Source organism: Priestia taiwanensis (assembly GCF_014638355.1).
GTDB classification, from domain to species: Bacteria; Bacillota; Bacilli; order Bacillales; family Bacillaceae_G; genus Priestia_D; species Priestia_D taiwanensis.
The window spans coordinates 1-56895 of record NZ_BMFK01000004.1 but is presented as its reverse complement, the minus strand read 5'-3'; the positions used below and the strand labels follow the sequence as shown (position 1 = coordinate 56895).

The window sequence follows — 56895 nt, the reverse complement described above, 5'->3', positions numbered from 1 at the left end:
CATCCGTTTGACTAATTAATTTGGGTGATTGTCGAACTAGTCTATTCAAAAGCTGTAAACTTAACGCACCTAAGACACCGCCTCCATCAAAGGACATAATTCGATAGTTGGTCAAGGTTAATTTCTCCTTCCTAATCTAATTGTACGTATTATTCAATATATGTTTGTGGTGTATTTGTTGTATAGATAGTGAATGTAAATCGAGGGCTTAGGTTGCTTGCGGAGAAACAAGAACTTCACGTTCGAAATTCACACAAATCCATTCACCTTCTTTTTGAACGATTTTTAGTAGTGTTTTTCGGTCGGGTGGTGGAGTCTCTATCCATTTCTGTAAGGTACGAATAATAGATTTCTTCTGAGGAAAGAAGGGGAATAGTTGAAATTCACCTTCTGCTATTGTGGAAAAGAACTGAGATTATCCCCAGTTCTTTTCCACGAACGCTACTGTCGTTCGTAAATCAGTTTTGTTTGCAATTTTAATAAGGGTAGGAACAACAGAAGGATCTGTTTTAGATAGGTTGGGGATTTTTGGATCTAATCGAAAAAAACGATCTTTTAGAAGAAGAGAACTTACCATCGATTCATAATAATCATTACCACTGCTAACAAGTTGAAGAAATAGCGGTAATAGTTCATTAGGTCTTCGATTGAAAATGCTTTCCTCATGTGTAGGAAGACTTTCTCGTATGTTATCTGTACCAATCATTCCCCATCTATCTACATCTTTTCTTAATTGAAGTGGGGCTTCACCGCTGCCAATAGATAATGCCACAATTTCATCCAATGACGTTCCTTCTTGATTCACTGCAAACGCGATGCTAGCACTACTAGGATTCGTCGTAACGACAAAACCATCTACATAATGTTGATAGGTTACCGGAGCAGCGCTACTGCGTAAGATAACATCACTTACTTTCTCATTTAGATAAGGGGAGTCAGGGAAGTTGTGGAACAGTACAGGATTCGAATGGTTTAGCTCTGGTGAATATAATTGGAAGGAAGGGACAACAATTCGTTTTTTTACGTTTTTGAGGCGAAGGGTTGGTGGGAAAAATGTTTCTATCGCTTCGATAAAATGAGAGTAAGGAGACTGTTGATTGAACATAAGTCCACCTGATTTTGCAGCGCTGAATGCTGGTAAGATTTTATTCTTAAAAAATTTAAGTGTTTCCTTTGGCGATCTTCCACTTGCTAACGAAAGGGCAGTGAATGAACCGATGGAGTTTCCAGCAAAAACATTGGTTCGACTAATTAATTTGGGTGATTGTCGAGCTAGCCTGTTCAAAAGTTGTAAACTTAAAGCACCTAAAGTACCGCCTCCGTCAAAGGACATGATTCGATATGTTACCAAAATCACTTTCTCCTTTCTACGTACATATATCCTTCATTATATGTTTATTGTGAATTTGTTGTATGGGTGATGGGGCTTTTATGAATAATTACTGTCTACTTAATTGGCGAACCTAACGTATTTTGTGTAATAGGGAGAGATATTTCGCTAATCCTCATCAATCTTTTTCCTTCTTCTATTCTTTTCGTCAGCATAGTGGAGATACTGTACAACTATTGTCTATAAGCATGACGATTCATCTTCTGTCGTTCCTTTTTTTAAATGCGCTATAATAGAAAATAGAGAGTTTCTCTTTCTATTTCGTATTGGGGGTGTTTAATCTGAATACAACGGTTTTACATATATATCATACGAATGATATTCATAGTCACTTTGAGCAGTGGCCGAAGATTGTTCGATACATAGAAGATAAGAAGAATTACCATCAAGCTAAAGGGGAAGAAGTGTTACTTGTTGATATTGGAGATCATGTGGATCGTTCGCATCTCATTACAGAAGGAACGAACGGGAAAGGGAATGTAGCGTTATTAAATCAAGCGAATTATGACTATGTGACAATAGGGAATAATGAAGGGATTACTCTTTCCAAAAGCATGTTAGATGAATTGTATGAAGATGCAAATTTTGAAGTGCTTGTTGCTAATTTGTTTGAACAAGAAAGGCTTCCTTCATGGACAAAGCCATATACAATTTATTCCTTACAGGATGATACAAAGATTGGAGTTATTGGTATTACGGTTCAGTATCCATTGTTTTATGAGAAGCTCGGATGGGAGATTCAAGATCCATACGTTGCATTAGAAAAGGCTGTGGAGGAATTGAAGGGGCGAGTAAATGTAGTAATCCTCTTATCTCATCTTGGCAAACGAGATGATGAAGAAATTGCGAAACGTTTTCCGGTGATTGATGTTATTCTTGGTGCACATACACATCACTTATTTGAAAATGGGAAGCTTGTTGGTCATACGTTACTATGTTGTGCGGAAAAGTATGGGCATTATATCGGACATGTAACATTAACGATAGATACTATAACGAAACGATTGTTAAGTAAGACTGCAGTAACGATTCCAACAGATAGTTTACAAGAAGAGAGCAGCGAAGTGCAGGAAACGTTACGAGCATTAGAACAACAAAGTAAACAGTACCTTCACCAAGCAAACCTTCTTCTAAAAGAAGATTTACCCTTAGAGTGGTTTAATGTTTCTCCCTTTACTTCTCTCCTTGCAGAAGCGATTAAAGAGTGGTGTGATGCGGATGTATCCATGATTAATGCTGGTGTTCTTTTAGAGCCTCTTAAAGCTGGTATAGTGACGAAAGAAGATATTCATCGTATTTGTCCTCATCCTATTAATCCTTGCCGTCTGGTCTTGTTAGGGCGCACGTTACGTACGGTTGTGGAGCGAGCTAAGGAAGAGGAGATGGAGCGTCTAGAAGTGAAAGGCCTTGGCTTTAGAGGGAAAGTAATGGGAAGAATGGTATATGACGGCTTGATTGTCCAAGATGACGACATATATGTGAATGGGGCCCGCTTACAAGATGAGGAGCAATATACAATAGGTACGCTTGATATGTTCACATTTGGCTTTCTCTTCCCAGAGTTACAAGAAGCGCTAGAGAAGGAATATTACATGCCAGAGTTATTACGTGATGTTGTAGAATGGAAATTGAAATTACTAAATAAGTGACACCAAATTCTGCTCCTTTCATACAGTAAGAAAGGAAGGAGCGTGAAAAAATTGGTATCTTTGTATCCAATTACGATCGATAATCATTCATTTACAGCTGTATCAGTACAGTTGCCAAAGACAAATCTACTCGCGGTGATGAGTGATAAAGGTTACATTATGTGCGGGGCGTTGGACGTGGCACTCTTAAATGATAAGCTAAAAGACCGTGGTATTTTAGCTGGAAGAGCAGTTGGTGTCAAAACAATTGACCAATTATTACATGCACCGCTAGAATCGATAACGATTGAAGCAGAAAAACAAGGAATTACAGTCGGTATGATTGGGAAAGAAGCATTATTAAAAATGATATGATTATTGTCCCCCTTTTTGCATAAGCATGTGAAGAGGGGGTTTTTGTATGAGTAAATTTCGTGCCTATAAATTTAAACCGAAACGAAACTTCTCTAGTAGAAGAGCGATGCCAAAGTCACGCAAAGTTATGATATGGATAGGATCTATTTTCACAGTTCTTGTTTTGTTACTATTTTTGATTAATAAAAGCATTTCAAAGCCACTAATGGCTTATGCAGAAATAGAATCAAAGGAAATGGCTACAGCAGTGATACGAAAGGCTGTTGAAGAGCAAGTACAAGAAAATTTGGATATGACAAAAGTGATGGAAGTGACAGAGAGAGCAAATGGAAAAGCAGCAATTATTCAATATAATACGGCGCTTACAAATAAACTTTTAAGTGCTGTAACAGAGAATATTCAGCATTCCCTCCATGAGGCGAAGAAAGGGAATTTTGAAGAGTTAGGGTTAGCAGACAGTATGAAAGTACAGGATAAAGAGAAGCTTGCAGATGGTATTGTTTATGAAATGCCACTTGGGATGGTGACAAATAACTCTTTACTTGCAACATTAGGTCCGAAGATTCCGGTGAGATTCACGACAATTGGTGATGTGCAAACGGATGTTGTACAGAGAGCGACCCCTTCAGGAATTAATAATACATTTGTAGAAATAGGGATTTCTGTACAAGTAGACATTCAGGTCATTCTTCCATTCGTTAGTGAGAAATTCAAAGTAGATACAACCATTCCTATTACAACACAAATGATACAAGGAGAGGTGCCTCAATATTTTGGAGGAAGTAACGGGAACTTCATCCCTATTCCGGTTGATAAACAAACAAAAGGAAGCAATTAATGCTTCCTTTTTTGTTTGAGACGATCTTGTTTCTCCCATAATCGTAAATGCGGATATGGATCAAAGGACCACTCGGTATATCCATTGTCTTTGTACATCCCAAAGTGGAGGTGTGGCGGGAATTTCCCAGCTGTACCAGGTGGACCGTAACCTGTGCTACCGACAAATCCGATGACAGTACCAGGTTCAACAATTTGTCCAAGTCGTATTTCTTTAGAGAAGCCACCGAGGTGTGCGTAATAGTAATAATTGTTGTATAAATCTCGAATGCCAATACGCCAGCCACCAAGTCGATTCCATCCTTTAATTTCGACAATTCCGTAGCACGTAGCACGTACAGGTGTCCCGTAATTAGCAAAAATATCGGTTCCTTCATGAATACGTAATCCACCAAAACTACGGCGGTCGCCCCATGTACTGCGGTAGCTATAATTGTAGTGAAGAGGAAGGGGGAATGCATTTCCTCGAATATCAAGTGTATTATATTTTTCATACAGTTGGGCATATTGAGTGATGAGTTCAACTGTTTTGGCACGTTTGTAATAGCGCCATAACTTTATTTTTAAATGCTCTCTATCTGTATGCTGAAGGTGTAAGTAATCAACAAACGTTCGTAGAATATCTTCATCATTTGTTGAATCTGCTTGACCGTCACCATTTCCATCTTTTCCGACACCACCAAATAGCGAAATTGTAACTGGATTTGTATCATTTGTAGTTGGATTTAAGCCACCACTCCATATCTCTGGTCGTATGTATATAGCAATTGAACCAGAGGATTGCTTAGGAATGTCACGACGTACACTACGTATGTTTCGTTCGTATTGATCAATGGCAGCATAGTAAAACCAAGGGACAAACGTTATGGATTCCATCTTTTTATATAGAGCCATTCGTTCTTGTAGCACATTTTTTTCGGATTCAGCCTTTACTTGTAAGGTAAGAAAGATACATAATAGACAAGAGAGTAGAATAACCTTTTTCATTGATAGAGACCTCCCTTCTTTCATCAGTGAATGATTATATTTCTATAACATAGTGTGTGATTTCTAGGTACAATCATAAGGATAAAAATTTGGAAATTAGAAAAAAAAACATTTTCTTTGTTTCTGGTATGTAAAATATGTTACATTTGAGGGAGATAACTTTTTCAAGTAAATTTCGGAGTGATGATAGTGAAAAAAAATACAAACACAATGCGTAAACCAGAATGGTTAAAAATTAAACTGCGTACAAATGACAATTACAAAGATTTAAAAAAAATGATGCGTGGTAAAGAGCTTCACACCGTTTGTGAAGAAGCGAAATGTCCAAATATCCATGAGTGCTGGGCTGTTCGTAGAACAGCAACATTTATGATTTTAGGTGATATTTGTACACGTGCTTGTCGCTTCTGTGCTGTTAAGACTGGTTTGCCGACAGAGCTTGATTTAGCAGAACCAGAACGCGTAGCAGATTCTGTAGCGATGATGAATTTAAAGCACGTTGTTATCACAGCTGTAGCACGTGATGATTTAAAAGACGGCGGTGCATATGTATTCGCTGAAACAGTTCGTGCAATTCGCCGTAAGAGTCCATTCACATCAGTAGAAGTTCTTCCTTCTGATATGGGTGGTGTAGAAGAGAATCTACAAATTTTATTAGATGCGAAGCCAGATATCTTAAACCACAATATTGAGACAGTACGTCGCTTGTCAGACCGTGTACGTGCAAAAGCAACATATGAGCGTTCATTAGAATTCTTACGTCGCGGAAAAGAAATGAATTCAAAAATTCCAACGAAATCAAGCTTAATGATTGGTCTTGGTGAAACACGTGAAGAAATTATTGAAACAATGGATGATTTACGTGCAAACAACGTAGATATTATGACAATTGGTCAATATTTACAGCCAACGAAGAAACATTTAGCTGTTGAGAAATATTACACGCCAGAAGAATTTGCAGAGTTTAAAGAAATTGCGCTAAGCAAAGGATTTAGCCACTGTGAATCTGGCCCACTTGTACGTTCTTCTTACCACGCAGATGAGCAAGTTGTATCAGCGAAAGAGCGATTAGATCAAGTAAAGCAAGACCAAGCAAATTAATGATAACATCCCTCTTTTTCCTGTCTGGCAAATGGGGGATGTTTTTTCGTATTTTCAATTTGTTAGATTGCATTGTTTATGATAATCTTAAGAAAATGGTCGTTAATGGAAGTAAGCAGAGGTGAGAAGATGATTACGATTAATAATGTATCGTACGAATTGGTAAGGGATTATAGAGAAGGTTTTAATGAAGAGGCGTTTAAAGCGCGTTATGCAGAGATTTTAAATAAATATGATTATATTGTCGGGGATTGGGGATACAGCCAGTTACGTTTACGTGGATTTTTTGAGGACGGTAACCAACGTGCCTCTCATGATACAAAGATTAGTACGTTATCGGAGTATTTATATGAATTCTGTAACTTTGGATGTCCCTATTTCGTTGTAAAGAAAGTAAAGAATGTCGAGAATAAAAACCAAAAGGATAGCTAAATAGCTATCCTTTTGTCGTTTTATTAATTAAATTACTTCACGTAAAAAGTCTGTCATTTCTTCTGCAACTGCTTCATCTACTTGGAATGCATATTCGATGTAACCAGGTTCATTTAAGTCATCGTGCCCAATAATAGCAAAGCGATTACGCTGAATATCTAGTACAACTGTTTTGCCATAATATTGATCTGAATAAAGAAGTGCAAAATCATGACGTTGTTCTTCGCCCATGAAACTTATAAAACGTGTTTTTGTATCAGATGTTTGATCATATAAGTAAAAGCGTTCTGACATGGATAATCCTCCCTTATTTCTGTGGAATTTCTATAAGTCCATTTGTAAATTAGGCTTATGATCTAAATGATGATGAGCCTTTATGTAACGTACTGTTCTTGTTTTCGAGCGCATGATAATAGAGTGTGTTTCTGCAACACCACCGCCAAGGAATGTTACCCCTTCTAATAACTCGCCAGATGATACACCTGTTGCAGCAAAGATAGCATCATCACCTTTAACAAGGTCTTCTAGGCGAAGGAGTTGACGGGGATTTTCTAATCCCATTTGTCGGCAACGAGTTTCTTCTTCTTCATTCATTGGAACAAGGCGTGCTTGCATATCTCCGCCTAAGCTCTTTAGTGCAGCGGCAGAAATGACCCCTTCTGGTGCACCACCAGTACCAATGAATAAATCAACACCTGTTTGTGGTAATGCTGTAGCAATTGCGGCAGCAACATCACCATCACCGAAGAATTTCACGCGAGCGCCTTTTGCGCGGATGCGTTCTACTAGCTCGTCATGACGAGGACGCTCTTGGATAATAACAGTAAGATCATGAACTCGCTTGTTGTTCGCTTCTGCGACAATATCAATTGTTTTCTCAATTGGATCATCTAATGAAATTTTGCCAGCGGCATTTTTCCCAACTGCAATTTTCTCCATATACATATCAGGAGCATGAAGTAATGTTCCTTTATCTGCAACAGCGATAATTGCCATTGCATTTGGATGACCTTTTGCGACGATGTTTGTCCCTTCTAATGGATCAACAGCAACATCTACTTTAGGACCGTATCCAGTTCCTAGTTTTTCCCCAATGTATAACATAGGTGCTTCGTCTAATTCGCCTTCGCCAATTACAACAATGCCGTCCATGTTAATAGAATCAAACATTGTGCGCATTGCTTTTGTTGCAGCGCCATCTGCTTCATTTTTTTTACCTCTGCCCATCCATTGTGCTGAAGCTAATGCAGCAGCTTCGGTAACACGTACAATCTCTAATGCCAATTCGCGATCCACTATACTTCTCCTCCAATACGTAATTAAGTACCTTTTATACTATAACAAAGAAATAGTGCCGAGCAAAACAATATTGGTCGATTTTTTACAAGGGAAACCGTACAATAAAGAGGAGAAGCAAGAATGAAACGTTTACAAGTTGGGGGATGGAAGAAGATGTACTTTGTTGATCGAGAAAAGATAGAAGCAACGTTGCAAACCCTAGAGAAGATGGTCGTTACGTTTACGACGTATGAGTGGAATCGTGAGCCGTTATATAACTTAGCGTTAGAAAGAATTGTTCATATTAGTATTGAGAGTATTTTGGATGTTGGGAATATGATGATTGACGGGTTCATTATGCGTGATCCCGGAAGTTATGAAGATATTATCGATATTTTAGAAGATGAGAAAGTAATTACATGCAAAGGGGCGGAAGCGCTTAAACATGTTATTGGGCTCCGTAAAATGTTAGTGCAAGAATACGTTGCTATTTCGCATGAATTAGTAGAAGAAGTCTATAAGAGAGAGTATGAGACATTAGACGCATTTCCAGCAGATATTCGCCGTTATTTAGAGAAAGAATTGGGACCTGTCTCTGCTTTTAAGCCATAAAGAAAAAGTCCACGTGGATAAATGCCAGGTGGGCTTTTCTATTTGCAAAAAAAGGGTTAAGCTAAAAAGGGTAGTTATGTTTTTAGAAGAAAGGACGTTAGACAGATGAAACAATACAAAGGATACTTAATTGACTTAGACGGTACGATGTATCGTGGAGAAGAAAGAATCGAAGCAGCAAGCCACTTCGTCCGAGCACTACATGAGCGTAACATCCCTTACCTATTCGTGACAAATAATTCCTCGAGAAGACCAGAGCAAGTAGCAGAAAAGTTAATGCAGTTTGATATTCAAGCTACACCAGAGCAAGTATTTACAACAAGTATAGCAACAGCTAATTATATATATGAGCAGCAACAAGATGCACGTGTATATGTTATTGGTGAAGAAGGTCTACATCATGCTTTAACAGAGAAAGGCTTTGATCTCACAGAAGCGAATCCAACTCATGTTGTAATGGGTATTGATCGTGATATTACGTATGAGAAGCTAGCGAGGGCGTGCTTAGCTGTACGTAACGGTGCGACATTCTTATCAACAAATGCAGATATTGCAATTCCGACAGAGCGTGGGTTATTGCCAGGAAATGGATCGTTAACGTCAGTTATTACTGTTTCAACGCTTGTTCAGCCAACATTTATCGGAAAACCAGAATCAATTATTATGGAACAAGCATTAAAAGTACTTGGTACGACGAAAGAAGATACATTAATGGTCGGTGATAACTATGATACAGATATTTTAGCAGGTATGAATGCAGGTATGGATACGTTACTCGTGCATACAGGTGTCACGACGGTAGAGACGTTAACAGGATATAATGTACAACCGACGCATGTCGTTCATTCATTGGAAGAATGGATCCCTTCGATGTAGGTTGTAACTAATTGGAGGATGAATATGGATAATTGTTCACGCATGTATTATGAAACACCAATTGGCTGGCTTGAAGTAGTTGGCGATGAAAAGGGCGTTGAAGTTGTACGTTTTATGGATGAGGAGGAAGAGCATCAGCCAGTAGGAGAAAGTGAAGCTGTGGCCCAGTGTATTACGCAGCTTGATGAGTACTTTAAGGGAAGCAGACAAACATTTACCATTCCACTTATCCAGTCATCAGGTACCGTATTTCAACAGCAAGTTTGGAAAGCATTGGAGACAATTCCATATGGAGAAATCGTTAGTTATTTGGATATCGCTCAGAAAATAGGGAATGAAAAAGCAGTCCGTGCAATTGGAGGAGCAAATAGCCGAAATCCAATTGCCATTATCGTTCCGTGTCATCGTGTTATTGGCAAAAGTGGTAAACTTGTTGGCTATGAAGGTGGTTTATGGCGCAAAGAATATTTATTAAAACTAGAAGGATATTTAAGCTAGGAAAGAAGATTGAAGCTGCCGAAATATCTTAGCAGAACAAATAAAAAAGGAGTTGTATGTCATCAATTGACATACAACTCCTTTTTGCTTCTATAGATTTACGCTTCGTTTGCTGCACGGTGTGCCAGACGGCTAGAGGCAGCTGCTGCGATAGCTCCAACAATGTCGTCTAAGAATGTGTGACACGCACCAGATGATTTGTCGTTTAATTTGGCTAAAATACCTGGCTTTAACTTGTCGATGTATCCGAAGTTTGTGAAACCAATTGAGCCATACACGTTAACAATAGAAAGCGCAATGATTTCATCGATTCCGTATAACCCTTCGTCTGTTTTGATAATATCTTGTAAAGGTGCATCTAGGAGTCCTTTTTCTGCAAGAATATCCAATTGAATTCCTGTTACAACCGCGTTCTGTACTTCGCGCTTTGATAAGACACGTAGAACGTTATGGCGACATTCATCCATTTGTAAGTTAGGATGATACTTCTCTTGAAGGAAGAATACTAATTCTGCAATATCGTTAATTGATACGCCTCTTTCAGTTAAAAGCTGTAATGCTGTTTCTCCTAATTTGCTTTGTTTATTTTGTGCGTCCATTATTATCACCTGTTTTTCTTTTTTAATATTTTATACGTTACAAATGAGAATATGTGAGTGAAAAACTCCTCCTTTCTAGTAAAACATATATAAATTCATCCTGCACAGTTTTTCATCATGTTACAAAAAATTTTTCATATAATGAGTACAAAAAGAGTAGGCGAGGCTGATGATTAACGAGATCTATTCTAATTATGGGCTACATGCGGCAGAGCTTATCCGTATGGGTATATATGAAGGGTTCTGGATCCGAAATAAAGTATATATTCTTGTTCCTCTCCTAGGAAGAAAGGAAGAGGAATTAACCGAAATCAAGAAATTAGGCGACTATATGATTGCGCAAGGCGATATGATGGTAACAACGTTTGTACCAAATGTACACGGTTATTATGTTAGTAAGATACAAGGAAAAGATTACATTTTAGTAAAGTGTAATCGTCATGGTACGCGACAATGGGAAGGCGAAGGAAGAGAGCTCGCATACTTTCATTATCGTGGTAAACATTTTTCTGAGAAGGTAGAACAATTAAATCGAATTGGACAATGGAAGACGCTATGGGAGACACGATTAGAACAATTAGAGCGCTTCTGGCAATCGAAAGTAATTAACCATCCGAATGATTCGTTTGATATGTTGTTTGTATCTAGTTTTCCTTATTTTCTTGGTTTAACAGAAAACGCTATCCAGTATATTGTAGACACAGAATTAGATGACCAACCAAAGGCATTTGACGGTGCGACTGTCTGTTACCAAAAATATGCGTGTCATACAATGAATGAGTATCAGCGGGTGAAAGTACCATTTCAATGGGTATACGATCATCCAGGACGTGATATTGCTGAATGGGTTCGTTCTGCTTTGTTTACGAACAAGGAATCAACGGAAATTATTCGCTTTCTAAATGAGTATGAACAAGTGATGCCACTCTCTTCATTCGCATGGCGCTTAATGTATGCAAGGTTGTTGTTTCCCCTTCATTATTTTGAAGAAGTAGAAGGATATTATTCAGTAGAGGATGAAGGAAAAAAAGCACTGCGAGAGCGGAAGTTACAGAAGATTGTCGATAGTGCAGCAGATCATCAACGTTTTTTAGGGGGATTTTATGACATGATTCAGCTGCCAATTGGCAAGTTGAATATTCGAAAAGTAGAGTGGTTATAAGGAAGATAACCTTATATAGTATAAGGTTATTTTTCTTTTTTCATGGACTAAATGGTATACAGAATATACAGATTGTGTGAAAATAATAAAGAGTAGCAACTGAAAGAGAAGAAAGGTGGTTTGTGATTTGGCTGTTACAATTAAAGATGTGGCAAAAATAGCTAATGTCGCGCCATCTACTGTATCACGCGTCATTGCGAATAGTCCAAGCATTAGTGAAAAGACGAAGAAACGTATCCGCAAAGTGATGGATGAACTAGGATATCATCCGAACTTCAATGCAAGGAGCTTAGCGAATCAATCGACACAGGCCATTGGTCTTGTGATGCCGAGTTCTGCCAATAAGACGTTCTTAAATCCGTTCTTCCCAGAAGTAATTCGTGGGATTAGTACGTTTGCACATGTGAAAGATTATTCGTTATATATGACAACAGGAGAAACGGAAGAAGAGATTTTTCGTGATGTTGTAAAGATGGTGCAAGGAAAGCGAGTAGATGGAATTGTCGTGTTATACTCGCGACAAGATGATTCAATTATTCAATATTTACTACAAAATAATTTTCCGTTCGTCTTAATTGGAAAACCATCGAATGAGATGGAGAATATTACGTACATAGATAATGATAATTACAAAGCGACAAGGGAAGTAACAGATTACTTGTTGTCACTTGGTCATACGCGTATTGCATTCGTAGGTGGTAGCAAAGATTTACTCGTAACGAAAGATCGTTTAGCTGGATTTACGGATGCATTAAAGTTGAATGATTTAACAATAGAGGAAGCGTATATTAAGCACATGGAGTTTGTCCAAGAAGGTGGGAAACAGGCAGTTGAAGAACTGCTTGCATGTGAAACATTGCCATCTGCTATTGTTGTAACAGATGATGTGATGGCTTTAGGTGTGTTAAGTGCACTACGTGAAGAAAATCTAAAAGTGCCAGAGGATATTTCTGTCGTAAGTTTTAATAACTCTATTTTATCCGAAATCGCAAGTCCACCTCTAACAACAATTGACGTGCATATTTATCAACTTGGCTACGAAGCAGCGAAGTGTGTGATTGATCGTATTGAGGTACCAGATACCGCACCAAAAAGTGTGATTGTACCGACAAAGTTAATTGTGAGACAGACGTGTTAACAGAAGGCCCCTTTTCATCTCAAAGGGGTTTTTGTGTACAAAAAAACTCCTATCATCCGATAGGAGTTTAACATACGTGTCGAATTAGAATACTTGCTCTACTTCTACAACGCCAGGAACTTCTTCAAGTAAAGCGCGTTCGATACCAGCTTTTAATGTAATTGTAGAACTTGGGCAGCTACCGCAAGCACCTAAAAGACGTAATTTAACGATACCATCTTCGATATCCACTAATTCTACGTCACCGCCGTCACGTAATAAGAATGGACGTAATTTATCTAATACTTCTGCTACTTGTTCATGCATAGTCATAATAATCGACTCCTTTCTCTTCATTTATTATAATCGGTTTAAAGAGAAAAATCCATTATGCAATTTATTCATAGAAGGAATATATTCAACACTCATAAAGTATAGGGATAGATGAATTTCCTTAGTGTGGAAGTGTTCCTTCGTATACAAGGGGGAAAAAATGTGAACAAAATTGAACTTGTCGTATACGGTGCAGAAACAACATGTCCAAGCTGTGTTGGGATGCCCTCTTCAACAGAAACATTTGAATGGTTACAAGCGGCTATAGACCGTAAGTATGAGGGGCATGCGATTTCATTCGTGTATGTTGATATTTTCAATGTAGGGAATGAATCAGTAGAACGCCAGGATTTCGCAGCGCGTGTGATGGACGAAGATTTATTTTATCCAGTCATTGTTGTGAACGGAACAATTGTTGGAGAAGGTAATCCTCGCCTGAAAGATGTATACGAAGAAATAGAAAAACTACAAAATTAAAAAACGGAAGCATTTGCTTCCGTTTTTTTTTAACCCCTATGATACTTATACATCCACAATATTCCTGATTTCAGTAACCGTGGAACACGTCCAAGTAAAGGACGATCTGCTAATAAGCCGAAGCCATGTTTCTTTCCTAATGAGCCTAATACACCTTTTAATTTAATAGCAGGCATTGTTTCAGGAAGTAGTTCGTTATTCCATTTCTTAAATAAGATAGATACGATTTGCTCAGCTTGGCCTTCTGCTAATTGGGCAGAAGGGGCATGTGGTAAACTTGCACAATCACCTAATGCATACACATCTTCGTCACCTGGAAGGTGGTGATGTTTTGTAATGATAAGACGCCCACTCTTATCATGTTCTGCATCTAAATTTCGTACAAGTTCATTGGCCTGAATACCTGCAGTCCAAATAATTGCATCACTTGCAATTGGTTCATCATGATTATAAAGAAGATTTGGTTCTACTTTCGTAATGTTAGAATGACGAATAATTTTGATATCGTGTGTATGGAACCATTCTTCTACGTAATAGCTTAATTTCTCTGGATACATCGGTAAGATTCGATCCCCACGATCAAATAGTAAGATGTTTAAATCAGGTCGACTTTCCTTCAGTTCACTTGCTACCTCGACACCACTTAGCCCGGCTCCAACAATACTAACGGTTGAGTGTGCTGGTAGATTGTTTACTTGCTCGTATGCACGGCGTACTTTATCAATTGATTGAACGCTGTACGTATATTCACGCGCGCCCTCTACATTATGATACTTGTCTTCACATCCTAGTCCAATAACCAAATCATCATATGCAATCGTTTCACCGTTTTCTAAATGAATACTTTTCGTTGCTAGTTCAATTTTTTCTATTACTGCGTATTTCTTCACAAGACGTGGGTCTTCTGGGAAGGCAACACGAATATGTTGCTCGGAAATAGTTCCTGCAACAAGCGCATAGTATTCTGTTTTCAAACAATGATATGGATTCTTATCAATAAGCGTGATTTGGACATGTTCAGGTAGGTTCTGTGAAAGTAGGCGTTGGACCATTCGTAGTCCGCCGTATCCTCCTCCAAGAATAACAAGGTTTCTCATTCTGACATCCCCTTTGTATGGAAAAAAATAAATGAAAACTATATATTGTAACTCATTTAAATTATAACGAATTAATATATTTTTAACAATTATTTGAACGTTTGTAATTCGCTTGGGAGTTGACGATTAAGATAGATAAATGTACAGTAAAAAGTAGTAGTAAAGAAGGTGGATAACGATGATCAAACCATTAATTGAATTTTGTGTGAGTAATTTAGCAAACGGTTCTCAAAAGGCGAGAGAAGCACTAGAGAGAGACGTGAACTTAGATGTCATGGAATATGGTTGTCTAGGATACTGTGGTATCTGCTATGAGGGAATGTTTGCACTTGTAAATGGCGATGTTGTAACGGGCGATACACCGGAAGAGTTAATCGATAATGTATATACACATCTAGAAGAAAATCCGATGTTTTGAAGACAAAAAGATGCACGTTATGTGCATCTTTTTCTTATCTATTGCTTTTTTTGTTGCTGGCGTACAAATTGCCATTGATCGCGAGCTTTTTCTACAATCATAGGTTCCATCTTCTTAGATGGATGAGAAACAACCTTTGAAAACGTCCGAATGGCATCTGGGATATTCTCTAAACGGAGGTGTAGTTCACCAATCATATATAAAATAAGTGGTTCTGACATCGTCGAATGTTCAAAATCACAGTTCGTATAAGATGATTGATATGCTTGTAAGGCTAGAGATAGGAAGCGATGTTCATTCTGTTCATCTTGTCCTTTTCTATAAAGCCATGCTAAGCGCATATATAATCCTGCTAACGCATATTGTTTTTCTTTTTTGATAATGCCACAATAAATAGCTAGTTTGTATGTTTCGATAGCTTCTGTTGTTGTTCGAACCCCACTATAATTTTTTCCTTTCCACTGTGTAGAAATAGATTGGTAAATTATTTGTACAGCTTTTTCATGGAACGTTGTGGAGAAATGTCGTGAAGATGCATAGCCACAATAATGGCAAACGCTTACATAATATAGGTGTGGGTTAATCGTTTCATCGACAAAGTGTGTGCAAAAATCGGCATCTCTTGTTGTCACACGAATGTGACTACTGCGTACTTTCGTAGATGAAAAGGATAGTTCACACAACGGACAATGGATGTTTACTTGATATGTTGGTTCAATCGTTAGTGTCAAATGAATCATTCCTTATTGGATAATGATAGAACTTTAGGAATATTATACTTGATTTTATGGATAGGTGAAAGGGATTATTTGCGCGTCTGTTTGTTAGGTAGAATGTTCTGGTTAAGATTCAGTGAATAACAAAAAAAGAAGGTTCTAATAAGTAGAACCTCCTTTTTTTATAATGAGAAACGGGGGATGTTATCATTGTTAACAAAAGAAAGTCATTATATACTTAGTGTAATAAAAAAATGCAGGTGATAAGATGAGAAGTTTCCAATTTACTAAAATGCATGGATTGGGTAATAACTATATATACGTCAATATGTTCAAAGAATCATTGCTAGAAGAGGAATTAGTAACGATTGCGGTAAAAGTATCGAATATATACACAGGAATTGGATCAGACGGCATGATTTTAATTTGCCCATCTGATCGAGCTGCGGTGAAGATGCGTGTATTCAATAATGATGGTTCGGAAGCAAAAAACTGTGGGAACGGTCTTCGTTGTGTTGCAAAGTATGCATATGAGCATAATCTAGTAACGGATAACGTCTTTACAATTGAAACATTATCTGGCATTGTAACAGCAGAAGTGTTTGTAGAGAACGGAGTGGTAACATTCATATCTGTTGATATGGGAGTACCACGTTTTGAGCCAGCTAGTATTCCAGTAAATGTAGCAGGAGAGAAGAGTGATGTTATTTTACCTTTTAATGGAAGAGATTATTTCTTCTCATGTGTATCGATGGGGAATCCACATGCTGTAACGCTTGTTGAAGAGATTGAAGAAGCACCGCTTACAATACTTGGGCCAGTTGTAGAGAAACATGACTTATTCCCTGACGGTGTAAATGTGGAATTCATTGAAATTATAAATGAACATGAAATACATTTCCGTGTATGGGAGCGTGGCTCTGGCGTGACACAAGCATGTGGCACAGGAGCGTGTGCCGCAGTGGTTGTTGCAACGTGTATGGAGAAAGTCGCAAAACATGAAGAAATTATTGTGCACTTAGCAGGTGGGGATTTAATGATTACATGGACAAACGAGGGAAATGTCATTATGAAAGGGCCGGCAGAAGTGATTTGTAACGGAGTCTTTTATTATTAAGTAGGAGGTAGAGAATATGATTACAGTAACAGAACAAGCTGCATTGCAGATTAAAGATATGTTAAAAGCAGAAGAGAAAGAAAGTGGATTCGTTCGTCTTGCGGTACATGGTGGCGGGTGTAGTGGTCTTTCGTATGGTTTAGGATTTGAAGAAGAGAAGAAGGATGACGATACAGTCTTAGAGTTCTACGGTGTGCATATTTTAGTAGACGAAGAGAGTGCACCAATTGTAAAAGGTGTTATCATTGATTACAAGGAATCGATGTTAGGCGGAGGGTTTACAATTGATAATCCAAATGCGATTGCATCATGTGGGTGTGGATCGTCATTCCGTACGGCAACAAACGCCGGTAAGCCAGAAGAGTGTTAAGCCTTGGACTACGATAGTCTAGTCGAAAACTGAGGCGGAGGATTGTTAATTGCACGATTTAGACCGCGCAAAAACAAGTATCGATGGGTATATAAACGACCCTAAAACGTTCAATATACGATTGTGGATACCGACCTTCTTAGCGATGAAATTTAATCGTTAGGGAGGTCTTTTATTTTGGCGTTAAAGAAGAAACAACGGGTTACTAAGGTTAGCGGTAATAGTAAGAGCTACCCGCAACTGACGTTGCAACAGGCGGTAGATATTGTAATATCGGGAAAGCGGGCGGAAGGTTGTCGAGATTTAACTTTGAGAGATTACACGAAGATGTGGCGCTATTTTACGGAGTGGCTAACCGGAAATTATGAGGTGACGTATGTCGACGAAATAGAGACGGAAGTATTCCGAAACTATATCAATTACATGAAGTACGATAAGAAACGTTACGACGGTCATAAGTTTATCGATGCGGACAAGCAGGGGATAGGACTTAGTGATACGACGATAAATATTAACTTACGTACAATACGTGCGTTATTCAATCATTTGTACCGTGAGGAACTTATCGAAGTGAATCCGATGGAGCGCATTAAGTTACTTCGCCAAGACGAGAACGATCTTACGAATTGTTTTACCGATGAGGACGTCAAAGCGATATTACAACAACCCGATTTACGCGATTTCGTAGGGTTTAGGGATTACGTTGGAATAAACGTGTTACTAGATTCGGGATTACGTATACAAGAATTAATGGGGCTACGTGCGGCAGACATTGACTTTCAGACACGGTTTATTACCATACAGTCGGATAAGAGCAAGAATAGACGACCGAGGTTAGTACCGGTATCTACACACGTTACAAAGCTATTGTTGCAGCTTATAGGCGAGAATAAAGCGCATTTCAAGACAGATAGGATTTTCTTATCTAGCTACGGCGAACCGTTAGGGGCGAATCACTTTAACAAGCGGTTGAAACATTACGCGGAGAAAGCAGGAGTAGGGGGCAAGAAGGTAACGGCGCATGTTTATAGGCATACGTGGGCTAAGAATATGATTTTAAACGGTTGTGACGCGTTCACGTTGCAGAAAATCGGAGGGTGATCGGATATACGTACTATGAGGCGTTACATACAGATGGACGTTGAGGAAATGCGTAGAAGTCACGACGAGTATTCGCCATTAACGAAGTTGAAAAGAACGAGGTAAGAAATAAAAAACAAATAAAAAAGGAACGTCCGGCAAAGACGCTCCCTCGGTGGGTAGGTTACGGCAAATAACCAATGATCCCACAACAAAATTTATCGTACCCTTATTATATCCAAAAAAATGGATGTTAACAAGGCTTATTTAGCTATGCCCTTTTCGGTGACATAGTAAGCGATTCTAGCCGGGCGTTCTCTTACGAGGAGGACGTAATCATGCAAGCGGGCCATATCGATAATTTTAAGCATCTGTCGCAGTTCCGTGATCTAAAGGACTTTAATAATAACGTAGAACAGTGGCTAGTTGACGTTAAAGCGGAGTTCACTAAAGCCGAGGTAGTAGCGCTTAAGCATCTTATTCGCTTTGCTGCAAAGGTACCAGGCGTATGTAACGCGAAGATAGGCACGTTAGTATCCGCAACACATAACGATACTATTGGTATATCTCGTAGCTCGTTCGAGAGGATGCTACGCAAAGCGAAGGCTTTCGGATTAGTAGAAGTACACAATACCGCAAAACGTGGGTATCAAGCACATAACGTGTACGTATTTAATGTATACGTAACGGAGAAGGTAGCCAACGAAGTAGCCGAAGAAACGTCGAAAGAAGTACCGCAATCAACGACAATTGACGCACCTATTAAAGCTAATAACCTTACTGAATCTAACAGTATTATAAATAAACGTATGGACGCGCTTGACAGCTCATACGTCGGCGATCATGTTCCTAAGCGATTCACGGATTTAGTGAAATGCTTCTTTACCGATGCTAAAACGATCGAAGAATACTACCGCATTTACCGTATTTCCACGTACTACCTCGAAATGGCATACGATAGCGATGTGTTATTAAACGTTGGCTTAGACGCATTTAAACAGACGATACGTAAGTTGAAAGGCGGTAGGGTTCGTAACACATTTGCGTATTACTACGGAGTGCTGCAACGTAAGTTGGACAAGTTATATTACGAGTTAGTAGGTTGAGCGGTGTCCGGTGTTTCTTCTTTCTCGTACCAAATATACTCGACCGATAAATCGAGTAACTTAGCTATTCGACAAGCGTTTTTTAGAGACGGAGTAGCTCCGCCGACAATATCAGTCATTCTACTTTTTCGCATTCCGATTTTATTGGCAACATGTGAGTATTTTATTCCACGTTCGTCTAATATTTGTCTTAGTCGGCTTTCCATTAATCATGCTCCTTTCGTTTTTATATAGACTATTCGATACTTGTACCGTATAACCTTTATAAAAATAAAAGTTCCAATGTACAGGCATTTTTGTTCCAACTTAGTGGTATATATTACTAAGGTAACTACCAAGGTAGGAACGCACGCAAGTTGACGTATGGTTACCAAGGTAGGTACCACAGTAACTTAGCTTGTACTTACTAAGGTAATGACCTTGGTATCTACCGTAGTAACGTTACCAAGGTAATAAGCCGTTAAAGGTGTGGTGTAGCAGGGTTTCGAAAAAGTGTTTAATAGGGAGGAGTCAACATGATAGGTGTTGTGTTGTTGGTAGGTGGGTTGGTAATCGTATCACATAGCGTAGAGAAGTATTTGATTGCAAACGGTCATTTGTTAGCTTCGAAGGCAGTTGATAAAGGCGTAAAAGGTTCGATTGTATTACTCGGGGCCTTGGCAATAGCCAAGGCGGTGGAGTTGTTCTTATGATCCAATACCTACGCAACTTACATCGTCAGTATCAACTAAAACAACCGTTAGTCAAAGCTTTTGAATTAGCCGGCGTTTATTTGAAGTATAAAAACGGAGCAGGTAAAGAGCTACACATACTACCGATAATCCATTCGATAAAAGAACACACCGACTACACTACGTACACTTTCACGCTACCCGACGGAATCAATCCGCAGCTATTCGATAAGCACTTGTACGTATTTCAACAAGTATTTGGCGAACATATTTCATTCGACGGGACGGTAAAGCAGTTTACGTTGACTGTAAGAGCGAAAGTTATCGACGTAGAACCGTTCGACTACGATTACGATTCAGTAAGCAGATTATGTAAAAAGGTACTGCTACCGATTTATTGCGGTACTAGTATCGAAGGTACACCGATTATCTACGACATGGTGACGTCACCACATTTACTTATCGCAGGGGAAACGGGTAGCGGTAAAAGTACGCAGTTACGTTCGATACTGACTACGTTAATTTTGCATAACGATCCGTCGCAATTACGCTTATACCTTGCCGATATGAAACGTAGTGAATTTCATTTGTTCCGTAATGTAGCGCATGTGGAAGAGGTATGTAATCGAGTACACCAATTATCCAAAATGATTTTTAGTGTACGCGCAGAAATCGAACGTAGGGGCGACTTGCTAGACGAAGCAGAACTAAGCCATATTGACGATTACAACCGTACCAGAAAGGATAAATTGCCGTACCTTGTCTTATGCATAGATGAAGTGGCATTCCTGAAAAAAGAAGAAGCGATAATGGAAGTAATCGAGGATATATCGGCGGTGGGGCGTGCGTTAGGCGTCTTCTTAATACTATCGATGCAACGACCAGACGCCGACGTACTCGACGGCAAGCTAAAGAACAATTTAACGGTACGCATGGGTTTTAAGTGCGCGGACTTGATTAACTCGAAGATAATCGGAGTACCTGGGGCGGAATCGTTAACGGAGAAAGGACGCTTCTTAATGAAGTCGGTTGAGCTTACGGAAATACAAGCACCTTACTTAGATTTGGAAAAAGCGAAGGTGTTACTTGCCCCGTATAAAGTAACGCCGAAGCCTAAGCAAGTAGATAACGAAGATATACTATTCGAGGCTTTCGACGGAGGTAGTGGGCGATGAATACTAGAGACAAACGTATCCTAGACGACTTGATTCGCTTTCGGTGTTTATCGAGAGACGACATCATCGATTTGCATTTCGCCGGTTTGAAAAAGGCAGTGACCTGTTGCAATAATGTAATGAAACGACTACGCCTTGAAGGAGCGGTCGAAGTCAACAAAGATGGCCGACAGTTTGTATATTTCGCTAAGCCGTCACCGATACGTAGAGACAGTCAGAAAATCCCGCATTTCTTATCGATAGTAGATACGTACAAGAAGATGTGTGCACATAGCAAACCGCGTTCAGTAGCAATAGAACCGAAATACTCGAAAGGGATGTGTGAACCGGATATGTTTGCTATATGGATGAATGGACCATTCCTTATCGAAGTACAACGATCAGTCTACTCGAATAAAGTAATGGAAGCAAAGATACAGCGATACGAACGTTATTATCATTCAAGGGAGTGGGAATTAGAACCGTGGCAGCCACAAGATAAGAAGCAATTCCCGAATATACTCCTAATCACCGAACATACCTACACAATAAACAGTAATCTACGGATCATACAGGAACTAAGTATAGAAGCGTTCATAGAAAAAGTACAGGCGCATAGTAAAACCCCTTCGCGTAGTTAACGGAGGGGTTAATCACTGTAGAGTGATTTAGGTAAGTTAGTCGATGTGTAATTATTACTCATCGGAAAGTGTGACTATTTACAGAAAACCTCACGTAGTTCACGTACCGTCATTTCATCTACCGTTTTGGTGGCGCCGGTTGACGGAATGGTGTGCGGTTGATTGCGTTGTTCTTCCGTAAAATCAATGAGTTGCTCTAAAGCAGCTACTCCTAAACCGGACATCGATGTCTGATTACCGAACCGATCATATATCCGTATAAAACGTTTGACGTGTCTAGGGGTCATACCGAGTTTACATTGACACCAATTCTCCCACTCACCGTGCACTAGATCGTTCTCCTTAACATGCTTTAGCCGTCTACCTATTTCGAATATAGATTCGCCTGCTACCCGTTGGTATGCGTTTATTTCTGCGGTGATCTCGCGAAACGCGACCCCATCGGATGTGCAAATATTGCTCATCGAAAAATGGAGTATGTACTCCGAAATTAAATGTAAGATGGGTGCCCGTTTCGTTCAGTCATGGAAAATGCTACTTTTTACGGAAAAGGCGTTTACATAAGATATCCCAAACGCACACGCAAACGCCGTATCCCTTGTGGGTCTAAGAGTAGACGCACTTTCGATGTGGGACGTCAAGGGAACCTATTTTTAAATGAACCGATGCACTAAATCAGTGCGTAGAGTCCGATTACTAAAAACGGGGCTATATAATGTAGGTTTACGATTATTCAATCGGACTGTATCGGACTTTTACCGTCGTTTTCACGTACTTACTCCGATAGGTAATTTCGAGGCTATTATATGAAGGGATACGATTAGGTAATCGGAGTACATCGGAGTTATAAGTTAGATTTCACCAGGCGCACGTCCTTTCCGCGTGACCCTCCGAACGCTTTCAACGGTTAAATGGGAAGTGGTCAATTTTCGATGTATATAATGAAGTAACGAAAAACAACGACTTCCCAATACTTCACATTTCGTAAGGCACACGATTCAGACGGACGGGCATCTCTGAATTTTTACGGTAGAACTAAAGTGACCGTTTCTCGGTGCATTATATAGAAAGAACGTAATTGTCCGATTATAGTACATTATAGTAAAAACGAGGCGCGCGGATCAGACGGGGACGTCATCGATACTTTTCGGAGTAATCACAACGTTATGTTTTCCGTCTACATAATAGAAGTAATACATATTAGCTATTGTGATTCGTTGTGACTTTCACTAGGTGCGTGTTGGTTATGCGTGACCCTCGCTTTACTTTCGTTTACATTTCGCTAGGCGTACGGTCGAGATACACGCTCACACGTAACTTTTCGGCAACTACGTATTTTATCGACTATATAATGAAAGAACTAGCGTAATGTATGCCGATTTACTTCCGATTAGCAAGTGTTAATTCTATTAAATAACAGGCGACGCGTTCACCACGTAAAGAGTCCGAAAACATCGACCCTGCACTCTGATAAAATAGAGCTAAATAAGGGGCGACAGAAGTTAAGTTGTAGCCTCTGTCGCTTTGTGACTTACATAAATAATTCTAATAACAATGTTAACATAGCTATTACCACCTCATCACTCATCTTAAAAGTTAACTCACAACCTGTTGCTGTTTTCTTAGCTTTAATCTCCATTAATATTCCTCCTATGATTTTGATTCGCAATTATCTCAACCATTTGATAGAAAAATTGCAAGCTTATACTTTAAGAAAATTTTTTGCACAATAAAGAGCTTGAAGTACAAAGTGCATTTTTCGTATGTATAAGCGGAGTGTCGTGGATAAGGGTATTAAAATTAAAATCCCTACACTATAGACAAACTGATTAGGAGAAATACAAGTATAGGTGGAAAAAAATTTAAGTTTGTTTTTGAATAGGGGATTCGTTATTGTTTTTAAGCGCTCATCTACGTCCCTTACTATCGTCCATTTAAGTGTACCTTTACGAACGGGTGATTAACGGTAATAAATACGCCTATTCAGCGTCCATTTAAGTATAAAAGTTACTTAACGAACGTTCATTTAATTTGTTGACTTTTACGAACGATTTCCGTATACTTAAGGTAACAAATTAAGGAAATGCGGAAGGGCGGTAACGATAGTGGGCGAAGTTAGGAAATTCGGATATGTGCGTGTAAGTACGAAGGATCAGAACGAAGGTAGACAATTAGCAGCGTTAAGAGAGTTAGGCATTTCGGAGCGTGATATTTTCATCGATAAGCAAAGCGGCAAGGATTTCGATAGACCGGAATACACTACCCTTAAACGTAGCTTACGTAGAGGCGACGTATTATACATACACGAACTTGACCGATTAGGGCGTAATAAGAACGCTATTCTAAAGGAATGGGCGGAGATAACGCAGGACATCGGCGCAGACATTATCGTTATGAACATGCCGTTACTCGATACGAGTAAGTATAAAGATTCAGTCGGTACCTTCGTAGCGGACCTAGTATTGCAAGTGTTATCGTGGGTAGCCGAAGAAGAACGTAATAAGATACATACGAGACAAGCGGAAGGTATCGCCAATGCCAAGGCGCAAGGCAAGGAGTTAGGCAGACCGAAGGCGGTTATCGATGACGCATTCATCGACGCATACAACCGATGGAAGGCAAGCGAGATAACGGCGGTGCAGGCGATGCGTGACGCCGAGGTAGGTAAGACAACGTTTTATAAGTTAGTGAAGCAATACGAGGAGTCGGTGAAGTAACCGGCTTTTTTTTGCGTGCTTGTTTGAACCCCGCGGGGAGGGATACGGAAATTACTAACGCCCTGCCTGCGAAACATTTCTTCCAGGTTGAAATACCTCGACCCTAATTTTGAAGGGGGGGGCGTATTTTTAGTGAAAACCTTCGTTCTCCTGCACTTTTGGTCCGGCTATCATCAAAACGCTTTGACTTTACACTACGTAAAGGTTCAGTTTAGACCGCATGATAATAAAAAAGAACGCTGAATAAGCGTCCGTAATGTGAATTATTGGTACATCTCTCCTACTTCTTCTACTTTGCTTCGTAATAACGTTCCAATAATTGAGTGCACGATTGCTACGAGTGAAATTCCGATAAGTGTTAACTCAACAGAAGTTAATCCTAGTTTCGAAATCACGAAATAACCCGCGAATGCATGAAGGAATTCGGTAACTATTGAATCTATAATACCGATAATACCCCTGCCTTTTAACTTTTTATCTTTGTACCCAAAGACCTTTAAAATACTGTAGAAAATAAAGGTTGTGATAGGCAACATCACAGATAAAATGAATACGGATGAAATCTTCGGATATGTAATTTCGTTTGGCATCCAATCGCTCAATATCAACATAAGAAACGCTGGTAGAAAGAATGCTAAAATTAATGATAAAATCCCAAGAAATATTGCTTTAGTGTGTTTTGTTTTCTGCTTCATAAAATCTCCTAGATGTTAGTTGTTAATTAGTTTGTGTTGTCTTCGGTGTCTACTATTACTAGTAACTTGTTCATATCTCTTATGTTCAATTCATCCGCAATTTTTTCTAATACTTTTATCGGTATTTGTTTGCTTTTATTGTGATAGAGATCATGGATAGTTGCTGCCCTAACTTCGGTTGCTTCTGATAGCTCCTTCTGTGTTAATCCGCACTTATCTAACTGTTCCTTGAGTAATATTTTTACTTTTACCATTCGAACAACTCCTTTATATTTATTATAAAATAAAATACGAAAATCGTAAATTAATACTTGCTAAATACGAAAATCGTAATTATAATGAATTTATAAATACGAAAATCGTAATTGGAGGCTAGCGAGTAAGTGTGATGTTTGTACGTCGATGGCAAGGGCGTATAAGCAAGCACTTTGAAAAAGGGGTACGTGGTTTTATGGAGCTGAGATGACGGCAATCATCGTCGGTTGCATAGGTTACGGGACAAATCTCCGACTTGCTATCGAAACACCGAACGGAAACGCAATGCAAATACGAAAGGGGTAATCGAAATGGAGAGTATCGAGAAATTCCAAACGTTATTAAGCGAAGAGGATTCAACAACGTACGCAGGGTTACCGCCAGTATTAAAAGCACAATTAGCCGAAGATATCACGGATCGTAGCGTAATTCACTTTGAAGCAAGCCGTCGAGACTACGAAATGAACGGCTGGGCTCACTATGAAATTAACGTGTATATCGAAACAGATAATCATTTGTACTCGGTAAGATATAGTAGCTTCTTTAACGAAACCCAGGCGCGTGAGGTCGTACTCAAAGCGATGGTACGGTACTTTATGTGCCAAAGTGAAGGGTATCGGAAAGAAATCGGTGACTTCGCTAAAGGATTCGACGACGCATTACGGAGGGACGTACGATGAACTGGATGGAAATTCTCGGTGTTGTCTCTACTTCGATTTTAATAGCGGTAATATACGAAAAATACGCAGATTACTTGAAAAATAACTAAGGAGGGAAACGTTATGAAGCTAAAAGCAGGTGATGTATTTCAAATGGAACGTGTATTTCCTATCGACGATATTTACGATACATGTATGTTAGAGGGATGGATGATAAACGAGGAATTGTTCTTCACGGCAAACGATGATTTAATCGGTGTGTATGAGCTGAAAACGTTTCTTGAAACGAGAAACTTAGGTGAAAACTTGCTAGGGATTCACGTTTTTTCGGATAAGCCGGTTAAGGTAGAAACGGTGAGTAAATTCAAGTCTTTAGCGGAATTTCTACTGTACTATGTCAAAGCGAAGTAAAGTGTTATCATTAATTATTAGAAAATTCTATTAAATCAAACTAGAAGACGTCGTCTAATCGGAGCATATAAAGCGAAACCAAAATTAACACCGCAAAAAAGATAACGGAGGGGTGCGCAACTTTAATAGTATGCGCGTCTAAGAATATATAGCGGTAAAAAACGGGAGGAGAATATGTTAATCGCTAACAGGTTCGAAAGTATTTTAGATTCATTAAATAGCAAGATACCGAACGTTGTTATCTCGGAGAAAGTCGGCATTTCAGCAGGAACAATTACGAGGTTTTTACGGAACGGTACCGAAATGAATTTCATTAGTTTATACCGTATTTCTGAATTGCTTTCGGAATACGCAAATGAAGATTGTTCGCACTTCTTAAACGAAAGCTGCATGAACTTAGAGCGACCAGGTAACTGTAAAAAAGCGTTAGAATATCTAGCTGTCAACGGGCGGTCGCCGGAGTTAGGAAGACTACTCGATAAATTAAAAAAGACAACTAACCGTGAAATCCTAGATTGGACGGAAGCGTACAGTATTAATTTGATGTACCTAACCGATGTGCCGGAAGATGAGTTTCTACAGGCAGTTCGTGAATATAAGCCGAAACATCGAGAGACACGCCTTTTTAAACTAGTATTAGAGATTTACTACCACTTTCGCCGTAAAAACTACACAGATATCTTCGAATTGACTAAAGTAGCAAAACGAGAGTTAGAGAAGGTCGAAGATGAATTTCTACATGATTCGTATGAGTGCAGAATTAATTTACTACTTGGTTGTGCTTACTTGTACCATTTGAATAAGCCGAATGAAGCCCGAACTTTATTCCATAAGATAATTAATACGGAGTATAGCACGGGCGTAAAGGCAGGAGCGTACTACCATATAGGAATGACATTTCTATACAAAGATTTTAACTTATGCATGCATTTTATACATAAACACCGAGAAGAAATGTTAAGATTTAATCGAATAGAACAGATTAACAAGGTTGACTTCCAAGACTTCCCGTTCATTGCGAACGTTTGGGACAAACCTTTTACAATAAATAAGAAAACAGATTTAGCCGAGGTAGCTCACTATGAAGCTAAACACGGGAACAGAGAACTAGCTAAGAATATCCTTGTTAACTTAATTCAAGAGAAAGGGGGGAGTGGCTTCCAGTATTATTACCTAGCGCTAGCCGAAAACGATGATAACTTAATGTTAAAGTCGCTTACAGTTTTCCTTAAAGGGGGAAGCAGGTTCTTTGCTCGACTAGCTTACGAACATCTACAGAAAAGTCCACTATTGAAAGATGCAAGTAAAATATTATTCGAAATGTAGGGGGAAACAAAATGAAAAAGATATTATCTATACTAGCTCTTTGTGCAGCATTATTCGGAGCTACTAGTACTACACAAGCAAGTGAGACAACAAATAAAGAAATGTTAAGAATGTATGATCCAGGCGGAGGAACAGTAAATCGTAACTAATTAAGTACCGAGGGGTGGCGAAAGCTACTCCTTTTTTATTTGTCCTTTGATTGCATAAAATGTAAATTTATTAAAATGCTCAATTTTCTAATTATTTACACATTTAGATGATAATGTATGAATATGTTAATAAGTTATTGTCAAAAGGGAGAGATAAACATTGAGTATTGAAGAAATAAAGAACATCGAAAAAGTAGCGAAGGATTACATTTCTACAAGGGACGAAAATCTATTTGCGGAGTTGTACAAGCTCTTACGAAGGGTGTGTCGAAATAGGTTATTGTATTGGAGCGATACCACTTACTTGGCAAATGAACATGATATAACGGCAGTATTCGATGATACCTTATATAAAACACTAGAGAGTTTTACCGAAGGTCATTTTGTACGCTATTTTGCAGTTGCGTTGAAGCGGAATTTCTTCGGTTTGTTACGGAAGCTAAAAACACGACGTACCTACGAAATGTACGAATCGGTTTGGACAGGAGCCGATATTGAGGACGCTGCCACGTTCGATATTATCGCTGACGACTACAATTTAGAAGAAGAAGTTATGAAAACGAAAAAAGCCGATCAACGGAAGTTAATCGACTCTCTTATCGGTCATGGACAGACCTTAGACGCAGAGACGACTGCCATCGTCAAAGCGTTCCTTTCGTATGAAGGTAAACGATTGACTGCGAATGCCATCGCGAATCAATTAGGAATACATCATACGGCCGTATTACGCAAGCTCAAACGCCTTGCCAAGCGTTACGATGAGCAACAATTCGGTGACTACCAAGATTATTTACTACTTGCGCAATAAGTTTGTCTTAATTATAACGTAATGAACTTGTATAGACTACCGAAATTAATCGACAAGCCTGCGCGAAAGTGACGTAAGACTCGTTTTATTAACTGAGAAGTGTGTAATTCCACGTGTTTTCGCGTCATTAATAGTGAGGGGTTACGCAACTTTGCGGAGATTCAATATCGTCGAAGATAAAAAAATAAAAAAACATACGATAAGTCGCGCGATTTTGCGAGTCGCCACGTCCTATAAGATAGGGGATCAAAAAAATCTACAATGCGTTGTGTATTTGTCTGAGGTTTCGCATTATATACAAAGTAGGAGATAAAAAAGTTTACTCTAGACTGCGCGACTTGCTATCCTCACGCATCATATATAGTAGGGGTTATTTTATTCTCTTAGTAAGAATTTGAGTTATTTTGTGTAGTTGAGAGTATAAAAAACAGTTTAAACTCATTAATCGGCGCGGAGTAAAACAAAAGTGTAGAAAAGAATATTAAATAACTATAACGATTACACACTTTTTAAAAACGTGACCAAACTAAACCCTTGCGCCTATCGTTTCGCTACGCTTCACTCGGCGCCGTCTATATCTTTAATTCTATTATCGGTGATACTTTACTCCGATTATATAGATAAGTAATAAGAGATGGCGACGAACGAAGTGAAGGCGCAGGGTCTTTGTTTTACTCCGTGCTAGTTTATAAATTTACGAAAAGGAGAGATAAATCATTGAATACGTTTAACGAAACGAAGACCTTATTTAACTTTTCGCCTATAAGTGAGGCGGATATTGAGACGGCAGAATTACTTCATGGTTGGGTTAATGAGCTACAGGTATACGGAGCAAAACCGAAAGCCCAAGACATTACCTTTGCACACAACATATTCGAAGTATGGAAGCGGCCCGAAGTGTTGGATCGTCCGGCAATCGTAGCAGCACCGCCCGGCTTCGGTAAGTCGACTATGTTATCGATATTCCTTCGTTACATGGTACGTACTTATCCGGATACATTCGGAGCTATCATCGTTAAAGAACGCCTTGACGACATAGAGAGACTAGCGACTTACATTAATCATGACTCCACCAATTATGCGCGGTTGGTACGCCGAAATAACTACGCTTATTCTATTCGAGGCTTCGACGACTCTATTATGACGCGAGAGCATTATGAGGAACAATTTACAACACAAGCAAACTATAACGTCGTTATCATGACGACTAAACAATTTGAGTTGCAAGTGTTAAAGGATAACTTAAATACATTTGCTTCGTTCAGGGACGGAGGGGAAAATAGACGCCCAAGACGTACGTTAATTATCGATGAGAAGCCGAGTTTAACCGTACCTTATCAACTAACTTCGAGGGAATTAAATGAGCTAGTCGACGATATACGAGCGTGTAGCTATAGGTCTAGCGGTAGGATAAAACGGTACTACGAAAAAGCCCGCCAATTAATCAATAAGCTACGGGATCAAATAGAAGCGACTGACGTTGTCGAGCGCGATCGTATTACTCCAGTCGAGCGTCATTACGTACTCCCCCGCGAATTATTACGCCATTTCGCAGGCGTACATAGTATCGAAAAGCTCACTAGATTACGAGCGTTTGAATACGTAACTAGATGCGGGGGGTTGATCTCTGTACGAAGTGGAATAGTTAACATCCAAGCTACCCGTAAGATGCACTACGAGTGGACACAGTTTAATAGTTTCGTCTTAGACGGAACGGGGCGGATTGATCCCGAATATGCAGGCGATGACTTTTATTTAATGGAACCAATCGAAAAGCCGGACTACTCAAACGTAACTTTCCACGTATGTAAGGATTTTAACTTATCAAAGGCAAGCATAGAAAGCGACCTTCACGCCCTAGATACGATTACCGATGAATGTAAGCAAATCGCAGAGAAGCACGAAGGACAAGTCTTAATTGTCACGTATCAGCAGTACAAAAAAGAGCTAGAATATCGATTAGATGATGAAATCCGAGCAGGGAAGATACGTATAAAACACTTTGACGGCGGGCGAGGTTCCAACGAGTATACAACGGCTAACACGGCTATTTATATCGGGAACTTACACAAAGGAGAGCTATATTATCCATCGAAGGCACAGGCGACCGTAGGGGACAGGCTAGGCGTTGAGTTGTCGCCGAGATATGAAGTGAATAGAAACGGTTTGTTCTTTAAAGACCCCATAGTCGAGGCTTATAAAAAGCTAGATATGGCAGTAAATACGATTCAAGAGACGAACAGGTTAAGGGCTAATCAAAAGGACGAAGAAGTCAATTTCTACGTCTTCAATAAGGACGACGATATGATTAAACACATAACAGACTCGTATGAAGGATGCGGGGTCATTCCGTATAGAACTAGCCAAAAGTTAACGGGTAAGAAGACGGCAGCGGATACTATAATCGACTTCTTTAGAGAGATGGAGACAGGCGCTACAGTTAAACAATCGTATATCTATCAGTCTCTTGAGTTAGAAAGAAGTACATTTAATAAAGCAGTTCAAACTGAACGAGTTCAAGGCGTTATGAAGGAGTTAGGCATTAGTAAGATGACCCCAGGAGCGAAATTCGTAAGGGAGGCGGTTTGATGGGAACTATGCCACGTGGCATAAATTACCGACATCCAGGCGAAGGGGCTATCGAGTTTGCTATGCAGTATATGGAGGGACTAACGAGGGCAAACGCACTCCCCGTAATTCAGTCATTAATGAAAGGTAACTTACACGACCGAACGGATAAACGTATAAAAAGGTGTGTGTACTGCGGTTATTACTTTCGAGACAAGACTAAACCCAACAACAGTAAGAATTGCGGGCAGGGTTGTAAGACCGATTGGGACACAATGCAGCGAGCGAAGAAACGTGCGGATACGGCGTTATTAAAGCCGAAGAAGCCTAAAAAAAGTGATTTCGGACATGCGTGGATGCTTGAATACCCATTTTATTCGCCGGAAGAAGCAATGTTTCGTTGGAAATGGAGATATGAAGTGCCTAAGGCTCATTATAAGTTGGAAGAGATTCAAGGAGCAAGATATAGATGTGAAATGATGGGGGGGAGACGGAAACCTAAACGAATAGTGCCGTACTCCGGCAGTGAGCCTCAATAAATTTAGCCACAGTAGATTTTATATATAGGGAGAGACAAACACCTTATTTTTTAAGGTGAAAGTAAGAAAAGGAGGTAAAACGATGGAAAATGAGTTATTCCGTGCAGTTCGACTATATAAAGAAATGACCCAACATGAATTTGCAAAGTATTTAGAGGTTTCTCACGGTACAATTGGACGAATTGAACAAGGTAGTTTGAAAGTTACTCCCAATGTGAAGGCAAAGTTAATTAGTAAATTTGAGCTTACGGACGCCTTTTTCGATTTCTTCGAGAACTACAAGAGACTATCACAATTATGTCTTAACTAGAAGGAGTGGTTGAGTGAGAGAAGCGGTAGCAATAATACATCTACGAAGCGACGTTAAAGTAGGGCTAGTCGTATGTTGGCAAGTAGTAGATACGGAGACAGGCGTAATCATTAGAGATTACGCTTATTCGCGTTACAACTACGAAATCATTAAGTCTGTAGCCGATGTGATGCAACAAGTAATGACGGTTTGCCGAGAGTTTGATTTGAAATTAGTAGACATACAAGTGAAGCGAGGTGTTACGTATGCAGACAGAGAAAGTTGAGTTGTACCGTGAGGAAGTCAACGTTTATTACGGTAACTACGGTACAGTACCGGAGAAAGAAATAATGATTCATTACAACGACGGATCGTACGAATTTGTGGAGCCAACCGTTGAATGCGACGAAGACGACGCAGAATACGAAGATGGATATAAAGAGTCAGATGACGAGGATGAAGAGTTTCTATATTAAAAATAACGGAGGGAATTATTCATGAAACAATACAAAGATATTTATATGTTAGAGAACGGAACGGTCGACGGAAGCTATAGATACGCAGGGCACATATACTTGGTAGCGGAACACGCAGCGGACGAAATTGTTAATGAAAAGAAGGCTCTTTTCCCGTTTGATACTGGATTAATGCAAATGAGAACACAAGCGGATCAGCTTTACTCACAATTCCAGGAAGAAGAATCTGTAATTAAAAAGAATGTACGTCTAACTGACGTTGCTAAGAAGGATGATATTCGAGAGCTTACTGAGAAATTCGATAAGGACTTCGCAGATTTACAAAAACGTTATAAAGAAACTCTTGAGTCGCGTTTAGAACTGGCGAAGAAAGAAGAGAGTCTAGTAAATCTTAAATCTAAGCCTCAATTTGATGCCGAGACCATTAGACAGGAAGCGGGAATAATTGTTACCGAAGTAATTATGGGAACTAGCCTATCCGAGACTGTTTCTTATTTAGAAGGAAAACTTGAAAATATGGATCGTGAGTTAGCACGTGAGCTATTATCTCATTTTCCGACGATTAAAGAAGCAATTGAGAAAAGCATTGCAAAAACGCCTTCAGCTCATATAAAAGGGGTAGGAAAAGTTCGAGGTCTATATGAGAAGTTAAAAGCCGCATCAATCGGAGAAGCAGAAGCGAAGGTAAATTCGAAAGTCGGAATATACACGGCTATCTTACAACAATCGGGAGATTTATTATGGCAATGGAGACGTAAAAAGTTATTGCAGGAAGGAACATTCAGAAGAAGTGTTCTTGGTTAAGAAATAGAAAAATTGAGTTTTAAGGAGTCGCTAATTGCGGCTCTTTTTTATTTTAATAGACAACTGGAGGGAAACGAAATGAACAAAAACATGAACAAATTAGCGAAAGTAATGGATAAGATTGCGAAACATCCGAAAACTGATGCAGCAGGACTATCCGAATTATTACTTGAAGCGATGCCATTAATCACGGCAGAAATTAAGGTCATTGAGCGAGGTTACTCACAAGCAGATGAAATCAAAGAGATGCGTACGTTTTTAGCGAAGGAACATCGCTTAATAAAGTACGATATGTCACGTACTACTGAGCGTAAGAAACGTGGTGGTAATCGTGGATGAGCGTATCCAGGTCGAAATATCTGCTGAAATAGATAGACTAATAGGCCCTCTGAAAAAGGCGTCAAAAGCCTTAGATGATTTTCACGATAACGTTAAGAAGTCTATACCTAAACCCGACACAGACAACTTTAAGGACGGTATCCAGGAGGCAGTTAGCGCAGCGAAACAAATGGAAAAAGATATGAGCAACCTACGACTAGGTATCGCTTCCGCCTTTGCACCGTCTGCTATTTCCGGGGCAGGCGCTTTATCGGTTGGACTAGGAGCCGTAGCAGCTTCGGCAGTAGCGGCGGGTAGTGGTTTAGCATTACTAGCAACTGTTGCCATTCCTGTTTTCGGTGATTTAGCCGACGGGTACAAAGAAGTCACAAAAGCAGAAGAAGCGTATGCCAACGCAGACACTGCGAAGGAGAAGGCCAAAGCATTACAGGAGCTCGAAAAGGCGTACGCGGGAATGTCGGAAGCTCAACGAACGACCACGAAAGAGATGAAGGCGTTTGGAGAATGGTACAGTGGATTCGCTAAACAATTTGAAACGCCTATCCTAGAAACATTCGTCAAGTCGATGCACAGTGCGCGAGGTTTGCTCACTAGTTTCGAAGGCACAATCGGCGGATTAATCCAGGGTGTAGGGGAGTTATTCGACGCATTTAACGCCAACCTCCAAGCACCCGACGTTCTCGACTTCTTCGAATTTATGGACGTATACGCCTCCGATTCGTTAGTTGCTTTAGGCAAAACGTTCGGAAATGTATTTATGGGTATTATGAACACACTAGCGGCATTTTCTCCTGTTCTCGATACCATAAACGGCGGGTTAGTATCGTCTTCGCAGTCCTTCCGGGATTGGTCAGCTGGTTTAGAGAAAAGCGAAGGTATGAAGGCTTTCCTCGATTACGGTATGACGAACCTACCTAAATTCATGAATATACTTGGCGGATTAGGTAGCGTATTTGTGTCAGTTGTCCAAACGTTAGCACCTTTAGGCGCCGCAATGTTGACGGTAGGCAGTGCGATAGTTGACGTATTTAAAAGCGTAAACCAAGCGATACCAGGCTTCGATAAGTTAGCGGTGGCAATAGGTGGTATGGCCGCAGCATGGTATCTATTACCGGCTAATGCTTTACGTATGTGGGCGGTAGCTCTTACGGGAATAGCAACCCTAGCACCACATATCGCCAAGGCCTTCCAAGAAAACGGTACGCAAGGATTTAGCGAAGCAATAACTAACATCGTATCGAGTATTAATACGTTCTTTACGGAACAGTTACCGACGTTGATTCCGCAAGGGCTTGCGATGGTAATGACGATTATTCAAGGTATTGGAGAGGCACTACCTCACATCATTAACGGGGCGATTCAGATTATAGGCGCCTTAGCAAACGGCATCGTACAGAATTTACCGATGATCCTGGAAGCTGCGTTAACAATTGTCCTTGGGCTTACTAATGCAATCTTAACGAGTTTACCGCAGATTATTGAGACGGCGACTACAGTAATGCGTAGCTTTATCGATGGTTTGGTGGGAAAACTACCGGAAATCATAAACGTGGTTATCGAAATGGTGACGATGTTTATTAATACGTTGTCTGAGAATTTACCGTTAATACTCGATGCAGGCGTTGAAATGCTTATGCAGATTGTTGACGGAATCGTAGATAGTCTTCCTCAGTTAGTTGACGGGGCTATTCAAATTGTAGATTCTCTACTTAAAACGTTAATGGACAACCTACCAGGCATACTATCGATGGGTGTTAAGATTCTCCTTAAAATCGTTGATGGTATCGTACAAAATCTTCCTAAGATAGTAGAGTCGGCGGGTAAATTAATCACAACCTTAATTCGCAGGTTATCCGATTCGTTGCCGGAACTCCTTTCGATGGCGGGCGAGATGATCGGTGAACTTATCGTAGGTTGGATTGACATGTTACCGGACGTTTGGATTGCTATAGGTAAGATTGCTACATCGGTTATCAAAACCATTAGCGAAATTGATTTGTTCGATATCGGCGTAGATATTATCGAAGGTCTGATTCGAGGGCTTGGTTCGATGGCGGGTAAATTATTGAAGAAAGCGGGCAGTATGGCGTCGGATGTACTCGGTAAATTTACAGGCATCTTCAAAATCTTCTCCCCATCTCGCGTAATGCGTGACTTAGTCGGTAAGAACATCGTTATAGGTATGATTAAAGGTATCGATACGATGAAAGGCGACTTAATGCGTACGACGGAAGAATTAGCAGGGATTATGTCACCGGAAAGACTGAACGCTAGCTTAGACGTGAACTCCAATATAGGCATAGCACAGTCGTCAGTACGAGATATGAGAGTAATAGATTCGCACGGTGGTAGCACATATCAACCGCAGCAATCTATAACGCAGTATGTAACGGTAGAGGTATCAGAACAAGAAAGTGCATCGACCATATTACGAAAGACGAGACAGACCATGCAGGACATGGCGTTAGGTCGAATGGGCGGAGCTTATTGATGGCATTAGGAACGGTTATCTTAGCGGGTATCCGTTCTTTTTATTTTACAAACGAAAGGGAGCAAGATAATGCGTACAGAAACGAAGGTAAAACAGTTAATCCGCGCTACATGTGCCGGTTATACAACAAAAGGGGGCAACTGCTTATATAAAGGAAGTTGTCCGTTCTTTAATGAGCAGGAGTATCGTGATAAAACGATCCCATTCGAAAGTAAACGATGTAGTTATTTCGAAACACACGTATTACCAGGTGACACCGAGTTACACGCGATTTACTTCAACGATAATACGCAGAGTGGAAAGGTGTGTGTGGAGTGTAGTGGTCATTTCATCACTACCGGTAATCGGGCGAAATATTGTGATGGATGTCGGGAGAGGGTACGGAAGAGACAGATAAAAGAATCCGTACGTAATTACCGAAAGAGGACAGGTTAATAAGGAGTAGTTTGTAATACGATAGGGCGTATAGAATCGTATTTAAACGGCTATTCCTTCGATTGTAGCCTGCTAATTACAACCTCTATATAATTAGTCGACTATTAGTATTCTAACGGGTAAAAGTATTACCTATTGTATTACGTTAAATGGCGGGTCTTCCTTAATCGGGAGACTCGCCTTTTTTTGTTTATATGTGGATAAAATCGAAAACTTACTCACAAAAACGCTTGTACATACGTGAAAGTTTGGGTAAAATGTGGATAACGAGGTACATCGTTGAGGATAAGTGGTGTACACAATCATATTGAACGGAAACAACCCAGCAAAAGTGGGGGAAACACTGATACTACTGCGTTTTAGTCTAACGTAAACTGACCGTGTAATTTACAATTGATAATCCAAATGCGATTGCATCATGTGGGTGTGGATCGTCATTCCGTACGGCAACAAACGCCGGTAAGCCAGAAGAGTGTTAAGCTATTAAGAGAATGCCGCTATGATAGTAGTTATCATAGCGGCATTTTTTATAAGAAAAAGGAACAAGGAAGCATAGTGTCGAATTTCCTCTTGGTATCGAAGAGAATGGAGGAATAATTATGATTTTACAACGAATTAGCTTAGTAACAATTGGTGCATACAATTTACCTGAGCTTCGAAAGTTCTATCAATCTTTAGGCTGGAAAGAAACAGAATTTAGTTCAGATAAGTATGCAGCATTTAAGACAGCAGGTATTATGTTAACGTTATTTCCGATTGAAGAGTTAGCGAAAGATGCTGGTGTGCCGCTTGCACAAGATAAAGAAACATTCCGTGGTGTCACGTTTGCTATTAATGTAGACAAGATAGAACAAGTAGACATGATAATTGAAGAGGTTCGTCAAGGTGGCGGGAAAATCTTACGTGAACCAAGTGATGCATTTTGGGGTGGGCGTACTTCTTACTTCGCTGATTTAGAAAATAATCTATGGGAAGTAGCGTGGAATCCAGATTCTATCTTTGATGAAAGAGGCGCGATGCTCGCATTTTAACGAAGAAAGTCCCTTTAACTTTTTCAAGTTAAAGGGACTTTCTTCGTTATTGTTTTACTGTTTTCATGAATGATGTAATACCAATTAATATAGCTGAAACAATACTAATTGCGAGGAATAAGTAACCAATAGGTAGTAAGAAGAATGGTTCGACAAGTGTACCATCTGGAGCTACTTCGGAACCAATGAGTTGAAAGCTAATCATACAAGCAATTGTAAGAAGTAGTGGAATACCGATAAATAAATATTTTTTCTTCATGTTAAAACCTCCGATAGTAGAGTGAATTATTTAGTCTGTCAAAAAATAGTTAGTTTAAAAAACGTGATGCTTCATCACATACTTTGTAAAGTAGTATGTTTGTATAATACATAATTATTTATTGTTTTTCAATATATAATTATTAAAAAGGAATATAAAAAATGTTTGGTAAAACTAAAAAAGTACCTCTCTGTATTGTTCAGAGAGGTACTTTTTTAGTTGAAATTCCGTACTGCGGGAATGCTTATGTATGCATATAGTGCAAATAGGATAACGAAAATAGCTCCAGTAGCTAAAATATACTGAATGCCAATTCCTGTGTATAAAACGATAGAGGTAAGCCCATATGACACCGGGATAAGCCCCATGGAAGAAAGCATCATTAAGCTCATGACGCGTCCCATCATGTTCTCACTTACAATCATTTGTAAGATTGCCATCATTGGAATAGCCGCAGCGGCGACGGATATACCAAATAATACTCCCATTCCTAAGGACATCCATAGTGTACTTGTAAAGCTTAACGCGAAGAAAAACGCTCCGGCTAGTAGTAACATGGTGAGACAGAATATACCACGCTTTTTCTTGAGTCGTAAGAGAACTACGCCAATCGCGCCAATTGCCATCCCAACCGCAACTGAACTTTCTAAATAACTGAATGTAACAGAATCTCCGTTTAAGACATTTTTCGCAAAAAGTGGAAAGCCGATTTGCATCGGACCAATTAAGAATAAATTAATGAACACGCTACAAAATAATAACGCAGAGATGAAAGGTGATTCCTTGACATATAGGATTCCTTCTTTAATGGATGTGAGCATACTTGTTTCTTTATCAGATGTGATTTCTTTCTTCGGTAATTTCATGAAAAAAATACAAATAGCTGATAGTAGAAGAAGAATTGCCGACATCGTGAATACTGTTTCATATGTACCAAGTTTAATCATAAATCCAGCAATAATTGGACCGATAATTAAGCTCGACTGATTTGTCATTTGTGTGATTGAATTTGCTTCTGTTAGCTGATCTTTTCGAATAATTTCTGGAAGGATAGACCCGTCTGCTGACCAGAAGAAAGCATCTAATATCCCGAACATAATGCCAAAAAGGGTGAATGTAAGAAGAGATAAGGTATGCTGTTGAAGCAATAGAATTAATCCAAGCACTAATAACATACGAAAAATATTGGATGTAACCATAATGCGGTTTTTTGGGAATTTATCTGCGAGTGCCCCGCCAACAATCATAAGTAATAGACGTGGGACACTTGTCGCAACTAATACAATGCCAAGTGATGCCTCTAAGTTTAATGTTTTGACGATGTACCATGTTTGAGAAAACGTGAAAAAAGAAATGGCAATCCCTGATAAGAGAGCACCTAACCATAAAAATAAGAAGTTTTGGTTTTTTAAAATAGAAGCTTTTTCTATTTTTAATGTATTGTCGTACGAATTTTGCATATGTAATCCTCTCTTTATCGAAATAGGCCAAAGAGTGATAGAACTCTTTCATTTGTGCAACAAAAAAAGTGCGATAAGAATATTATCACACTTTTTAAACGTTTAATCAATTTTTGTTCTATTTTAGAACATGCTTGAGCTATGCATCGGTTGAAGCTTTGCTTTTGGATCGATATGTGCTTTTGCATTGTTTACGGCTGTTGGTGCCTCACCGAATCCACATGCAATTAACTTTACTTTGCCTTCATATGTACAAATATCACCAGCAGCATAAATACCAGGGATGTTTGTTTCCATTTTTGAATTAACTAAGATGGAGTTCTTTTGGATTTCTAATCCCCAATCTTTAATCGGTCCTAATGAAGAAACGAAACCGTAGTTTACGATTACATCGTCTACGTCGATTGTTTCTTGTGTACCTGTACCTACTTCTTCAATGACAACTTGTGTAATGTTGCCTTCACCAATAAGTGCATGAGGTACGTAAGGTGTTTTAATTTCTATTTTTGAATTTAATAACGTCTCAACAGAATGTTCGTGCGCACGGAATTTGTCACGACGGTGAATGATTGTTACTTTTTCTGCGATTGGCTCTAACATTAATGCCCAGTCTACAGCAGAGTCCCCGCCACCGAACACAACGACTTTCTTGCCCGCGAATTTGTTCATATCATCTACAAAGTAGTGAAGGTTTGCTTTCTCATATTGAATAGCATTATCAAGCTCAAGACGACGAGGTTGGAATGCCCCGTTTCCAGCTGTAATAATAACTGATTTAGAATAGTGTGTTTGTTGATTTGTTGTTAATTTGAATGTGCCATCTTCTAATTTTTCAATTGTACTTACAGATTCTTCAAGGCAAATAGTAGGTTCGAACTTTTTCATTTGTTCTTTTAAATTATCTACTAGTTCTTGTGCACGTACTTTTGGAAATCCTGCAACATCATAAATGTATTTTTCTGGATATAATGCAGAAAGTTGTCCACCAAGTTGTGGCAAGCTCTCGATAATTTTCACAGATGCTTGTCTCATGCCACCATAGAAAGCAGTAAATAGACCTGTTGGTCCACCGCCGATAATTGTAATATCATAAACCTTCTCTTGCATATATATACCCTCCCTAAATTATGTAAGCATTTTCTACATGTAAATCATATCATAAGTTACAGGAAATAGCTTTGCAAAAAGGCGTGACTTTTCATAAAATTTCCTAGCATACAGCAAGGATCCATCGCTCACACTATAAAAAAGATATAAGGAAGATTTTCATCTATTATGAGGGGTTATTATCGTATAATTCATTTGCACAGTATAGATAGTGTTTTTGTTGGAATTATCTATATTTTTCTAGAATGCAGATAATAGAGAAACTACTTGAAATATTAAGGGAAAATGACTAATATGTAATATAGAACTTGTTAATTTTTTGTGACAATTTTGTACGATTGCGTAATGTATGTATGTTAAACATAGGTCGATAGTCTTTCAGTGACTTCTTATGTTTATAATTTCACAATCTTTATTAATTTAAAAAAAGGTGGTTGTATGACGGTGAATAAGCCAAAAGTCGTTATTTTAGGTGCAGGATATGCAGGACTAAAAACAGCAGTAGATTTACAAAAGAAGTTAGGAATAAATGAAGCAGCAATTACATTAGTAAATAAGAACAGCTATCATTATGAGTCAACTTGGTTACATGAAGCAGCAGCTGGTACATTACACCATGACAAAATGTGTGTAGATATCAAGAGTCTTCTTAACTCAAAAGTAACGTTTGTTCAAGATACAGTAACTGATATCAAAAAAGACGAGCAAAAAGTCATCCTAGAGAACGGTGAATTAGAATATGACTACTTAGTTGTATCGTTAGGATTTGAATCAGAAACTTTTGGAATCAAAGGTTTAAAAGAGCATGCCTTCTCAATTGCTAACATTAACGCATGCCGCGAAATTCGTGAGCACATGGAGTACATGTTCTCTAAATACCGCACAGAGCAACGCGATGAGTTATTAACAATCGTTGTTGGTGGTGCTGGATTCACAGGTATCGAATTCTTAGGTGAATTAGGAAATCGTATTCCACAATTATGTGAAGAGTATGCAGTACCTCGTGAGAAAGTACGTTTAATCTGTGTAGAGGCTGCACCAATGGTATTACCAGGATTCGATTCTGATTTAGTGGAATATGCAGTAGCTCACTTAGAGAAAAAAGGCGTAGAATTCAAAATCGGTACAGCAATTAAAGAATGTACACCAGAAGGTATCGTTGTAGCAAAAGGTGAAGAAGTAGAAGAAATTAAAGCAGCTACAGTTGTATGGGCAGCAGGCGTACGCGGTAGCTCATTAGTAGAAAAAGCTGGATTCAATGCAGTTCGTGGCCGTGTGATGGTAACGGGTGACTTACGCTTACCAGAAGATGACAAAGTCTTCATTATCGGTGACTGTGCAGCAATCATGAACCCAGAGAACGACCGTCCATATCCACCAACAGCACAAATCGCGCTTCAAGAAGCAGAAGTATGTGCGAAGAACGTAGCAGTATTAGTTCGTGGTAAAGGTGAAATGACTGAGTTCAAGTTCGACAACAAAGGTACAGTATGTTCATTAGGTCATGACGATGCAATGGGTGTTGTATTCGGTAAGAAGATCTATGGCTGGAAAGCTTCATTCATGAAGAAAGTTATCGACAACCGTAGCTTATTCTTATTAGGCGGCGCTGGCTTAGTAATGAAAAAAGGTAAATTCAAGGTATTCTAATTTAAATATGATAAAAGCAAGCTTCTTTCTTAGAAGCTTGCTTTTTATTTGACGTTTCTTTCCTAAATTTCGTACACTTAGGGAGTAGTAAGGGGAAAAAGGGGTTGGTTATAATGACAATGAGCATACCAGTCGTGATTTTATCAATGGTATTGTTTTTTGTGTTGTTTTTTGGAATTGGTTTTCTATTAAATATGTTATTACGAGCAACGTGGGTAATGGTTATTATTTATCCGATTGTAGCTCTTCTTTTTATTAGTACAGTCGAGTTAAGTAATTATTTCACAAATCCATCTGATTCCTTTGTGGAATTGAAGCAAACGCTAGTTGGACTTGCCTCAGCTGATATTATAATTTTGGCAGCTGGTATGGGTGGTGCAATTGTATCGGGTATCGTTATTCGTATGTTGCGAAATCGAGGTTATCAAATGTTTTAGACTCTCTTTCATGAAAGAGAGTCTTTTTGTGTATAAAATAAACTCCTTTTGTTCACATTAATGGTGGATAGGAGTGTTGATAGTGAAAACAATCATAACAAAGACGTGTATTCGCGTTGGAATGATTCTTTTGTTGTTATTAGCTGTGTTAACTACTTTGCAGTCTATTACAGGTGTAACAAAAGAGGATATCCAACAGTGGTACGAAGAAGAGCTACAACCAACTTTCGCCAAAATCGGCTTAGCGAAGTTACGTAGTGTAGAAGTAGTAGGAATGGATGATGTAGAGCAAAAGACTCAGACAGACGTACCACTCGAACAAGCGATTGATTGGTCGAAATATCCAACTGCAGAAGTAGTGGCAACAGGCTATACAGCAGGATTTGAATCAACTGGAAAGTATCCAAATAATCCAGCGTACGGTATTACATATTCTGGTTTGAAAGTGAAGCGTGATTTATATTCAACAATTGCAGCAGATTTAAATGTATTTCCGATAGGCACGATATTATTTATTCCTGAGTATGGATATGGTGTCGTTGCGGATAAGGGCGGTGCAATTAAGGGGAATAGACTTGATCTTTACTTTGACACAGTGAAAGATGTATATGAGCAGTGGGGAAAGAAGCAAGTGACTGTATATATTGTAGAACGAGGAACTGGCAAACTTACAGAGGAAGCACTAACAGAATTAAATGAACAAAAATCGATGCAAGTGTTTAGACAACAATATACGAAACGCGTAACGAAAAATTAGTCCTTAGGAATCTAAGGGCTTTTTTCGTGTGGATAAATGAATACTTTTAAAATAGATTTCGTATACCTTTATATAAACGTAAAGGTGGTGTTTAAATGGATAATTCGAAACAAGAGATTACCGTGGATAACTTAGAGCAAGGGAGTACGGCGGATAACTCGGAACAAGGGAAGGCAGAAGAAGTATCTCTGGAACAAGCAATTGATTTGTCGAAGTATCCGACTGCGAAGGTAATTGCAACAGGGTATACAGCAGGAGCCGAATCAACTGGAAAGCGTCCTGGTGATCCGGCATATGGTATTACATACTCCGGTGTAAAGGTAAGGAGAGACTTATACTCGACGATTGCTGCTGATCTAAAGATATTCCCAATTGGAACAATCTTATTCATTCAAGGTTACGGTTACGGTGTTGTTGCGGATACTGGTGGTGCAATTAAAGGGAATAAGATTGATTTGTATTTTGAGACGGTACGAGATGTATATGAAGACTGGGGCATGAAAGAAGTAACTGTGTATATCGTGGAACGAGGAACAGGCAAACTTACAGAAGAAATGTTAACGGTGTTAAATGAACAGGAGTCAATGCAAGTGTTCCGCCAGCAATATACAGATTGAATAGTGAAAGTGAGGTTCTTTACGATGAAAGAGCTTTTTTATAGAGGGAAATCAATGATTTAACATAAACTTCATAGATTTTTAGAAAAATTTAAATTATAATAAAAATCAAAATGATGGAGGTGTTTAATGTGTTTCATATTCAAACAGAAATTAGTCGTCACACAGAACATGAAGTAGTTGTAGTTGGTTTATTTGATCAAGGTAAAGGTTTTTCTGCAAATGTAGAAGAAGTAAATATGCTATTAAATGGTCAGTTGCAAACGTTATTAGAAGATGGGGATGTTTCAACGAAGAAACATGCTATCTCTAAAATCCGCACATTGGCAAATGAAACAATTAAACGTTTCTATTTTGTTGGACTTGGCAAGAAAGAAGCTTGTAGCACAGAAGTTGTGCGTGAAGCTTTCGGAGCATTATTCCAAGCATTGAAGGTAGCGAAGTTAACCGAAGTAACAGTTCTAGCTGATTCATTCATTTCAGATAAGGTAGACGTATTAGATGTTGCACATCTTCTTGGACAAGCATTACCGATGAGTACATATACATATGAAGGATTCAAAACAAAAAAGAATGAACAAGTAGATGTAGAGAAAGTAACAATTATTAGTGCTGCAGATAAAGAAGAGATTGGAGCTGCATTGCAAGTAGGAGAGATTTACGGTCTTGCAGTGAATTCAGCACGTACATTAGTGAATACACCAAGCAATAAGTTAACAGCAACAGACTTAGCGAATTATGCAGTCGAACTTGCGAAGAAGTATGATATAGAATACACAATTGTGGAAAAAGAAGAAATGCAAGAGCTTGGTATGGGTGCCTTATTAGCAGTAAACCAAGGCTCAACAGAACGTCCGAAGATGATTGTCCTTAAATATCAAGGAAAAGAAGAATGGACAGATGTTATTGGTCTAGTGGGTAAAGGAATTACGTTCGATACAGGTGGTTACTCGTTAAAACAGCCGCCTAGCATGATTGGCATGAAGACGGATATGGGCGGTGCTGCTTCTGTATTAGGAGCAATGGAAATTATTGCTCAAACACGTCCGGAGCAAAATGTCCTTGCAGTTATTCCATCAACGGATAACATGGTAAGTGGTCATGCGTTCAAGCCAGATGATGTGATTACGTCATTAAGTGGAAAAACAATTGAAGTATTAAATACAGATGCAGAAGGTCGTCTAGTATTGGCGGATGGCGTAACATACGCGAAGCAATTAGGTGCAAACTATCTTGTTGATGTGGCCACATTAACAGGTGGTGTAATCGTGGCATTAGGTAACCATACAACTGGTGCGATGACAAATAATGAAGCACTGTATGAGCAAGTATTAGAAGCTGCGTTTGAAGAAGATGAAGATGTATGGCAATTACCGATTTTTGACCGTGATAAAGAGCGTGTTCGAGGTAGTAAAATTGCAGACTTAAATAATTCACCTGGTCGTGAAGGGCATGCTGTAATGGGCGGTGCTTTTATAGGTGAATTTGCAGAAGATACGCCATGGGTACACTTGGATATCGCTGGCACTTCTTCAACAAAATCAGTATCTAAATTAGGGCCTGTTGGTGGAACGGGTGTTATGGTCCGTACATTAGCAACATTAGTAGAGCGTTTCGAGAAATAAGCAACGAAGAAGAGGGATGAATGTATTCATTCCTCTTTATTTTACGTAAGGTTTGCACGTTGCATATGGAATAAGAAATGTTCGTATTCCGCTTGAGTAAGGAGCAATTTCGTAGAGTGGAAAAAAGACAACAATTCCTTCTTCTGTTAAGTAAAAGGAAAAGGTGTTTTTCTGTTGGACGGTTTGAACAGCATTTGGAAAATAAATAGACGGATTTTCTTGAATTTGTTTCGTAATTTCATTTGTAATAAAAGTTTTGCACGATGCGCCGTTATGGAATAAGTCTTCCAACGTAAGTTCATGAGCATTTTGAATATCAATTGTGTATGCTTTCCACGTTGTCATGCCATGCGCTCCACCTGTATATTGATAGAAAGAAAGAACAAAGCTTAAGAAGCGCCCTTTATTTAAGCTAATCTGATAGGTGACTTTTCCTTCAAATGGACGAAAAGGGAGGTTATTTTTGTTGGCTTCTATATATGCTTTTTTTGCAGCACGTTGTAACATATATTTAAATGAATGGATTTCATTTCGCATATGTTTATTGAGCTTTCGTTGTAATTTCTCATCCTTTATACGTGAGAAAAGAGGGATATTAAGTTCATAGGAGAGAACGGGTGTTTTTTGTGATTCTGTTTTTGTTGTGACAGAAACAGGAGTATCACTTTTTCCAGAAGCGGTTGATGTGAATAAGAAGAAGCATAAGAGTGCATAGATTATTTTTCGTAACAAGAGAGTGCCTCCTTTTTGGATGGGGTATGTTAGTAGTTTGGGGAAAGAAGACAATACTATACGAAGAGGTGGAGAAGATGGAACATACATTATTAGGTGCGTTAGGAATTGAAGTAAAAGAAATAACAGATGGCAAGGTAATTGCAACAATGCCAGTTCATGATGCAACACGTCAGCCGTTTGGTTTTTTACATGGAGGAGCTTCTGTTGCATTAGCTGAAACGGTAGCGAGTATTGGAACGTATCATTTAATTGATCAAGAAAGCGAACTTTGTTTCGGATTAGAAATTAACGCCAACCATGTGCGTTCGAAGCGAGATGGTATTGTAACCGCAATTGGAACAGTCCTACACCAAGGAAAAACAACGATGGTATGGGATATACGTCTTGTAGATGAAGAAGAGAATTTAGTATGTATTTCCCGTTGTACAGTTGCAGTAGCAAAAAAAAGAAGCTAACATTAGCTTCTTTTTTGTTATCTGTCTTAACGTAAGAACATGACATATAAATATAAATGCGAGATTATTAAAGAAATTAACATGATTGGTAGACCTATTTTTAAGAAATCGAAGTAACTGAATCCGTGTCCTTCGCGAGAAGCGATACCAGCAACAATGACGTTTGCTGATGCACCGATAAGCGTACCGTTTCCGCCTAAGCAAGCTCCAAGGGATAATGCCCACCATAATGTATTAATTTGAGGATCAGATACACTTAGTCCTAAGCTTGCAGCCATATCTTGAATAAGTGGAATCATCGTCGCAACGAATGGGATATTATCAATTGTCGCAGATGCAAGGCCAGATACCCATAAAATAAAGTATGCTGCAAAAGTTGTGTCTCCTCCTGTTAAATCAAGTACGTATTGTGCTAACGATTTAATTAATCCAATATCTATTAATCCACCAACTAATGTGAATAACCCTGCAAAGAAGAAGATAGTCACCCATTCTACATGTGCGAATACATCTTCTAAATCATGTTCCTTCACACCGATTAACATTAAAATTGTTGCACCGCCCATCGCAATAACAGCAGCGTCAACATGTGTAATACTATGTGTTACGAATCCAATAATAGTAAGACCGAGAACAATTAATGATTTCTTCATTAAAAGAGGGTCTTTAATATAATCTTTTTCTTGTAAGTTCATTAGTTCATTAATTTGTTCTTGTGATGTAACTAATTGCTTTCGATAGATGAAGTACATAATAAGAAGTGTAATACATGTAATAATGAGAACAACTGGTGCGAGTGTAAATAAGAAATCATTGAAGGTTAAATGTTTATTAGCAGATCCAATCATAATATTTGGTGGATCGCCAATTAAGGTAGCTGTACCACCGATATTAGAGAAAAGAATTTCCGATATTAAGTATGGAACTGGGTTCACTTGTAACATACGTGTGATAGAAAGAGTAACTGGCACAATGAGTAATACTGTCGTTACGTTATCAAGGAAAGCAGAACCTAGTGCTGTTAATAGGGATAAGGATAGTAAAATTTTAATTGGGCTTCCTTTTGCTCGTTTCGCAGATTTGATTGCTATGTATTGGAATACACCTGATTGGCTCGTAATATACACAATAATCATCATTCCGATTAATAATGTAATGGTTCCCCATTCGATGTGCTCGGTAAATGCTTTATGTACATCTACGACACCGATAACAACCATGAGCATTGCACCTAATAAGGCAATGAGTGCTCGATTAATCTTCTCTGAAATGATAATTGCATAGGCTACTAAAAAGATGGCGATAGCAGCATAGTACTGGATGTTTGAGACTTCGTTTGTTATAGTCGCCAAGTAATTCATCTCCTTAATGAGGTTCATTTTCATTAATCAGTATGTCACTAAAATATGTACATTAACAGTTACATTTATGTAAAAAAATGATGACAAGTGTTAAAGAATAGTCCAATTATTATTATTCACAAATTCCCTCTTTTTATCGAAGTAAAAAAATCCTTCATTATGTGAATAAAGGGATGAAGATACGGTATATTCTGAAACTTCTTTGTGTATAATTTTGTTACACGCATAGATTCTGTTCTTTTAAACATCTATAGCATATTCTGTCGTTTCTGTATGGTATACTTGTTTTAATTAGAATATTTAGAAAAAGGAGGGCGGAATGAGATGGACGGTCAGCAATATTTATTTTTGGATTTTGAGTTTACAATGCCAGATCGATCGGCGCGAAATAGAGGTTTTTATCCAGAAATTATCGAAGTAGGTATTGTTGTTGTAGCAGATGAGAAAGTGCAAGCAACATTTTCTAGTTATGTTAAACCTGTGAAGTTTCCACAATTAACGGACAGGTGTAAGACGTTCTTAAATATTGAACAGGAAGATGTGGATCAAGGTATATCGTTTTCAGAATTGGTAACGCTACTCAGGCAATACGATAAACAAATGAATAGCACAGTTGTTACGTGGGGGAATATGGATATGAAAGTGTTACGTAAAAGTTGTGAACTAGCGAAAATAGCGTATCCGTTTACAGGAGAAGAACGAGATTTATCCTTAGAATATAAGCGCTTTTTTGGTGATCGTAATCAGACTGGATTATGGAAAGCGGTAGAGGAATACGGAAAGAAGGGTACTGGTAGACACCACCGTGCATTAGATGATGCACAGACAACATATAATATCTTCAAATTAGTAGAGAAGGATAAGCAATATTTAATTAAGCCAGCACCGACTACAATTGGAGAGCGTGTCGACTTCTCTAAATTATTGAACCGCATTAATACGGTAAATTAAAGCGTCTACAAGAGAGATATTTCTTGTAGACGCTTTGTTTTTGTTATAGCTTATATTCAGTGGCTAATGTTTGTAAATTCTCTAAACATTTAGTAGCCCATTCACTACCATCTTCACGTAATGAATCTGCCTGCTTTTCAAGTGCAGTCCGTAGTGACTCTTTGTATTCTATTACATCTCCTTCGTATCGTTTTACCATCGTTTGTGGAATATTTGTTTGCTCGCGGAATGCAAGGGCACGACGCTCGTGGAAGAATACGCCTTCCGTTTCTTTTGGATTATGTAGGTCACCTTGTGTTGGATGTTTCAACACACTTAATACTCGTACTACGTAATGGGCCGGACGGATGTTTGTAATTTCGCCGATGTATTTTCCTGTTTTATATATACCAGTTACGATATCGCCAATTGCTAATTGTTCTGAACTCATCGTGAACACCTCTTCTATCTATACTAAGTATCATACTTTCTCTTTCATTGTACACAAAAAAGAATGAAACATCACGTTAGGTTGTTTAGTAATATCTTTGTTATAATTAGGAAGGAAAGGGGATGATAAAGATGATGGAATTTTTGTATTTTCCAGAAGATAAGACGGAATATATCCCAGCAGCACTCAGCTTGTTATTATTTTTCTGTGGAGCGCTATTAGTTTTCTTTTACTTGAAGCGAGTATCGAGTAGAGAAATGAAGAAGGCACAAGAATTAGAGAAGAAGTTACAAGAACAAAATATACATATGAAGCCCTAAGAAAGTATTTTCTTAAGGCTTTTTTTGTTTTGTGAATTATCCTTTAGCGAAACCAATGATGTTTTCGTATATTTGGTGTGGTTGTTCTTCTGGTAAGAGATGGCCTGTGTTTTGATACGAAATAAAGGTCGAATACGGTAAGTCGTTGTGTAGTCGTTTTCCAATCGAGAGTGGAACAATCCTGTCTTGTTCTCCCCAAATAAGAAGTGTTGGAGTCGTAATTTCCTTTAAGAATTGAACCGGTAAATCCCCTTCACGATCACGCACCATTTTCGTTAAGGCATCAAAAATATTTCGATCATAAAATGGTGTTGTATATCCTTCCATCATCTCGTCATCAATTAAGGAAACATCGTGAACAACACGCATTAAGTTTCGAGATACCCCCTGAAATTGAAGGAGTAACTTTAAGAAGGTTGAGAACCAAGGTAAATAGGAAGAATGGAGTAGAGGGAATTTAGCCCTTGGTAAATATCCCGAGCTTGATAATAAAACTTTTTTATACACTAAATCAGGACGTTTTCGACTAACATATAAAGCAACTTGTCCTCCCATTGAATGCCCAATTAAAATATTATGTTGGAAAGTCAGTTTTTCTAATAAGCTAATAACAATATTAGCGAAATTATCGTAGGAATAGACGAACTCGCGTACTTTACCACTTTTCCCGAATGGAGGGAGATCTAGGGCAAGTACAGTATACTCTCTACTAAGCAACGGAATAAGTCGACGAAAGCTAAATGTTGAAGATAAGAATCCATGAATGAGGACGAAAACAGGTTTGTTGTTCTTCATTTCTTCATTATATAGCTCATAATGAACGTCAATCCCATGCAAGGTTGTAGAAAAGTGATTCGTTATCTTATCGTACATTGTATTCACTCCGTTAAAAGTATAGTTGTGCTATGTTCGTATTCTTTCCTGCTTTAATGGATACATGCTTATATATAACAAGTAATTGTTTCCTTTGATTAGAAGAAACAACTGTAAGAAAGGGAAGGATAGTATATAATGAAAGGGTAAGAAGATGTATTTAAGATGGAGGTAGAGGTAACAATGAGAGAAAAAGAGCTTCAATTGTTGGAATATTTGGAACAAGATAGTAGTTTACCGATAGATGTCTTAGCAAAAATGATGAACTTAAGTGAGGAAGAAACAAAAGGGCTTATTGAAAAATTAGAGAAAGAGCGAGTAATCGTTCAATATACAGCACTTATTAATTGGAATAACATGAAAGAGAAACAACACTTAACAGCAATGATTGATGTGAAGGTGACACCAAAGCAAGGTGTAGGATTTGATGCGATTGCAGAAAAGATTTATCGTTATCCAGAGGTAAAGGCTGTGTATTTAATGTCAGGAACGTATGACTTATCCGTTGTAGTGGAAGGGAGGACAATGGCGGAAGTGGCATCATTCGTATCACAAAAATTATCTACGTTAGATTCGGTTATTTCGACGACAACACATTTTGTACTGAAGAAATATAAGCATGATGGTATTGTATATGAGCAAAACGATGATGATACTCGAATGATGGTGACACCATGAGTGAATTTGTCTTATCCCGTTCCGTAGAAGCACTACAACCTTCAGGAATTCGTCGTTTTTTCAACTTAGCAGCTGGAATGGAAGGTGTTATTTCATTAGGTGTTGGAGAGCCTGACTTTGTGACACCATGGCATGTACGTGAGGCATGTATTCAGTCGTTAGAAAAGGGATTTACAGCATATACAGCAAATGCGGGTTTACCTGCATTACGCAAAGAAATAACGAAATACTTAAATAATAGATTTTCTGTTTCATACAATCCTGAGACGGAGGTTGTTGTTACAGTCGGAGCTTCACAAGCAATTGATATTGCATTCCGTGCAATTTTGAATCCTGGTGATGAAGTAATTGTTATTGAACCGAGCTTCGTTTCATATGCGCCAGTAGTGGAATTAGCTGGTGGAGTAGCGGTGAGGGTGCAAGCACTTGGCGAAAATGAATTTAAAGTGACACCAGAACAATTGGAAGAAGCAATTACAGAACGGACAAAGGCAATTCTTCTTTGTACCCCAAACAATCCAACTGGCACGATGTTGAACAAGCAAGAGTTAGAAGCAATTGCGGTCCTTGTGAAGAAGCATCATTTAATTGTTGTGGCAGATGAAATTTACGCAGAGCTTTCGTATGACGAAGAATATCATAGCTTCGCTAATATTGAGGGAATGTATGAACATACAGTTTTAATTTCAGGTTTTTCAAAAGGTTTTGCAATGACAGGATGGCGTTTAGGATTTGTTGCAGCACCGGCTTATTTCATCGAGCCCATGTTGAAAATTCATCAATATACATTAATGTGTGCACCGACGATGTCGCAGTATGCAGCATTAGAAGCGTTACAGACGGGGAACCGCGATGTTATTGAAATGAAGAAGAGTTATCACAAAAGACGTAATTTTATTGTTAGTTCGTTAAATAGCATCGGTATGGAATGTCATCTTCCCGGCGGGGCGTTTTATGCGTTCCCATCGATTAAGAGTACAGGAATGACCTCAGAACAATTTGCAGAGAGACTGTTAATGGAACAAAAAGTAGCTGTTGTACCTGGTGGTGTATTTGGAGAAAGTGGCGAAGGGTATATCCGCTGTTCGTATGCAACATCTATGAATCAGTTGATTGAGGCAATGAAACGTATTGAAGCATTTGTTCATCAGCATTGTAAATAAGGTAGAAGAAAAGGCATCTTTTAAAAAGATGCCTTTTTGTATACATAAAAAAAGACAAAACGAGTAAATCGTCTTGTCAAAAAAAGGGGGAATACTAGAAAGCCATGTGCTACTAGTATGTCCGAAGTAGAAAAAAATATACATTGTTCACTGGTTTTGAAAGAATGTTCTATAGCATGGTATAATTTAGAAAAAACATTTTCGTGAATCATCATCATTTTGGAAGGATAAATACAATCTGTTCAGAATACTATTCATGTAGATAATGAAAGATAATAAATGTAGGAAAGTAAATGGATAAAAAGATAAGGTGAATGAAAGAGTGTTATACATAAAAAAGGATGGAGGTGAAGAATGCACTAAAAACATATTGAAACAATAAGAAGATATAGAAATAGTGTCTATCTATGTTTTTAGTAGCTATGTATATGAGGAGTGAACAATATAATATTGGAGATGTGGTGAGAGGAAAGGTTACCGGAATTCAAGCATATGGGGCATTTGTTGCATTGGATCGTGTTACGCAAGGGTTGGTGCATATATCGGAAATAACGAATGGCTATGTGAAAGATATTCGAGAATTTTTGGAAGTTGGAAATGAGGTAGAGGTGAAAATCCTATCCATTGATAGCGTTTCGGGTAAAATTAGTTTGTCTATCCGTGCGGCAGCAGAGCCGAGTATTCATTTGCATAAAGCAACAAAGCGACAAACAACATTACAAATACCAAAGCCAACGTCTGGCGGTTTCCGTACATTGCAACATAAGTTAGATGAATGGATTGCAGAATCATCGCGGAAATATAACATCATAAAGTAACCTCCTTGCTTTTTCGTAAGGAGGTTACTCGTTTAAGCAGAACACTTTTTAGAAGATCGGTATACTAGTCTTAAACTAAGGAAACTACAAATACCAACAATACGATAAATCATACGTTCCATCGGTGTGTTTGTTCCGAATAGGGTGGATACAAGATTAAATCTACAAAAAGCAATTAGTCCCCAATTCAATCCACCGATAATGGTAAAGAGTAGTATCAAACGCTTGATAGTGCGCATAAGGAATGCCCCTTTCTTTGGAGATTTTAAGACGCTTCTTATGTAGCGTGCTTTATGTAGCTTAAAATATACTATTTTTTGGTGAGAATTGAATGTTTTTTAATGGTTTTGTTCGTTTTTTGTACATTCTCTTGATTTCGGTATATAGATTATGTAAAGTGAAGAAAGTAACATAAAAAAGATGTTGGAGGTCTATGTTTTATGACAACACATGTGACATTTGATTATTCAAAGGCTCTTTCGTTTATTAATGAGCATGAAGTAACATATATGCAAGATTTAGTGAAAGTATTGCATCATTCTTTACATGAAAAGACAGGTGCAGGGAATGACTTTTTAGGTTGGGTTGATTTACCACATACATACGATAAAGAAGAATTTGCGCGCATTCAAAAAAGTGCAGAGAAAATCAAAGGTGATTCGGACGTTCTATTAGTAATTGGAATCGGCGGATCGTACTTAGGGGCACGTGCTGCAATTGAGATGTTAAACCACTCATTCTACAATATGCTATCAAAAGAACAACGTAAAACACCTCAAGTTATCTTTTTAGGTCAAAATATTAGTTCTACATATATGAAAGATTTAATGGATGTTCTAGAAGATAAAGACTTTTCGATTAATGTTATTTCGAAGTCAGGAACGACAACAGAACCAGCGATTGCTTTCCGTATGTTCCGTAAATTATTAGAAGAGAAATACGGTAAGGAAGAAGCGCGTCGTCGTATTTACGCAACAACAGATAAAGCACGTGGCGCTTTAAAGACATTAGCGGATGAAGAAGGTTATGAAACATTCGTAATTCCAGACGATGTTGGAGGTCGTTTCTCTGTCTTAACACCGGTTGGGTTATTACCAATTGCGGTAAGTGGACTAAACATTGAAGAAATGATGAATGGTGCGGCAAAAGCGACAGATGACTTCAGTAAATCAGAATTAACAGAAAATGCGGCTTACCAATATGCAGTTGTACGTAATGCACTGTATAACAAAGGTAAAACAATTGAAATGCTTGTGAATTACGAACCAGCTCTTCACTATGTTTCAGAGTGGTGGAAGCAACTATTTGGAGAGAGTGAAGGGAAAGACCAAAAAGGTATCTTCCCAGCTTCTGCAGATTTCTCTACAGATCTTCATTCATTGGGACAATATATTCAAGAAGGTCGTCGTGACTTATTTGAAACAGTATTAACAGTAGGGAAAGTGCGTCATGAGCTAACGATTGAAGCAGAAGAAAATGATTTAGACGGATTAAATTACCTTGCTGGTGAGACAGTAGGCTTCGTAAACCAAAAGGCATATGAGGGTACATTGTTAGCGCATAGTGACGGTGGTGTTCCGAATTTAATTATTAATCTTCCAGAGTTAAATGAATATACATTTGGCTATCTTGTATACTTCTTCGAGAAGGCGTGTGCAATGAGCGGTTATTTATTAGGGGTTAATCCATTTGACCAACCAGGTGTAGAAGCATACAAGAAGAATATGTTTGCTTTACTTGGTAAACCAGGATTTGAAGAATTAAAAGCGGAGTTAGAAGCGCGTTTAAAATAATAGTAATAAAGGCCCCGACGTTGTCGGGGCCTTCTTAATTAGAAATAACGATGAATATATCATCTTCTTGAAATTGGAATGAAGGAGAAGGTTTTAGGATGAGTTCTCCTTTTCGCTTTACACCAATTAACAACAAATCACGTTTCAACAAAGTCAAACAACATTGCTCAAATGTCTTGTTACAATATTCATCTTTCATGGTAATCATACTAATTCGTTGGTTGCTTAATTGATTTGCTAAGGAAACGAAAAGGGTAGAAGCACTTGGATAAAGTGCTGCTGTGGTCATCATATAGGAAGTGAGGGTGTTTCCTTCAATTACTTCATCTGCTCCTACTCGTTTTGCATTTAGAATGTGCTGGTTCGTTAATATTTCAACGATGCAATAAATAGAAGGTTGTATACCTTTAATAGAAATAATGGTCATAATGGATTGGATATCGGCATCTAGTTCATTCTTATGTTGATCTGCTGTGATAATCACTCGTTTTGCGGAATGGATATTTGCCTTTTGTAAGACGGTATCTTCTGTTGCGTTTCCGCGAATGAAATAAAGAAACATATCATCAATTGGCGGAGCAGAAAGAGAGTCGTCGATAAGAACAATTTCTTCATCAGGACAAAGTTGTTGTAATTGATGAAACATATTTTTTGTTCGCTCATTCCAACCGATGATAATTGTATGGTTATTCTTCTTGTAGGAGAGTTCTCCTTTCAAATAAGATTCTTGCTTCGTGAAGATTTGAGAAGCGAACAAAATCATGTAGTAAGAGCCAAGTCCTGTACCAACGAGAATGAGTAACATACCAAATAGTTTTCCAAGTGTTGTTTTTGGGACAACATCCCCATACCCTACAGTAAATGTTGTAACGACCGCCCACCAAATGCCGTTGAAAATAGTGCCGAAAGTGTTGGGTTCAATAGAATAGATGATGAAGCCGAATGTCGTCATAATTGAAAGTAAGATAGCGATGATCTTAAGTAATAAAGAGAAGTGGAATCGTTTGAAGATGATATAACTTTTTAACATGACAGTAGCTCCTTCTTCTTTATATAGAAACTAGTTAGTGTATAACTTCCTAGCTAGGGGGGATTAGACTGTTTGTGAACTATATTGTTTCCATCTTTTTAGAGAAACATAGAAAAAGAAAAAAATATAAAAAAGGTATTGTCAAAGTGAATGGCACATGGTATATTTACATTCGTCGGTTCGGAACAAACGAATTCGACCAACAAAAAAGATTAAAAAAAGGTTGTTGACAAGCAATCCTGGAAATGATAATCTTAAGTGGTCGCTTTAAGCGATGGAAGTTCTTTGAAAACTAAACAAAACATGAAACGT

Annotated in this window: 67 protein-coding genes and 3 pseudogenes (1 of these 70 only partly in view); 48 read left to right on the top strand and 22 right to left on the bottom strand. The window is 38.6% G+C overall.

The features are described 5' to 3' along the window. Together cotR and IEV41_RS16305 are read right to left on the bottom strand one after the other, a co-directional pair. On the bottom strand, positions 1–115 hold the beginning of the coding sequence (gene cotR / locus IEV41_RS16310; RefSeq protein ID WP_188389573.1) for a sporulation hydrolase CotR. The gene continues 842 nt to the left of window position 1, outside the view; the window shows 115 of its 957 coding nt (coding positions 1–115); it begins with the start codon at positions 113–115; the stop codon falls past the left edge of the window. A 300-nt stretch (positions 116–415) separates the two neighbouring features. Then, positions 416–1351 (bottom strand): patatin-like phospholipase family protein, encoded by a 936-nt coding sequence (locus IEV41_RS16305; RefSeq protein ID WP_188389572.1) that lies wholly within the window; start codon positions 1349–1351, stop codon positions 416–418. A gap of 311 nt (positions 1352–1662) precedes the next feature. On the opposite strand from IEV41_RS16305, the gene IEV41_RS16300 reads away from it, so the two are divergent. From IEV41_RS16300 to yunB, 3 genes are read left to right on the top strand one after another with little or no spacing between them, the layout of a single operon-like run. Beyond that, positions 1663–3039, top strand: a complete 1377-nt coding sequence (locus tag IEV41_RS16300; protein WP_229722274.1) for a bifunctional metallophosphatase/5'-nucleotidase — start codon at positions 1663–1665, stop codon at positions 3037–3039. Between the two features lie 51 nt (positions 3040–3090). Continuing rightward, positions 3091–3393 carry a YunC family protein gene (locus tag IEV41_RS16295; protein WP_188389720.1) on the top strand — a complete coding sequence of 101 codons (303 nt, stop codon included), beginning with the start codon at positions 3091–3093 and terminating at the stop codon, positions 3391–3393. A 46-nt stretch (positions 3394–3439) separates the two neighbouring features. After that, on the top strand, positions 3440–4231 hold the full coding sequence (gene yunB / locus IEV41_RS16290; RefSeq protein ID WP_188389571.1) for a sporulation protein YunB: 792 nt from the start codon (positions 3440–3442) through the stop codon (positions 4229–4231). Here yunB and IEV41_RS16285 read toward each other — a convergent pair. Next, a complete protein-coding gene (locus IEV41_RS16285) occupies positions 4228–5217 on the bottom strand; it encodes a M23 family metallopeptidase (RefSeq protein WP_188389570.1) in 990 nt (329 codons plus the stop codon). The two genes, yunB and IEV41_RS16285, sit on opposite strands and share 4 nt — an antisense overlap. 189 nt (positions 5218–5406) lie before the next feature. Between IEV41_RS16285 and lipA the strand changes: the two genes are divergently transcribed. Continuing rightward, on the top strand, positions 5407–6318 hold the full coding sequence (lipA, locus tag IEV41_RS16280) for a lipoyl synthase (RefSeq protein ID WP_268235149.1): 912 nt from the start codon (positions 5407–5409) through the stop codon (positions 6316–6318). A gap of 105 nt (positions 6319–6423) precedes the next feature. After that, the gene (locus IEV41_RS16275) at positions 6424–6750 is read left to right on the top strand and encodes a YutD family protein (protein WP_188389719.1); all 327 of its coding nucleotides are present in this window, start codon (positions 6424–6426) and stop codon (positions 6748–6750) included. A 27-nt stretch (positions 6751–6777) separates the two neighbouring features. Here the strand turns inward: IEV41_RS16275 and IEV41_RS16270 are convergent, their stop codons facing one another. Further along, the gene (locus IEV41_RS16270; protein ID WP_188389568.1) at positions 6778–7044 is read right to left on the bottom strand and encodes a DUF3055 domain-containing protein; all 267 of its coding nucleotides are present in this window, start codon (positions 7042–7044) and stop codon (positions 6778–6780) included. Between the two features lie 30 nt (positions 7045–7074). Further along, a complete protein-coding gene (gene glpX, locus IEV41_RS16265; protein ID WP_188389567.1) occupies positions 7075–8046 on the bottom strand; it encodes a class II fructose-bisphosphatase in 972 nt (323 codons plus the stop codon). A 156-nt stretch (positions 8047–8202) separates the two neighbouring features. Here glpX and IEV41_RS16260 point away from each other — a divergent pair, with 156 nt between their 5' ends. From IEV41_RS16260 to IEV41_RS16250, 3 genes are all read left to right on the top strand, one after another. After that, the gene (locus tag IEV41_RS16260; protein WP_188389718.1) at positions 8203–8640 is read left to right on the top strand and encodes a DUF86 domain-containing protein; all 438 of its coding nucleotides are present in this window, start codon (positions 8203–8205) and stop codon (positions 8638–8640) included. Positions 8641–8745: 105 nt separating this feature from the next. Continuing rightward, on the top strand, positions 8746–9516 hold the full coding sequence (nucF, locus tag IEV41_RS16255; protein WP_188389566.1) for a 5' nucleotidase NucF: 771 nt from the start codon (positions 8746–8748) through the stop codon (positions 9514–9516). 24 nt (positions 9517–9540) lie between these two features. Next, positions 9541–10014: a methylated-DNA--[protein]-cysteine S-methyltransferase gene (locus tag IEV41_RS16250; protein WP_188389565.1), complete on the top strand. Its 474-nt coding sequence runs from the start codon at positions 9541–9543 to the stop codon at positions 10012–10014. A gap of 98 nt (positions 10015–10112) precedes the next feature. Here the strand turns inward: IEV41_RS16250 and IEV41_RS16245 are convergent, their stop codons facing one another. Beyond that, positions 10113–10613: a phosphatidylglycerophosphatase A family protein gene (locus IEV41_RS16245; protein ID WP_188389564.1), complete on the bottom strand. Its 501-nt coding sequence runs from the start codon at positions 10611–10613 to the stop codon at positions 10113–10115. 169 nt (positions 10614–10782) lie between these two features. Between IEV41_RS16245 and yutH the strand changes: the two genes are divergently transcribed. Both yutH and IEV41_RS16235 read left to right on the top strand, forming a co-directional pair. Continuing rightward, positions 10783–11775 carry a spore coat putative kinase YutH gene (yutH, locus tag IEV41_RS16240; protein ID WP_188389563.1) on the top strand — a complete coding sequence of 331 codons (993 nt, stop codon included), beginning with the start codon at positions 10783–10785 and terminating at the stop codon, positions 11773–11775. A 127-nt stretch (positions 11776–11902) separates the two neighbouring features. Further along, positions 11903–12913 (top strand): LacI family DNA-binding transcriptional regulator, encoded by a 1011-nt coding sequence (locus IEV41_RS16235; protein ID WP_188389562.1) that lies wholly within the window; start codon positions 11903–11905, stop codon positions 12911–12913. A gap of 84 nt (positions 12914–12997) precedes the next feature. Here IEV41_RS16235 and IEV41_RS16230 read toward each other — a convergent pair whose 3' ends face one another. Continuing rightward, positions 12998–13249, bottom strand: coding sequence for a NifU family protein (locus IEV41_RS16230; RefSeq protein WP_373284262.1), 252 nt, complete (start codon positions 13247–13249; stop codon positions 12998–13000). Between the two features lie 138 nt (positions 13250–13387). On the opposite strand from IEV41_RS16230, the gene IEV41_RS16225 reads away from it, so the two are divergent. Beyond that, the gene (locus IEV41_RS16225) at positions 13388–13702 is read left to right on the top strand and encodes a YuzD family protein (protein ID WP_373284261.1); all 315 of its coding nucleotides are present in this window, start codon (positions 13388–13390) and stop codon (positions 13700–13702) included. Between the two features lie 29 nt (positions 13703–13731). Here the strand turns inward: IEV41_RS16225 and IEV41_RS16220 are convergent, their stop codons facing one another. Continuing rightward, positions 13732–14799 (bottom strand): NAD(P)/FAD-dependent oxidoreductase, encoded by a 1068-nt coding sequence (locus IEV41_RS16220; RefSeq protein WP_188389559.1) that lies wholly within the window; start codon positions 14797–14799, stop codon positions 13732–13734. Positions 14800–14977: 178 nt separating this feature from the next. Here IEV41_RS16220 and IEV41_RS16215 point away from each other — a divergent pair, with 178 nt between their 5' ends. After that, complete coding sequence (locus IEV41_RS16215) at positions 14978–15217, top strand: YuzB family protein (RefSeq protein WP_188389558.1); 240 nt, start codon at positions 14978–14980, stop codon at positions 15215–15217. A 38-nt stretch (positions 15218–15255) separates the two neighbouring features. On the opposite strand, the gene IEV41_RS16210 is transcribed toward IEV41_RS16215, so the two are convergent. Further along, positions 15256–15948, bottom strand: a complete 693-nt coding sequence (locus tag IEV41_RS16210; RefSeq protein ID WP_188389557.1) for a DUF2225 domain-containing protein — start codon at positions 15946–15948, stop codon at positions 15256–15258. A 253-nt stretch (positions 15949–16201) separates the two neighbouring features. Here IEV41_RS16210 and dapF point away from each other — a divergent pair, with 253 nt between their 5' ends. From dapF to IEV41_RS16190, 4 genes and pseudogenes are all read left to right on the top strand, one after another. Then, positions 16202–17050: a diaminopimelate epimerase gene (dapF, locus tag IEV41_RS16205; RefSeq protein WP_188389556.1), complete on the top strand. Its 849-nt coding sequence runs from the start codon at positions 16202–16204 to the stop codon at positions 17048–17050. A 16-nt stretch (positions 17051–17066) separates the two neighbouring features. Then, the gene (locus IEV41_RS16200; protein WP_188389555.1) at positions 17067–17420 is read left to right on the top strand and encodes a HesB/IscA family protein; all 354 of its coding nucleotides are present in this window, start codon (positions 17067–17069) and stop codon (positions 17418–17420) included. Positions 17421–17597: 177 nt separating this feature from the next. Further along, positions 17598–18626: pseudogene (locus IEV41_RS16195) on the top strand (tyrosine-type recombinase/integrase). 212 nt (positions 18627–18838) lie between these two features. Beyond that, positions 18839–19606 carry a hypothetical protein gene (locus IEV41_RS16190; protein WP_188389554.1) on the top strand — a complete coding sequence of 256 codons (768 nt, stop codon included), beginning with the start codon at positions 18839–18841 and terminating at the stop codon, positions 19604–19606. Here IEV41_RS16190 and IEV41_RS16185 read toward each other — a convergent pair. After that, complete coding sequence (locus IEV41_RS16185; RefSeq protein ID WP_188389553.1) at positions 19588–19812, bottom strand: helix-turn-helix transcriptional regulator; 225 nt, start codon at positions 19810–19812, stop codon at positions 19588–19590. The two genes, IEV41_RS16190 and IEV41_RS16185, sit on opposite strands and share 19 nt — an antisense overlap. A gap of 309 nt (positions 19813–20121) precedes the next feature. Here IEV41_RS16185 and IEV41_RS16180 point away from each other — a divergent pair, with 309 nt between their 5' ends. From IEV41_RS16180 to IEV41_RS16170, 3 genes are read left to right on the top strand one after another with little or no spacing between them, the layout of a single operon-like run. Beyond that, on the top strand, positions 20122–20298 hold the full coding sequence (locus tag IEV41_RS16180; RefSeq protein WP_188389552.1) for a hypothetical protein: 177 nt from the start codon (positions 20122–20124) through the stop codon (positions 20296–20298). After that, the gene (locus tag IEV41_RS16175) at positions 20295–21452 is read left to right on the top strand and encodes an FtsK/SpoIIIE domain-containing protein (protein ID WP_188389551.1); all 1158 of its coding nucleotides are present in this window, start codon (positions 20295–20297) and stop codon (positions 21450–21452) included. Before IEV41_RS16180 ends, IEV41_RS16175 begins: the two co-directional genes overlap by 4 nt. Then, on the top strand, positions 21449–22072 hold the full coding sequence (locus IEV41_RS16170; RefSeq protein ID WP_188389550.1) for a replication-relaxation family protein: 624 nt from the start codon (positions 21449–21451) through the stop codon (positions 22070–22072). The genes IEV41_RS16175 and IEV41_RS16170 overlap by 4 nt, the downstream gene beginning before the upstream one ends. Before the next feature lie 74 nt (positions 22073–22146). Here the strand turns inward: IEV41_RS16170 and IEV41_RS16165 are convergent, their stop codons facing one another. Beyond that, a complete protein-coding gene (locus IEV41_RS16165; RefSeq protein WP_188389549.1) occupies positions 22147–22536 on the bottom strand; it encodes a DUF3102 domain-containing protein in 390 nt (129 codons plus the stop codon). A 1641-nt stretch (positions 22537–24177) separates the two neighbouring features. On the opposite strand from IEV41_RS16165, the gene IEV41_RS16160 reads away from it, so the two are divergent. Then, positions 24178–24789, top strand: coding sequence for a recombinase family protein (locus IEV41_RS16160; protein ID WP_188389548.1), 612 nt, complete (start codon positions 24178–24180; stop codon positions 24787–24789). Between the two features lie 263 nt (positions 24790–25052). Here the strand turns inward: IEV41_RS16160 and IEV41_RS16155 are convergent, their stop codons facing one another. Together IEV41_RS16155 and IEV41_RS16150 are read right to left on the bottom strand one after the other, a co-directional pair. Beyond that, entirely contained in the window at positions 25053–25484 is a 432-nt protein-coding gene (locus IEV41_RS16155; RefSeq protein ID WP_188389547.1) for an MFS transporter, read from the bottom strand. Positions 25485–25510: 26 nt separating this feature from the next. After that, entirely contained in the window at positions 25511–25738 is a 228-nt protein-coding gene (locus IEV41_RS16150; RefSeq protein WP_188389546.1) for a helix-turn-helix domain-containing protein, read from the bottom strand. A 312-nt stretch (positions 25739–26050) separates the two neighbouring features. On the opposite strand from IEV41_RS16150, the gene IEV41_RS16145 reads away from it, so the two are divergent. The 16 genes and pseudogenes from IEV41_RS16145 (at position 26051) to IEV41_RS16070 (ending at position 38064) form a co-directional block, all read left to right on the top strand. Next, a complete protein-coding gene (locus IEV41_RS16145) occupies positions 26051–26419 on the top strand; it encodes a hypothetical protein (RefSeq protein WP_188389545.1) in 369 nt (122 codons plus the stop codon). Between the two features lie 102 nt (positions 26420–26521). Further along, the gene (locus tag IEV41_RS16140; protein WP_188389544.1) at positions 26522–26809 is read left to right on the top strand and encodes a hypothetical protein; all 288 of its coding nucleotides are present in this window, start codon (positions 26522–26524) and stop codon (positions 26807–26809) included. A 174-nt stretch (positions 26810–26983) separates the two neighbouring features. After that, complete coding sequence (locus tag IEV41_RS16135; protein ID WP_188389543.1) at positions 26984–28135, top strand: AimR family lysis-lysogeny pheromone receptor; 1152 nt, start codon at positions 26984–26986, stop codon at positions 28133–28135. Between the two features lie 11 nt (positions 28136–28146). Further along, positions 28147–28284, top strand: a complete 138-nt coding sequence (locus IEV41_RS16130) for a hypothetical protein (RefSeq protein WP_188389542.1) — start codon at positions 28147–28149, stop codon at positions 28282–28284. A 160-nt stretch (positions 28285–28444) separates the two neighbouring features. Then, positions 28445–29092 (top strand): sigma-70 family RNA polymerase sigma factor, encoded by a 648-nt coding sequence (locus IEV41_RS16125; protein ID WP_188389541.1) that lies wholly within the window; start codon positions 28445–28447, stop codon positions 29090–29092. A 717-nt stretch (positions 29093–29809) separates the two neighbouring features. Further along, complete coding sequence (locus IEV41_RS16120) at positions 29810–31681, top strand: hypothetical protein (protein ID WP_188389540.1); 1872 nt, start codon at positions 29810–29812, stop codon at positions 31679–31681. Continuing rightward, positions 31681–32199 (top strand): hypothetical protein, encoded by a 519-nt coding sequence (locus tag IEV41_RS16115; RefSeq protein WP_188389539.1) that lies wholly within the window; start codon positions 31681–31683, stop codon positions 32197–32199. The genes IEV41_RS16120 and IEV41_RS16115 overlap by 1 nt, the downstream gene beginning before the upstream one ends. 82 nt (positions 32200–32281) lie before the next feature. Then, a complete protein-coding gene (locus IEV41_RS16110; RefSeq protein ID WP_188389538.1) occupies positions 32282–32509 on the top strand; it encodes a helix-turn-helix domain-containing protein in 228 nt (75 codons plus the stop codon). 13 nt (positions 32510–32522) lie between these two features. Next, positions 32523–32774: a hypothetical protein gene (locus IEV41_RS16105; protein ID WP_188389537.1), complete on the top strand. Its 252-nt coding sequence runs from the start codon at positions 32523–32525 to the stop codon at positions 32772–32774. Beyond that, the gene (locus IEV41_RS16100) at positions 32755–32964 is read left to right on the top strand and encodes a hypothetical protein (protein ID WP_188389536.1); all 210 of its coding nucleotides are present in this window, start codon (positions 32755–32757) and stop codon (positions 32962–32964) included. Before IEV41_RS16105 ends, IEV41_RS16100 begins: the two co-directional genes overlap by 20 nt. Positions 32965–32985: 21 nt before the next feature. Beyond that, complete coding sequence (locus tag IEV41_RS16095) at positions 32986–33768, top strand: hypothetical protein (RefSeq protein WP_188389535.1); 783 nt, start codon at positions 32986–32988, stop codon at positions 33766–33768. A 78-nt stretch (positions 33769–33846) separates the two neighbouring features. After that, complete coding sequence (locus IEV41_RS16090) at positions 33847–34107, top strand: hypothetical protein (protein ID WP_188389534.1); 261 nt, start codon at positions 33847–33849, stop codon at positions 34105–34107. A 181-nt stretch (positions 34108–34288) separates the two neighbouring features. After that, the gene (locus IEV41_RS16085; RefSeq protein ID WP_188389533.1) at positions 34289–36598 is read left to right on the top strand and encodes a phage tail protein; all 2310 of its coding nucleotides are present in this window, start codon (positions 34289–34291) and stop codon (positions 36596–36598) included. A gap of 69 nt (positions 36599–36667) precedes the next feature. Then, entirely contained in the window at positions 36668–37033 is a 366-nt protein-coding gene (locus tag IEV41_RS16080) for a cysteine-rich VLP protein (RefSeq protein WP_188389532.1), read from the top strand. A 386-nt stretch (positions 37034–37419) separates the two neighbouring features. Next, positions 37420–37512, top strand: a pseudogene (locus IEV41_RS16075) (iron-sulfur cluster assembly accessory protein); the annotation flags it as partial. A 120-nt stretch (positions 37513–37632) separates the two neighbouring features. Beyond that, positions 37633–38064 carry a VOC family protein gene (locus IEV41_RS16070; RefSeq protein ID WP_188389531.1) on the top strand — a complete coding sequence of 144 codons (432 nt, stop codon included), beginning with the start codon at positions 37633–37635 and terminating at the stop codon, positions 38062–38064. A gap of 46 nt (positions 38065–38110) precedes the next feature. On the opposite strand, the gene IEV41_RS16065 is transcribed toward IEV41_RS16070, so the two are convergent. The 3 genes from IEV41_RS16065 to IEV41_RS16055 form a co-directional block, all read right to left on the bottom strand. Further along, positions 38111–38323: a DUF3955 domain-containing protein gene (locus IEV41_RS16065; protein WP_188389530.1), complete on the bottom strand. Its 213-nt coding sequence runs from the start codon at positions 38321–38323 to the stop codon at positions 38111–38113. A 215-nt stretch (positions 38324–38538) separates the two neighbouring features. Next, positions 38539–39783 (bottom strand): MFS transporter, encoded by a 1245-nt coding sequence (locus IEV41_RS16060; RefSeq protein WP_188389529.1) that lies wholly within the window; start codon positions 39781–39783, stop codon positions 38539–38541. Between the two features lie 123 nt (positions 39784–39906). Beyond that, positions 39907–40890 (bottom strand): NAD(P)/FAD-dependent oxidoreductase, encoded by a 984-nt coding sequence (locus IEV41_RS16055; protein WP_188389528.1) that lies wholly within the window; start codon positions 40888–40890, stop codon positions 39907–39909. A gap of 438 nt (positions 40891–41328) precedes the next feature. Between IEV41_RS16055 and IEV41_RS16050 the strand changes: the two genes are divergently transcribed. From IEV41_RS16050 to IEV41_RS16030, 5 genes and pseudogenes are all read left to right on the top strand, one after another. Beyond that, a complete protein-coding gene (locus tag IEV41_RS16050) occupies positions 41329–42540 on the top strand; it encodes an NAD(P)/FAD-dependent oxidoreductase (protein WP_188389527.1) in 1212 nt (403 codons plus the stop codon). 113 nt (positions 42541–42653) lie between these two features. Next, on the top strand, positions 42654–42977 hold the full coding sequence (locus IEV41_RS16045) for a YuiB family protein (protein ID WP_188389526.1): 324 nt from the start codon (positions 42654–42656) through the stop codon (positions 42975–42977). Between the two features lie 91 nt (positions 42978–43068). Continuing rightward, positions 43069–43734, top strand: a complete 666-nt coding sequence (gene spsC, locus IEV41_RS16040; RefSeq protein WP_373284268.1) for a stationary phase survival protein SpsC — start codon at positions 43069–43071, stop codon at positions 43732–43734. A gap of 116 nt (positions 43735–43850) precedes the next feature. Then, positions 43851–44351: pseudogene (gene spsC / locus IEV41_RS16035) on the top strand (stationary phase survival protein SpsC); the annotation flags it as partial. A 131-nt stretch (positions 44352–44482) separates the two neighbouring features. Then, a complete protein-coding gene (locus IEV41_RS16030) occupies positions 44483–45976 on the top strand; it encodes a leucyl aminopeptidase (RefSeq protein WP_188389524.1) in 1494 nt (497 codons plus the stop codon). A gap of 36 nt (positions 45977–46012) precedes the next feature. Here IEV41_RS16030 and IEV41_RS16025 read toward each other — a convergent pair whose 3' ends face one another. Next, positions 46013–46708, bottom strand: coding sequence for a DUF3298 and DUF4163 domain-containing protein (locus IEV41_RS16025; protein ID WP_188389523.1), 696 nt, complete (start codon positions 46706–46708; stop codon positions 46013–46015). Positions 46709–46785: 77 nt separating this feature from the next. On the opposite strand from IEV41_RS16025, the gene IEV41_RS16020 reads away from it, so the two are divergent. Then, entirely contained in the window at positions 46786–47166 is a 381-nt protein-coding gene (locus IEV41_RS16020) for a hotdog fold thioesterase (RefSeq protein ID WP_188389716.1), read from the top strand. Positions 47167–47192: 26 nt separating this feature from the next. On the opposite strand, the gene IEV41_RS16015 is transcribed toward IEV41_RS16020, so the two are convergent. Continuing rightward, positions 47193–48527 (bottom strand): ArsB/NhaD family transporter, encoded by a 1335-nt coding sequence (locus tag IEV41_RS16015; protein ID WP_373284267.1) that lies wholly within the window; start codon positions 48525–48527, stop codon positions 47193–47195. A gap of 324 nt (positions 48528–48851) precedes the next feature. Between IEV41_RS16015 and kapD the strand changes: the two genes are divergently transcribed. Next, complete coding sequence (gene kapD, locus IEV41_RS16010; RefSeq protein WP_188389521.1) at positions 48852–49478, top strand: 3'-5' exonuclease KapD; 627 nt, start codon at positions 48852–48854, stop codon at positions 49476–49478. 43 nt (positions 49479–49521) lie between these two features. Here the strand turns inward: kapD and kapB are convergent, their stop codons facing one another. After that, positions 49522–49908 (bottom strand): kinase-associated lipoprotein KapB, encoded by a 387-nt coding sequence (gene kapB, locus IEV41_RS16005; protein WP_188389520.1) that lies wholly within the window; start codon positions 49906–49908, stop codon positions 49522–49524. A 131-nt stretch (positions 49909–50039) separates the two neighbouring features. Between kapB and IEV41_RS16000 the strand changes: the two genes are divergently transcribed. Continuing rightward, entirely contained in the window at positions 50040–50228 is a 189-nt protein-coding gene (locus IEV41_RS16000; protein WP_229722273.1) for a hypothetical protein, read from the top strand. A gap of 36 nt (positions 50229–50264) precedes the next feature. Here IEV41_RS16000 and IEV41_RS15995 read toward each other — a convergent pair whose 3' ends face one another. After that, complete coding sequence (locus IEV41_RS15995; RefSeq protein WP_188389518.1) at positions 50265–51101, bottom strand: alpha/beta hydrolase; 837 nt, start codon at positions 51099–51101, stop codon at positions 50265–50267. A gap of 183 nt (positions 51102–51284) precedes the next feature. On the opposite strand from IEV41_RS15995, the gene IEV41_RS15990 reads away from it, so the two are divergent. The 3 genes from IEV41_RS15990 to yugI all read left to right on the top strand — a co-directional run bounded on the left by IEV41_RS15990 (position 51285) and on the right by yugI (position 53760). Next, the gene (locus tag IEV41_RS15990) at positions 51285–51779 is read left to right on the top strand and encodes an Lrp/AsnC family transcriptional regulator (protein ID WP_188389517.1); all 495 of its coding nucleotides are present in this window, start codon (positions 51285–51287) and stop codon (positions 51777–51779) included. Next, the gene (locus IEV41_RS15985; protein WP_188389516.1) at positions 51776–52942 is read left to right on the top strand and encodes an aminotransferase; all 1167 of its coding nucleotides are present in this window, start codon (positions 51776–51778) and stop codon (positions 52940–52942) included. The genes IEV41_RS15990 and IEV41_RS15985 overlap by 4 nt, the downstream gene beginning before the upstream one ends. A 428-nt stretch (positions 52943–53370) precedes the next feature. After that, positions 53371–53760, top strand: coding sequence for a S1 domain-containing post-transcriptional regulator GSP13 (gene yugI / locus IEV41_RS15980; protein WP_188389515.1), 390 nt, complete (start codon positions 53371–53373; stop codon positions 53758–53760). Positions 53761–53792: 32 nt separating this feature from the next. Here the strand turns inward: yugI and IEV41_RS15975 are convergent, their stop codons facing one another. Beyond that, positions 53793–53999, bottom strand: a complete 207-nt coding sequence (locus IEV41_RS15975; RefSeq protein WP_188389514.1) for a DUF378 domain-containing protein — start codon at positions 53997–53999, stop codon at positions 53793–53795. Between the two features lie 201 nt (positions 54000–54200). Between IEV41_RS15975 and IEV41_RS15970 the strand changes: the two genes are divergently transcribed. Further along, positions 54201–55553 carry a glucose-6-phosphate isomerase gene (locus IEV41_RS15970; RefSeq protein ID WP_188389513.1) on the top strand — a complete coding sequence of 451 codons (1353 nt, stop codon included), beginning with the start codon at positions 54201–54203 and terminating at the stop codon, positions 55551–55553. 34 nt (positions 55554–55587) lie between these two features. Here the strand turns inward: IEV41_RS15970 and IEV41_RS15965 are convergent, their stop codons facing one another. Further along, positions 55588–56583 (bottom strand): potassium channel family protein, encoded by a 996-nt coding sequence (locus tag IEV41_RS15965; protein ID WP_188389512.1) that lies wholly within the window; start codon positions 56581–56583, stop codon positions 55588–55590. Between the last annotated feature and the right edge of the window lie 312 nt (positions 56584–56895).

Bases quoted from the DNA above. Each gene is read 5' to 3' on its own strand.
- IEV41_RS16285 (WP_188389570.1), bottom strand. From the start codon at position 5,217: ATGAAAAAGGTTATTCTACTCTCTTGTCTATTATGTATCTTTCTTACC.
- IEV41_RS15975 (WP_188389514.1), bottom strand. From the start codon at position 53,999: ATGCGCACTATCAAGCGTTTGATACTACTCTTTACCATTATCGGTGGA.
- IEV41_RS16150 (WP_188389546.1), bottom strand. From the start codon at position 25,738: ATGGTAAAAGTAAAAATATTACTCAAGGAACAGTTAGATAAGTGCGGA.
- IEV41_RS16055 (WP_188389528.1), bottom strand. From the start codon at position 40,890: ATGCAAGAGAAGGTTTATGATATTACAATTATCGGCGGTGGACCAACA.
- IEV41_RS16045 (WP_188389526.1), top strand. From the start codon at position 42,654: ATGACAATGAGCATACCAGTCGTGATTTTATCAATGGTATTGTTTTTT.
- IEV41_RS16180 (WP_188389552.1), top strand. From the start codon at position 20,122: ATGATAGGTGTTGTGTTGTTGGTAGGTGGGTTGGTAATCGTATCACAT.
- IEV41_RS16095 (WP_188389535.1), top strand. From the start codon at position 32,986: ATGAAACAATACAAAGATATTTATATGTTAGAGAACGGAACGGTCGAC.
- IEV41_RS16190 (WP_188389554.1), top strand. From the start codon at position 18,839: ATGCAAGCGGGCCATATCGATAATTTTAAGCATCTGTCGCAGTTCCGT.
- IEV41_RS16020 (WP_188389716.1), top strand. From the start codon at position 46,786: ATGGAACATACATTATTAGGTGCGTTAGGAATTGAAGTAAAAGAAATA.
- IEV41_RS16070 (WP_188389531.1), top strand. From the start codon at position 37,633: ATGATTTTACAACGAATTAGCTTAGTAACAATTGGTGCATACAATTTA.
- IEV41_RS16185 (WP_188389553.1), bottom strand. From the start codon at position 19,812: ATGGAAAGCCGACTAAGACAAATATTAGACGAACGTGGAATAAAATAC.
- IEV41_RS16245 (WP_188389564.1), bottom strand. From the start codon at position 10,613: ATGGACGCACAAAATAAACAAAGCAAATTAGGAGAAACAGCATTACAG.
- IEV41_RS16230 (WP_373284262.1), bottom strand. From the start codon at position 13,249: ATGAAGAGAAAGGAGTCGATTATTATGACTATGCATGAACAAGTAGCA.
- IEV41_RS15995 (WP_188389518.1), bottom strand. From the start codon at position 51,101: ATGTACGATAAGATAACGAATCACTTTTCTACAACCTTGCATGGGATT.
- dapF (WP_188389556.1), top strand. From the start codon at position 16,202: ATGAGAAGTTTCCAATTTACTAAAATGCATGGATTGGGTAATAACTAT.
- IEV41_RS16145 (WP_188389545.1), top strand. From the start codon at position 26,051: ATGGAGAGTATCGAGAAATTCCAAACGTTATTAAGCGAAGAGGATTCA.
- IEV41_RS16100 (WP_188389536.1), top strand. From the start codon at position 32,755: ATGCAGACAGAGAAAGTTGAGTTGTACCGTGAGGAAGTCAACGTTTAT.
- IEV41_RS16115 (WP_188389539.1), top strand. From the start codon at position 31,681: ATGGGAACTATGCCACGTGGCATAAATTACCGACATCCAGGCGAAGGG.
- IEV41_RS15985 (WP_188389516.1), top strand. From the start codon at position 51,776: ATGAGTGAATTTGTCTTATCCCGTTCCGTAGAAGCACTACAACCTTCA.
- IEV41_RS16250 (WP_188389565.1), top strand. From the start codon at position 9,541: ATGGATAATTGTTCACGCATGTATTATGAAACACCAATTGGCTGGCTT.
- IEV41_RS16165 (WP_188389549.1), bottom strand. From the start codon at position 22,536: ATGAGCAATATTTGCACATCCGATGGGGTCGCGTTTCGCGAGATCACC.
- IEV41_RS15990 (WP_188389517.1), top strand. From the start codon at position 51,285: ATGAGAGAAAAAGAGCTTCAATTGTTGGAATATTTGGAACAAGATAGT.
- yutH (WP_188389563.1), top strand. From the start codon at position 10,783: ATGATTAACGAGATCTATTCTAATTATGGGCTACATGCGGCAGAGCTT.
- yugI (WP_188389515.1), top strand. From the start codon at position 53,371: ATGAGGAGTGAACAATATAATATTGGAGATGTGGTGAGAGGAAAGGTT.
- kapD (WP_188389521.1), top strand. From the start codon at position 48,852: ATGGACGGTCAGCAATATTTATTTTTGGATTTTGAGTTTACAATGCCA.
- IEV41_RS16275 (WP_188389719.1), top strand. From the start codon at position 6,424: ATGGAAGTAAGCAGAGGTGAGAAGATGATTACGATTAATAATGTATCG.
- IEV41_RS16155 (WP_188389547.1), bottom strand. From the start codon at position 25,484: ATGAAGCAGAAAACAAAACACACTAAAGCAATATTTCTTGGGATTTTA.
- IEV41_RS16000 (WP_229722273.1), top strand. From the start codon at position 50,040: ATGATGGAATTTTTGTATTTTCCAGAAGATAAGACGGAATATATCCCA.
- IEV41_RS16065 (WP_188389530.1), bottom strand. From the start codon at position 38,323: ATGAAGAAAAAATATTTATTTATCGGTATTCCACTACTTCTTACAATT.
- IEV41_RS16215 (WP_188389558.1), top strand. From the start codon at position 14,978: ATGATCAAACCATTAATTGAATTTTGTGTGAGTAATTTAGCAAACGGT.
- IEV41_RS15965 (WP_188389512.1), bottom strand. From the start codon at position 56,583: ATGTTAAAAAGTTATATCATCTTCAAACGATTCCACTTCTCTTTATTA.
- IEV41_RS16135 (WP_188389543.1), top strand. From the start codon at position 26,984: ATGTTAATCGCTAACAGGTTCGAAAGTATTTTAGATTCATTAAATAGC.
- yunB (WP_188389571.1), top strand. From the start codon at position 3,440: ATGAGTAAATTTCGTGCCTATAAATTTAAACCGAAACGAAACTTCTCT.
- IEV41_RS16220 (WP_188389559.1), bottom strand. From the start codon at position 14,799: ATGAGAAACCTTGTTATTCTTGGAGGAGGATACGGCGGACTACGAATG.
- IEV41_RS16130 (WP_188389542.1), top strand. From the start codon at position 28,147: ATGAAAAAGATATTATCTATACTAGCTCTTTGTGCAGCATTATTCGGA.
- IEV41_RS16260 (WP_188389718.1), top strand. From the start codon at position 8,203: ATGTACTTTGTTGATCGAGAAAAGATAGAAGCAACGTTGCAAACCCTA.
- IEV41_RS16015 (WP_373284267.1), bottom strand. From the start codon at position 48,527: ATGAATTACTTGGCGACTATAACAAACGAAGTCTCAAACATCCAGTAC.
- IEV41_RS16270 (WP_188389568.1), bottom strand. From the start codon at position 7,044: ATGTCAGAACGCTTTTACTTATATGATCAAACATCTGATACAAAAACA.
- IEV41_RS16060 (WP_188389529.1), bottom strand. From the start codon at position 39,783: ATGCAAAATTCGTACGACAATACATTAAAAATAGAAAAAGCTTCTATT.
- kapB (WP_188389520.1), bottom strand. From the start codon at position 49,908: ATGAGTTCAGAACAATTAGCAATTGGCGATATCGTAACTGGTATATAT.
- IEV41_RS16140 (WP_188389544.1), top strand. From the start codon at position 26,522: ATGAAGCTAAAAGCAGGTGATGTATTTCAAATGGAACGTGTATTTCCT.
- IEV41_RS15970 (WP_188389513.1), top strand. From the start codon at position 54,201: ATGACAACACATGTGACATTTGATTATTCAAAGGCTCTTTCGTTTATT.
- IEV41_RS16175 (WP_188389551.1), top strand. From the start codon at position 20,295: ATGATCCAATACCTACGCAACTTACATCGTCAGTATCAACTAAAACAA.
- IEV41_RS16170 (WP_188389550.1), top strand. From the start codon at position 21,449: ATGAATACTAGAGACAAACGTATCCTAGACGACTTGATTCGCTTTCGG.
- IEV41_RS16110 (WP_188389538.1), top strand. From the start codon at position 32,282: ATGGAAAATGAGTTATTCCGTGCAGTTCGACTATATAAAGAAATGACC.
- IEV41_RS16090 (WP_188389534.1), top strand. From the start codon at position 33,847: ATGAACAAAAACATGAACAAATTAGCGAAAGTAATGGATAAGATTGCG.
- IEV41_RS16050 (WP_188389527.1), top strand. From the start codon at position 41,329: ATGACGGTGAATAAGCCAAAAGTCGTTATTTTAGGTGCAGGATATGCA.
- IEV41_RS16085 (WP_188389533.1), top strand. From the start codon at position 34,289: ATGAGCAACCTACGACTAGGTATCGCTTCCGCCTTTGCACCGTCTGCT.
- IEV41_RS16200 (WP_188389555.1), top strand. From the start codon at position 17,067: ATGATTACAGTAACAGAACAAGCTGCATTGCAGATTAAAGATATGTTA.
- IEV41_RS16080 (WP_188389532.1), top strand. From the start codon at position 36,668: ATGCGTACAGAAACGAAGGTAAAACAGTTAATCCGCGCTACATGTGCC.
- nucF (WP_188389566.1), top strand. From the start codon at position 8,746: ATGAAACAATACAAAGGATACTTAATTGACTTAGACGGTACGATGTAT.